The organism is Streptomyces sp. NPDC059649 (assembly GCF_042734445.1).
GTDB lineage: Bacteria > Actinomycetota > Actinomycetes > Streptomycetales > Streptomycetaceae > Streptomyces.
Map to the genome: position 1 here is coordinate 57,800 of NZ_JBHWDV010000026.1, position 54,415 is coordinate 112,214.

The window sequence follows — 54,415 nt, forward strand, 5'->3', positions numbered from 1 at the left end:
TCACCTACCTATTCCTTCCCTTTCTTTTTTGTCGGTGTTTTTGGGGTTGTTTTTTTTTTAATACCCCCCCCCCCCCGCGGCCCCCCCCCGCCCCCCCCCGGCGGCGCCGGCGCCCCCACGTCCGTCTCCGCGTCAGTCCCGGTCCACCGCCGTGACCAGCACCGCGACCGTCTCCGGCGGGTCCGGCAGGGCCGCCACCGCCTGCCGTACCGCGACGGCGACGTCCAACGCGCGGTAGCCGGCCGCCACGGCCAGCTGGATCAGCGCATGCCCCTCGGTGCGCCGCACCGCCCGGGTCCGGCCGCCGAGCACCGGCGCCAGCCGGGCCACCCCGGACACCGCCAGTGCCGCGGCGGCGAGCGCCTCCGGGCCCTCCGCGGCCGCACCGGCCGGCTCGGCCGTCACGGGTGGCTTCTCCGGGCGGACGGTGGTGAGCGCCGGCTCCGCCCGGCCCGCGCCGGCCTCGTCCTCCGTCAGCAGGCCCGTCACCCGCAGGTCCACCGCGGCCACCACCAGCCCCAGCCCCTGCACCGAGGTCTCCAGCAGTGCCGCCCGCACCTGGTCGGCGACGGCGGGCAGCGGCCGGTCGGCGACCGCGGCGAACTCCGCGCTGATCCGCAGCGGCCCCGGCGGCAGGGCGGTCGGTGGCGCCGGGACCACCGGGTCGTGGGCGTGCACCGGGTCGGCGACGGACAGCCGCAATGCGCCGAGCCGCACCCCGGAGGGCGTGCCGAGCGCCGCCCGCAGCGCCCCGGCGGCGGCCTGCTCGGTGATCCAGGACCCGTTCGCGGGCCCGCCCAGCGGCAGCACCCGCCCGATCCCGAGCTGCTGCCGTACCGTCTGCGCCAACTGCTCACCGGCCACCGCGTCACCCCTTTCGGTCCCCCGCCCCCAGCCTGCCGCTTACCGGCCCGTACGGCAGGGCGGTGCGCCGCACGGCGGCAGGGGGAGCACTCCGCTGCCGTATCCCCGAAAGCGGCCGGGGGCGACCCCACCTACTGTGGGAACGAAAACAGCGCGAAACGGAATGAAGCAGGTCGAAACGGATCGAAGCGCAACAAGAACGGGCAATCTCCCCTTCTTCCCGGAAAGGGACGTACGGTGATGACCGAGAGCCAGCAAGAGGACGGACCCAGGACGCCGGTCAAGCGCGGCGGCGGTGACCCCGCGACCCGTGGGCGGACCACCATCGCCGACGGCGTCGTGGAGAAGATCGCCGGCCTCGCGGCCCGGGACGTCGTCGGCGTACACGCCATGGGCAGCGGCCTGGCCCGCACGCTCGGCGCGGTCCGCGAGCGGGTGCCCGGCGGCGGCCGGGCGGCGACCGCGAGCCGCGGGGTGAAGGCCGAGGTCGGCGAGGTGCAGACCGCGCTCGACCTGGAGATCGTGGTCGACTACGGCGTCGCCATCGCCGATGTCGCACGCAGTGTCCGGGAGAACGTCATCGCCGCGGTGGAACGGATGACGGGCCTGGAGGTCGTCGAGGTCAACATCGCGGTCAGCGACGTCAAGCTCCCCGACGAAGCGGACGAAGAAGAGGAAGCGGAGCCGCGGCTCCAGTGAGCGGGCCCGTCCGGAGTGGCAGCGAAGGAGCGCACGATGAGCATGGCCGTGGCCGGTCTTCTGGCCGGAATGGCGCTGGGCTTCGCCGGATACTTCGGCGGCTTCGGCGCGTTCGTACTGGTGGCGGCGCTGGGCGCGGTCGGGTTCGTGGCGGGCCGGATCCTCGACGGGGATGTGGCGGCCCGCGAGTTCTTCCGCGCGCGCGGCGGCGAGCACGACGAACGGCGGCGGTGATCCGGGGTGGCGACGGCGTCCCCGCCCACCGCTGCCGCTGACGTACCCGCGGGTGAGCGGGGCGCGACCCGGATCGCGGACCGGGTGGTGGCCAAGATCGCCGCCCGGGCCGCCCGCGAGGCACTGCGCGAGGAGTCCCCGCGGGCCCACACGGACGCGCACGCCACGGTGGTGGTCCACCGCCGCGAGGACCTCGCCCACTTCGGCGAGGCCCGGGTACGGATCGCGGTGGAACTGGGCTACCCCTCGGACATCGGCGCGCAGTGCGGGGCGGTGCGCCGACGGGTGACCGAGCGGGTGGGGGAGTTGGCGAACATGACGGTTCCCGAGGTCGGCGTGGAGGTCGAGCGGCTGCACTCCCCGCTGCTGGAGGACCGGGGCCGGGAGAGGGTGCGATGAGCGACGACGACGCGGAGCCGGCGGAGACCCGGCGGCTGCCCACGCTCGACAAGCCGCCGGGCGGACCGGCCCGTTCCGCCACGGGCGCCACCGCCACCGGCGCCGCACACGACGGCCGCACCGGCCGCTTCTGGTCGTCCCGCCGGGTCCCGGCCGCTTTGGTGGCGGCCGTGCTGCTGGCCGCCGCCGGCCTGCTGCTCTACGACGTGGCCGCGGTGCGCGCGCACCGCTCCGCGATGGCCTGGCGCAAGTGGCTGGCCCGTGAACTGGCCACCCGTCATCTCGACGACACCTGGCTGCTGGCCGCCGCGGCCCTGGCGGCGGCGGTGGGCCTCTGGCTGATCGTGCTCGCCGTCACCCCCGGACTGCGCCGGATGCTGCCGATGCGGCCGGTGGCCCCGGACGTCCGGGCCGGCCTCGACCGCCCGGCCGCCGCACTGATCCTGCGCGACCGCGCCATGGAGGTCGCCGGTGTGCAGTCCGTACGGATGAGCGTCGGCCGGCACAAGGCCAGGGCCCGGGCGGTCTCGCACTTCCGCGAACTGGACGAGGTCCGCGCCGACCTCGACGCCGCGCTCGGTGTGGGCCTCGACCAGCTGGGCCTGGCCCACCGGTTGAGGCTGACCGTGGACGTCCGGCGTCCGAAGAAGGGATGAGCGCGATGCGCCGGACCCGCAGAAAGGCCAACCGGGTGCTGCTCGGCCTGATCGGCGTGGTGCTGTTCGGCGCCGGCGGGCTGGTGCTGCTGGGCGGGCTGGGCCTGCCCGCGGCCTGGCACCTCGGGCTGCCGGCCGGCTGGCCCTGGGCCCGCCCCGGCGACGTCCTGCTCACCGCGCACCAGCGCACCCGGTGGACCGGCCAGGGCTGGTGGTGGCCGGTGGTGATCGCCGCCCTGGCCGTCCTCGTACTGCTCCTGCTGTGGTGGCTGCTGGTCCAGTTCCGCCGCCACCGGCTCGGCGAGATCCTCGTCGACAGCGGCGACGGCGAGGGCGCGGAGCTGCGCGGGAGGGCGCTGGAGGCGGTGCTCACCGCCGAGACCGAGGCGCTGGACGGCGTCGACCGGGCCGGCGTACGGCTCACCGGCCGGCGCACCGAACCCCGCATCCGGGCGGTCCTCGCGCTCGCCCCGCACGCCGATCCCGGCCACGTCCTCGGCCGGCTGTCCGGCGAGGCGATGACCCACGCCCGGCGTTCGGCGGGGCTCGACCGGCTGCCGGCCGAGGTGCGGCTCCGCGAGGTCAAGCACCGCCCCGAACGCGTCACTTGAGGCAGGGGCGGGCCGCCGCCCGCCCCGCGGCCCCGTCAGAAGCCGTGCCGGGCCCCGCCGTCGACCGGCACCATCACCCCCGACACGTACGACGCGGCCGGCGACAGCAGGAACGCCGCGACCCGGCCGAACTCCGCGGGCGTGCCGTACCGGCCCAGCGGGATCGTCGCGGAGTTGGCGGCCCGGGTGCCCTCCGGGTCGCCGGAGAGCGCGTCGAGCTGGGTCATCCGGTCGGTGGCGATCCGGCCGGGCAGCACACCGAGGACCCGGATGCCGCGCGGCCCCACCTCATTGGCGAGCGACTTGGCGAAACCGGCCAGCCCGGGACGCAGCCCGTTGGAGACGGTCAGGCCGGCGATCGGCTCGTACACCGAGCCGGACAGCACGAAGCCGATCACGCCGCCCTCGGCCAGCTCGGCGGCGGCCGTCCGGGCCAGCCGCACCGCGCCGAGGAAGACCGACTCGAACGCCGCCTGCCACTGCTCGTCGGTGTTGTCCGCGGCCGTCCCCGGCGGCGGGCCGCCCACGCTGATCAGCACGCCGTCCAGCCGGCCGAAGCGCTCGCGGGCGGCCGCCACCAGACGGGCCGGGGTGTCCGGGTCGGCGTTGTCGGCCGCCACGCCCACGGCGCGTTCGCCCAGTGCGGCGGCGGCCTCGGCGGCGCTCTCCTCGGTGCGTCCGCTGAGCACGACGTTCGCGCCGTCGGCGACGAGTTCACGGGCGGTGGCGAAACCCAGGCCACGGGTCGCCCCGGTGACGAGGTACGTCCGGTCGGTGAGTCCAAGATCCATGGCCCTAGTCTGCCTCCGACCCGTCGAGCAGCCCGAAGGCGGTCCCCACCAGCCCGATGTGGCTGAACGCCTGCGGGCAGTTCCCCAGCTGGCGGCCGGCCGCCGGGTCGTACTCCTCCGCGAGCAGCCCCACGTCGTTGCGCAGCGACAGCAGCCGCTCGAAGAGCTGCGCCGCCTCGTCCCGCCGGCCGCTCATCCGCAGCGCGTCGGCGAGCCAGAACGAGCAGACCAGGAACGTGCCCTCACCGCCCGGCAGCCCGTCGATCGAGCCCCCGTCGGTGGTGTAGCGGCGCACCAGGCCCTCGTGCGTCAGCTCCCGGCGCACCGCCTCGATCGTGCCGCGCACCCGCGGGTCGTCACCGGGCAGGAAGCCCACCCGCGGGATGAGCAGGGTCGCCGCGTCCAGGTCCCGGGACTCGTAGGACTGGGTGAAGGTGCCGCGGTCGGCGTCGTAGCCCCGCTCGCACACCTCCCGGTGCACCTCCTCGCGCATCGCCCGCCAGCGGCCGGCCGCGCCGCCCAGCTTCGGGTTGGCCTCCAGGGCCCGGACCGCCCGGTCGGCCGCGACCCACGCCATGACCTTGGAGTGCACGAAGTGCCGGCGCGGTCCGCGGATCTCCCACAGCCCCTCGTCGGGGTCGCGCCAGTTGGACTCCAGGTACTCCATCAGCGAGCGCTGGATGCTCCAGGCGTGCGGTTCGGCCGGCAGCCCGGCGGTACGGGCGAGGTGGAAGGAGTCCAGCACCTCCCCGTAGACGTCCAGCTGGCGCTGGTCGACGGCGCCGTTGCCGATCCGTACCGGCGCCGAGTCGCAGTAGCCGGACAGCCACGGCACCTCGTACTCCGGCAGCCGCCGCTCCCCGGCCAGCCCGTACATGATCTGCAGGTCGTCCGGGGCGCCGGCCACCGCCCGCAGCAGCCAGTCCCGCCAGGCCCCGGCCTCGTCCAGATACCCGGCGGAGAGCAGGGAGTTCAGGGTGAGGCTGGCGTCGCGCAGCCAGCAGTAGCGGTAGTCCCAGTTGCGCACCCCGCCGAGCTCCTCGGGCAGCGAGGTGGTGGGCGCGGCGACGATGCCGCCGGTGGGCGCGTAGGTGAGGGCCTTGAGGACGATCAGTGAGCGGACCACCGCCTCGCGGTACGGCCCGTCGTAGCGGCACCGCGCGGCCCAGGCCTGCCAGTCCTCCAGCGTGTCGTCCAGCGCCCCGAACGGTTCGATCTGGTCCGGCCGCGGCTCGTGCGAGGGGTGCCAGGTCAGTACGAACGCGGTGCGCTCGCCCTCGGAGACGGTGAAGTCCGAGCGGGTGCTGAGGCCCTTGCCGTAGGTGTGGCCCCGCTCCGGGGTGCGCAGCCATACGGAGTCCGGGCCGGCGATCGCCACCCGGCAGCCCTCGGCGGCCCGCACCCAGGGCACCACCCGCCCGTAGTCGAACCGCAGCCGCAGCACCCCGCGCATCTCGACGTCGCCCTGGAGGCCCTCCACGATCCTGACGACGTCGGGCTGGACGTCGCGCTGCGGCATGAAGTCGGTGACCTTCACACGGCCGGTCGGGGTCTCCCAGACGGTGTCGAGGATCAGCGACTCGCCGCGGTACGAGCGGTGGGCGCGGGCCTCGGGCGCTTGCGGGGCCAGCTGCCAGTGCCCGTTGTCCTGGCTGCCGAGGAGGGCCGCGAAGCAGGCGGGCGAGTCGAAGCGGGGCAGGCACAGCCAGTCGATCGAGCCGTCGCGGCCGACGAGCGCGGCGGTCTGCAGGTCCCCGATGAGCGCGTAGTCCTCGATATGTGGGTGCACGCAGCTCGCCTTCCCGCGGTGCGGGTGGGCTACTCGGTGCTGACGGCCGACCGGGCTACTTCGCCGGAACCGCCGTTCTCCCGCGCCGTTCCTGCGACTTCGGGCGCGGTGTCCGCCCCGTCCGCCGCCGCACCGGCCTCCTCGGCCGCCTTCGCCCGGTCGCGGCGCTCCCGGCGCACCAGCACCACCCAGCCGATCGGTACCGCCGCGGCGAACAGCCACCACTGGATCGCGTACGCCATGTGCGGCCCGATGGAGTCGTGGTCCGGCTCGGGCACCAGCTCCGGCGTGCCGCCCGGCGGCTCGGGCGCGGTCTGCTCCAGGTAGCCGCCGAGCATCGGCCGGCCGGTCCGCTTCGCCTGCTCCGTGCTGTTGATCAGCATGACCTGGCGGGGCGGCAGGCCCTTGGTGTCCTTGATGCCGCTGACCGCGGTGGTCTCGTCGGCCATCATCCGGCCGGTGACGGTGACCGTGCCCTTGGGGGCCGGCGGGACGTGGGGGAACTTGGTGAGATCGTCGCCCGCCGAGATCCAGCCGCGGTTGACCAGCACGGCCTCGCCGTTGCCGAGGACCAGCGGGGTGAGGACGTAGTAGCCGATGGACTGTTCGTCGGCGGCGGTGCGCTGCCGGACCACGACCTCGTGGGCGGTGTCGTAACGGCCGGTGGCGGTCACCGGGCGCCACATGTCGCGGCGCGGCAGGTCCCGTCCGGGGGCGGCCAGGTCGGTCACCGGGACCGGCTTCGAGGCCAGGCTGGACGCGATGAGCCGGTTCTGCGCCACCTTGTGCTCATGGCGGTGCAGCTGCCAGAAACCCAGCTTGATCATGACGGGGATCAGCACGAGACCCACGAGGGTGAGGATCACCCACTGCCGGGACAACAGGAAGCGGTACACGGCTTCGACGGTACCTGGGGCGGTCCGGCCGCCGGGCGCCGGGTCCGGGAGCGCCGGCGGCCGCCGCGCGCTCACACCCGGTCGACGATGCCCACCCGCCCGTCCGACCGCGCGCAGTGCGCCCCGCAGTACCACTTGCCGTCGGCCTCGACGCCCTGGCCGATGATCTGGACCCGGCAGTGCTCACAGATCGGCGCCATGCGGTGGATGGCGCAGGAGAAACAGTCGAAGACGTGCACCGCGCCCTGCGCGTGCACCTCGAACGTCATCCCGTAGTCGTTTCCGCAGACCTCACAACGTGCCATGCGCCACAGCGTGCGGGCGGGGCCGGTGCGGGGCGAGGCGCCGGCGGGCGTGTTGGACCGGCTTCACCCGGACGCAGGCGCGGACCCGGCCGGTGCGACGTCCTGCAGCAGCTGCATGAACGCCGCCTCGTCGATCATGACCGTGCCGTACCCGGCGGCCTTGACGGTCTTGGAGGTGCGGGCGTCCGGATCGTTGGTGACCAGCAGGCTGGTCAGCCGGGACACGCTCGTGGCGACGTGCAGTCCGGCCTCGACCGCCCGGTCCTCCAGCAGCTCGCGGTCCACCGAGGTGTCACCCGAGAAGGCGACCCGCATCCCCTGGACCAGCCGCCCGCCCTCGACATAGCGCCCCGGATTGGGGTACGGGCAGGCCGGCCGCTTGCGGGACGGCCGCCAGGTGGACGGGCGGTAGGACGACGCGGCGGCGGTCCGGCGGGGCGCGGGGCTGTCCGACCACTCCGTGAGCGGCTGGCAGCTCAGCAGCGGCAGCCGCAGATTCTCCCGGGCGGCCCGCCGCAAACTGGGGCGAAACGCCTCGGCCAGCACCCGGGCGTCGTCCAGCGCGTGGTGGGCGCGTTCCTGGACGACGCCGTAATGGGCGGCCAGCGACTCCAGTTTGTGGTTGGGCAGCGGCAGCCCCAGCTCCTTCGACAGCGCGATCGTGCACAGCCGCTGGCGGACCGGGGCGACCGCCGTGGCGCGGGCGTACTCACGGGCGATCATCGACCAGTCGAACATGGCGTTGTGCGCCACCAGCACCCGGCCGTCGAGCCGCCGGGACAGCTCCGGGACGACGTCCGTGAAGAGCGGGGCGTCGGCGAGCACCGCGCTGGTGAGCCCGTGGATCCACACCGGCCCCGGGTCCCGCTGCGGGTTGACGAGGGTGTACCAGTGGTCCTGGACCTCGCCCGTCGCGTCGAGTTGGTACACGGCCGCGGAGATGATCCGGTCGTCCCGCGCCAGGCCCGTCGTCTCCACGTCGACCACCGCATACCCCTCGGGGTACCCGGACGGCCAGGGAGCCGGCGGCGACGGGGGCGTGGACGGTCCCGGCTGCTGCCCGATCTTCGGTGCGATCGGGTCGGCTGCTGCCATGCGGTCTTCGAGCATGGTCCCTGAGGATACGGGCCCGCACCGACACCGGCCGAACCCGTACCGCCGCCACAACCCGCCCGTACGGTCCGCATCCCGGCAAATAGGGCCCCTCGCCGCGGGTTTGACGCCCCGCGATCCGATCCCCCCTCAGGCCGGCAGCAGGGACGCCACCAGCGCCTCCAGCGCGACCGTGAACAGCCGCTCGGCGTCGGCCGGTGCGGCCAGCGCGCGGGCCAGCGCCGGATCGTGTTCCGCGGTGCGGGAGTCCCACAGCTCGCCCTCGCTCGGGTGCTGCGCGGGCGACCGCTCGCGGGCCCGCTCGACCAGCACGAAGCCGACGACCTGGAACTGCACCGCGCGGACCGCCTCGGCGGCCGGCCCGCCGCGCAACCCGGCGGCGTGCAGCTCATGCACCAGCGCCTGCTGCGCGGGCAGGAACATCCGCTCCGTCAGGCCCCGTTCGTGCACCATCGCGATCAGCTGCGGCCGTTCGCGCAGCGCCGCGTACAACGCCCGGGCGACCGAGACGACCCGGGCGCGCGGGGTGCGTCCGACGGGCCGGATCTCGCCCATCTCCCGGACGGTGCGCTCGACCAGCGCGTCCAGCAGGGACTCGCGGTTGCCGACGTGCCAGTAGATGGAGGTGACGGCGGTGCCCAGCTCCGTGGCCAGCCGGCGCATGGTCAGCGCGGCCGGGCCGTGCTCCCGCACCAGCCGCGCGGCGGCCGCCAGCACCTCCTCGCCGGTCAGCGCGGTACGTGTCATGACCCCCACCTATCCCGTCAACTCCCTTTCCCGCAAGGGTCTTTACCCTTCGTCCCGCTCGGTGTAACAGTGTTACAGGCGCCACTGGAACCCCCGGAAGGTCACGACCTGCGAAGGGCGGTACGACATGGCACGCATACGCTACGGAGCCCGCACCGAGGCGGAGATCGCCGCGGCGCGCACCACCGGCTCCCGGCTCCCCGACATCTGGTCCACCGGTGTGGTGGCCCTCTGGGAGAGCGATCCCGACGCGGTCGCGGCCGTACTGCCGCCGCCGCTGAAACCCTCCGGACGCCCGCTGGTCCGCGCCACCATCAGCACCGTCTCACTGCCCGGCTACCCGCTCGGCGCCGGCTCGGTCGCGGTCGCCGCCGAGCACGACGGCGTACCGGGCTGGTATCCGCTGGTGATGCCGATGACCCACGAACGGGCCCTGACCGGCGGCCGGGAGGTCTTCGGCGAGCCCAAGAAGCTCGGCGAGGTGACTCTGGAGCGCGACGGCCTGACCGTACGCGCCGCGCTCGCCCGGCACGGCATCGCCTTCGTGGAGGTGCGCGGCGCGGTGAGCGGCGCCCTGCCGGTCCCCGAGCCGTCCGGGAGGACGGACTTCTACTTCAAGTTCCTTCCCGCGGTGGACGGTTCGGGCTTCGACGTCGACCCGGTGCTGGTGCACTGCGTGCGACAGGAGAAACACCGCACCCTGGAGCGGGTCACCGGCGATGTCGTCCTCCGGGAGTCGATGTACGACCCGGTCGCCGACCTGCCCGTCCGCACCCTCGTCGGGATCACCCTCGGCGAGAAGACCAGCGACCAGCGGGGCACGGTCGTCGCGCGGGTCGACCCCGAGGCCCTGCTGCCCTACGTCCACCAGCGGTACGACGACCCGCAGCAGATCCTCGACGGGCCGCCCGAGGGGAGCGTCTGATGGACCTGCGGGCGGGACAGGTCGCGGTCGTCACCGGCGCCGCGAGCGGCATCGGCCTCGCCCTGGCGCGGCGCTTCGCCGCCGAGGGACTCCAGGTCGTCCTCGCGGACGTCGAGGAGGCGCCGCTGCGGGCCGCCGCGGACGCGCTGACGGCCGACGGCGCACAGGTCCTCGCGCACACCGTCGACGTCGGCGTGCGCGACGCGGTGCGGGGCCTCGCCGACGCGGCGTACGACGCCTTCGGCGCGGTCCATGTGTTGTGCAACAACGCGGGCGTCGGCTCCGGCGCCGAGGGCCGCATGTGGGAACACGAGGTCAACGACTGGAAGTGGGCCTTCGAGGTCAACGTCTGGGGCGTCTTCCACGGCATCCAGGCCTTCGTGCCCCGCATGCTCGCGGACGGCGCACCGGGGTACGTCGTCAACACCTCGTCCACCGACGGCGGCATCGCCCCGCTGCCGACCGCGTCCGTCTACGCCGTCACCAAGGCCGCCGTGGTGACCCTGACGGAATCGCTCTACGCCCATCTGAAGGCGGAGGGCGCACCCGTCGGGGCGTCGGTGCTCTTCCCCGGCCCGCACATGCTGCGCACCGGCCTGTGGGAGTCGCACCGCAACCGGCCCGCCCGCTACGCCAAGGAGAAGCCGCGCCGGACGCCCTACCGCAGCCTCGGCCAGTGGGAGGCCGCGATGAAGGAGGCCGGGCAGGAGATCGCGTTCACCCCGGTCGAGGAGGTCGCCGACGCCGTGGTGGACGGGATCCGGGCGGACCGGTTCTGGATGCTGCCGCCCGGCGAGCACAGCGACGGGCAGATCAGGGCCCGGGCGCGGTCGATGCTCGACCGGTCCGCCCCGTCGTACCTCGAACGCTTCATCCTGGACTGAGGGGTGTGTGATGACCGACCAGGACCCGTACCTGATCATCTCCTCCGACTGCCACGCCGGGTTGCCCACCGAGGAGTACCGGCCCTATCTGGAGCGCCGGTTCCACCGGGCCTTCGAGGACTTCCTCGGGGAGCGCGACGCCCGCCGGGAGGAGGCCACCCGCCTCGGCATCCGCAACGACGCGTTCGCCGCCCGGTGGTTCGCCGACCACGAGGAGGGCCTGCGCGGCGGCTGGGACCCCGCCCAGCGCCTCAAGGAGCTCGACGGCGACGGCGTCGCGGCGGAGGTCGTCTTCCCCGACGCGGACGCCGTGGACAGCCGGACCGCCGCGCCCTTCGGCGTGGGGCTCGGCCTCTCCGGCGACCAGGACCCCGAACTGGGCATGGCGGGCGCCCGGGCCCACAACCGCTGGCTCGCCGAGTTCGTCTCCGCACACCCCGAACGGCACTGCGGCGTCGCCCTGTTGCCCATCACGGCGGAGCCCGACGAGGTCGTCGCGGAGATCCACCGCGCCAAGGAGTCCGGCCTCGGCGCCCTGATGATCCCCTCCATGTGGGCGGACAAGGCGCCCTACCACGACCGCCGTTACGACCCCGTCTGGGCGGCCGCCGCCGGGTGCGCGATGCCGGTGGTCACCCACTCCGGGGCCGCGCCCCGCCATGAATACGGCGACCACCTGGGCATCTTCGTCTCCGAGGTGACGTGGTGGCCGGCCCGGCCGCTGTGGTTCCTGCTCTGGTCCGGCGTCTTCGAACGCCACCCGGGTCTGAGGTTCGGTGTCGCGGAGTCGGGCTGCTGGTGGCTGCCGAACCTGCTGTGGTTCATGGACCGCCTCTACCTGGGCGCCCACGGCGGCAAGAAACTCAGTCCCTTCGCGGAGTTGAAGCGCCCGCCCCACGAGTACCTCGACCGCCAGGTCTTCGTCTGCGCCACCAACACCAAGCGCCGCGAACTCGCCCAGCGCTACGAGATCGGCGTCGACAACATCCTCTGGGGCAGCGACTTCCCGCACCCCGAGGGCACCTGGCCGGACACCCGGCGGTGGCTGCGCGACACCTTCCACGACATCCCGGTCGCCGAGACCCGCCGGATGCTCGGCCTGGCCGCGGCCGAGGTCTTCGGCTTCGACCCGGACGCGCTCGCCCCGCTGGCCCGCCGCATCGGCCCGACACCCGCCGAACTCGGCCAGCCCGACGACCAGTTGGCCGTCGAGGTGGCCTGGGCCCGCTCCCGCGCCGCGGGCCGCCACTGGCTCACCGGCCACGACTTCCCGGTCCTGGGAACGGAGTGACGACGATGACTGCACCCATGAGCAAGACCACGACGACCACGGCGCCCACGGCGACCGAGGAGCGCTACACCGTCATCTCCGCCGACTGCCATGCCGGCGCCGACCTGCTCGACTACAAGCCGTACCTGGAGTCCCGGTACCACGACGACTTCGACGCCTGGGCGGCGACCTACGTCAATCCGCACGAGGACCTGCTCGCCGACACCGCCGACCGTAACTGGAACTCCGCCCGCCGGCTCGCCGAACTGGAGGCCGACGGCATCGTCGCCGAGGTCGTCTTCCCCAACACCATCCCGCCGTTCTTCCCCAGCGCCTCCCTCATGGCGCCGCCGCCCACCGGTACCGAGTTCGAACTGCGCTGGGCCGGCCTGCGGGCGCACAACCGGTGGCTCGCCGACTTCTGCGCCGAGGCCCCCGGCCGCCGGGCCGGCGTCGCCCAGATCCTCCTCCACGACGTGGAACGGGCCGCCCGGGAGGTCCGCCGCACCAAGGAGGCCGGCCTCACCGGCGGCGTCCTGCTCCCCGGCACCCCGCCCGGCTCCGGCCTCCCCGAACTCCACTCCACGGTCTACGACCCGCTCTGGGCGGTCTGTGACGAGCTGCAGGTCCCGGTCAACCACCACGGCGGCTCGGCCTCCCCGCCGCTCGGCGACGAACCGGCCGCCCGCGCGGTCTTCATGGTCGAGACGACCTGGTTCTCGCACCGCGCCCTGTGGCACCTGATCTTCGGCGGCGCCTTCCGCCGCCACCCCGGCCTCCGGCTCGTCCTGACGGAACAGGGCTCGGGCTGGATCCCCGGCGTCCTGGACATGCTGGACTACTACCACGGCCGGCTGGTCGCCGCGGCGTCCCGGACCGCCACCACGGCGGAGTCCCGGTTCGGCGCCGGTCTGGCCGCCACCATGGACGACACCCCGGCCGCCGTCTGGCGCGACCACTGCTACGTCGGCGCCAGCTTCATGCGCCCGCACGAGGTCCCGCTGCGCCACCGCATCGGCCTCGACAAGATCATGTGGGGCAGCGACTACCCGCACGACGAGGGCACCCACCCCTACTCCCGCGAGGCCCTCCGCCTCGCCTACGCGGATCTGCCCCCCGAAGAGACCGCCGCCTTCCTCGCCACCAACGCCGCCCGCGTCTACGGCTTCGACCTCGCCCACCTGGCCCCCATAGCCGCCCGCGTAGGCCCCACCGTCACCGAACTCACCCACCCCCTGGACCAGATCCCCCCGGCCGCCACCAGCCCGGCCTTCGCCCGGGGAGGGTCGGTGCGGGTGTGGTGAGGGAAAGCCCGCGAGCCCGTCGTCCGGCCGGCGTCGTCCCCTAGTCTCGCGCGTATGACTCCCGAGGAGGCACCCGCGGCCGAGATGCCCATCGCCCACGACGAGGACGACGGGGCCGCCGCCCGGCAGGCGTCCGGCCCCCGCCCCGAAGAGGCCGATCGCCTGCGGCGCGCCCAGGCGCTTGCCGCGTCGCGCCGGCTGGCGCAGGACGGCGCGATCGACCTCGATCTGCTGAGGGACAAACGCCGCTACCGCCCCGGCCCGCGGCTGTGAGGGTGGCCGGCCACCTCGCCCCCAGCCGGGCCGGGCACCGACCGCCCCGCCGTCACCCGTCCAGCACCCGCGCCTCCTGCGCCACCTCCCGCACCGTGCCGTCCGGGCCGGGAGTCACCCGGTGCAGGGTGGCTCCCGGGGTGCGGGTCACCACATCCACCAGGCGGCCGGCGGAGAACAGGCCGGCCGCGCCGTCGTCGACCGCCCAACCGGCGGGCAGGGCACGGCTCTTGACGGCCGCCAGGTAGCCGGGGCGGCGTTCCGGCTCGGTGTCGTAGTGCGGGCACAGGCTGCCCGGCAGCAGGCCCAGGCCGTCGGTGAGCGGGGCCGGCGGGCCGAAGGAGTCGGAGAAGGCGCTCTCGAACCAGCAGCAGGCGCCCGCGCTGATGCCGCACAGCAGGACGCCCGCCGCGTACGCCTCGCGCAGCACCGCGTCCAGGCCGTGCAGCCGCCAGACGGCGAGCATGTTGGCGGTGTTGCCGCCGCCGACGTAGACCACGTCCTGCGCCAGGACGAACGCCCGCAGATCGCTCACCGTGCGGCGGAACAGCTCCAGATGGCCGGTCTCGCAGTCCCGCGCGGCGAACGCGGTGTGGAACTTCTCGATATAGCCGGGGGCGTCGCCGCTGGCCGTGGGCAGGAAGCAGACCTTCGGCCGCGGCCGCCCGGCGGCGGCGAGCACGAAGTCGTCGAGCAGGGTGTCGGGGTCGTCGGAGAATCCGCCGCCGAGGACGGCGAGGGTGGGTGCGGTCGGCATCGGACCTCTCGGTCATCATCGTCAGCTGACATCACGTCTCACATACTTCTGAGTAACAACCCCTAGCGGCACCCCCGTCCACGCCTTTATGGTGCGGGCATGCCGCACCTGCCCGATGTCGTGTTGTGGTCCGTACCGGCCTTCGTCCTGCTCACCGTGGTGGAGATGGTGAGCTATCGCCTGCATCCCGACGAGGACGCGGCGGGCTATGAGGTCAAGGACGCGGCCACCAGCGTCGGCATGGGACTGGGCAGCCTGGTCTTCGACGCGCTGTGGAAGATACCCATCGTCGCGATCTACGCCGCGATCTACGAACTCACCCCGCTGCGTATCCCCGTGCTGTGGTGGACGCTGCTGCTGATGCTGCTCGCCCAGGACTTCTTCTACTACTGGTCGCACCGCGGCCACCACGTCATCCGCATCCTGTGGGCCTGCCACGTGGTGCACCACTCCAGCGAGAAGTTCAACCTCACCACCGCCCTGCGCCAGCCCTGGACGACCTGGACCGTCTGGCCGTTCTACGTGCCGATGGTGGCGCTCGGCGTACATCCGGCCGTGGTCGCCTTCACCTCCGGCGCCAATCTCGTCTACCAGTTCTGGGTGCACACCGAACGCGTCGGCAAACTGCCCCGCCCCTTCGAGTTCGTCCTCAACACCCCCTCCCACCACCGCGTCCACCACGCCTCCCAAGGCGGCTACCTGGACCGCAACTTCGGCGGGATCCTGATCATCTGGGACCGGATGTTCGGCTCGTTCGTCCCCGAGACCGAGCGGCCCGTCTACGGCCTGACCAAGAACATCGGGACCTTCAACCCGCTGCGGGTGGCCACCCATGAGTACGCCGCCATCGCACGGGACGTACGGGCCGCGGACAGCTGGGCCGAGCGGGCCGGGCGGATCTTCCGCGGCCCGGGCTGGTCCCCGGCCGCCCGGCGGCCCGGGACGGACCCGGCCCCCGGCGCCCCCGCCGCCGCGCCCGCCTCGGTCGAGGAGACCGTCGCGTGACGCCCCGCCGGCCCGGGGCCGTCCGGCCCCTGCTGGCCGCCTTCGCCGTGCTCGCCGTCGTCCACCTCGGTGCCCTGCTCACGGGCGCGAGCCTCGTCGGCCACCTCACCAAACCCGCCCTGATGCCGGTCCTCGCCGCGTACGTCCTCGCCCGCGGCGGCCCCGTACTGCTCGCCGGGGCGCTGCTGTTCGGCTGCGGCGGCGACACCTTCCTCCAGATCGGCGGGCACGGCGGAGGCGTGGTCTTCCTGGTGGGGATGGGCTCGTTCGCCGCCGGGCACGTCTGCTACCTGCTGCTGTGCGGGCGCCACGGCAGCCCGCCGGGCGGCCGGGCCCGTACCGCGACGTTCGCCGGCGGCTACGCCCTCGCGCTGGTCGGCACCGTCGCGCTGCTGTGGCCGGGCCTCCCGGCCGACCTGCGGATCCCGGTCGCCGGATACAGCCTGCTGCTCACCGCGATGGCCTTCGGCGCGCTGCGCGCGGGCCCGTGGGCGGCGGCCGGCGGACTGCTCTTCCTGCTCTCCGACACCCTGATCGCCTCCGGTATCGCCCACTGGCCGCAGCTGCCGGTCCCGCAGTTCTGGATCATGCTCACCTATACGGCGGCGCAACTCGCCCTGGCCGAGGGCGTGCTGCGGGCGGCCGCCGAACGGCAAGGGGCCGGGCGCCCGAGCGCCCGGCCCCCGCAGACGGTCACCGCCTGAGCCGCTTCCCGGCGAGGTCCTCCCGGTGACGGTTCGGCGGCGCCGTCCCGGTTACTTCTTCACCGCGTCGAGCGCGTCGACGATCCCGTAACCGAAGTGGCTGTTGATGTGCTGCGTGCCGGTGCAGGTGGTCTCACCCGTGGGGCAGCCGGGGTTGTCCGCCTGCTCCTTGAGGAGCCACTGGATCTCCTGCGGGCTGGACCTGGGGTGGGCGCTCTTCAGCAGCGCCGCGACGCCCGCCACGTGCGGGGTGGCCATGGACGTGCCCGCCAGGTAGGCCCAGTCGCCGCCCGGCATGGTGGAGAGGATGTTGCCGTTCTTGGCCGGCAGGTCGGGCACCTGCTTCGAGTCGCCGCCCGGCGCGGCCACGTCGATCTGGCCCAGGCCGTAGTTCGAGTAGCCGGACTTGAGCTTGTGCACACCGGTCGCCGCGACCGTCACCGTGCCCGGCAGCTGGGTGGGCACGTCCCAGCACGTCTTCGGGTTGATGGTGCGCTCGACGGGCGTGGAGTCGTTCGGGCTGGAGGCGTCCGGCAGCTTCGCGGCCGCCAGATCGAGGTCGGAGTTGCCCGCGGCGGCGACGTTGAGCACGCCCTTGCGCTGCGCGTAGCTCGCCGCCCGGCCGACCGCGTCAACGATGGCGGCCTGGTCGGCGTCATCCTTGCAGTTGAACATCCACGGGTCGACGTAGTAGCTGTTGTTGGTGACCGCCACGCCGTGGTCGGCCGCGAAGACGAAGGCGCACACCACGCTCTCGGCGTAGAACAGGCTCGTCTCCGGCTCGCTGACCTTGATGGCGGAGACCTTCACGCCCGGGGCCACACCGGCCACCCCGACGCCGTTGCGGGCCGCGGCGATCGTGCCGGCGACATGCGTGCCGTGGTAGTCGCTGGCCGGGTCCCAGGGCCGCCAGGCCCCCTTGGACGTATCGGCCACGCCGCCCACGCAGTTGGCGGACTGCTTCGCGGAGAAGTTGGGCTTGAGGTCCGGGTGGGTGTCGTCCACACCGGTGTCGATGACGGCGACGGTGACCTTCCGGCTGCCGGGGTTCACCTTCGCGGCCCGGTCGGCCTTGATGGCGGGGAGGTCCCACTGCAGCGGTTCGAGCGGCTCCTCACCCTTCGCCTTCGCGGTCCGGCCGGCCGCCGCGAGCTGGGACCTGGACAGGTCCACCTTCTGCGGTTTGCCGACGTCGGTGGTGCCCGACGCCTTCAGCGGCGCGGTACGGCTCGCGCCCGCCGACGCCACGCCCGGCACGGTGCGCACGGAGGCGGCGAACTGCGGATTGGCCGAGTGGACGACGATCACGCCTATCTTCTCGTGGGCGACGATCACCTTCCCGCCGGCCCGGGCTATCGCCTTCTCGACCTTGCCGACCGTGGCATGGTCGGGCGTGGTGTTCACGACGTACGACAGCAGCGGGCCGTCGGCCGCGGCCGGGGCGTCCTGCGGCGCGGCGGTGGCCGCGGGGGAGAGGAAGCCGAGGGACGCCGTCAGAGCCAGCCCGAGCGGTACGGCCAGCGCCCGCATGCGTCTGGATCGGGGATGAGCCATGGGTACTCCACATCATCCGTGAGCCGCCCGTGCGCGGGTTTGCGCACGGGCGGGTGCAATGAGACGTGAAGTTATCGGCGATCACTCGGGTGCAGCAATGGAAATCGGAGAAAAAACCGGGCGAAAACCGTACCGGGGCGAGAGCGGTACGAGCTTGTGGCGACCGGAGGTTGACGTACCGTCACCCGCGCCGGCGGTCAGTCGGTACGGCGCAGGGTGGCGATGCTCAGCGGCGGCAGCGGGATCCGCCGGCCGTACCAGCGGCGCACGGCGGGGGCCGCACCCGGCCGGGGCTCCGACGGGGCGGTGACGAGCGGCGCGGGCAGCCGGACGCTGCCGTAAGGGCGCCGACGGGGAGTGGCGGGCTGCGGGGCCTGTGAGGGCGGCGGGTTCACACCGGGCTCAACGAAGAGCCCCGCGCGCGGTGGCGGGCGGTGCGGCCATCCACCGGACTTTTCCTCAGGGTTTCCACCGGCGGCCCCCTGTCGGATCGGTTGGCACGGCTCTACGATGCGTGATCCACGTCACTTACGTGAGCTTTATTGTCGGCCCGGGCCGACCGTGCAGCCGCCGGGCCGGCCCGGAACCCCCGCCCCCTCGCGTCAGGAGATTCCGTGAGCGCCGCACCGATCCTCGAACCGGGGACGCACGAGCCGCCCGACTACCAGCAGGTGCAGTCGAGCGCGGAATTCGACGAACTCCGCCGCGCACACCGCTCGTTCGCCTTCCCGCTCACCGTCGCCTTCGTCCTCTGGTACCTGGTGTACGTCGTGCTGTCGAGCTACGCCGGCGGCTTCATGGCCACCAAGGTCGTCGGCCACCTCAACGTCGCCTTCGTCCTCGGCCTGGCCCAGTTCGTCACCACCTTCCTCATCGCCTGGTGGTACTCCCGGCACGCCGCCCGCAAGCTCGACCCCCGCGCCGAGGCCATCAAGTCCCGCCTGGAGGACGGCGCATGAGCCCCCATCAGCAGTTGTCCGCCGTCCCGCTCGCGGCCGGCGGCGCGGGCGAGCACCGCCCCCTGATCATCACCCTCTTCGCCGTCTTCGTCGCCGCCACCCTCGCCCTCACCGTCTGGGCCGGCCGGCAGACCAGGGGCGCGGAGGACTTCTACGCCGGCGGCCGTCAGTTCAGCGGCTTCCAGAACGGCCTGGCCATCTCCGGCGACTACATGTCCGCCGCGTCCTTCCTCGGCATCGCCGGCGCCATCGCCCTCTTCGGCTACGACGGCTTCCTCTACTCCATCGGCTTCCTCGTCGCCTGGCTCGTCGCGCTGCTCCTGGTGGCCGAACCGCTGCGCAACTCCGGCCGGTTCACCATGGGCGACGTGCTCGCCTACCGGATGCGCCAGCGCCCGGTCCGCACCGCCGCGGGCACCTCGACCATCGTCGTCTCGATCTTCTACCTGCTCGCCCAGATGGCCGGCGCCGGTGCGCTGGTCACCCTGCTGCTGGGCATCACCAGCGAGACCGGCAAGATCCTGGTCGTCGTCCTCGTCGGCATCGTGATGATCCTCTACGTCACCATCGGCGGCATGAAGGGCACCACCTGGGTCCAGATGATCAAGGCGGTGCTGCTGATCGCCGGCACCCTGCTGATCACGTTCCTGGTGGCGCTGAAATTCCACTTCAACATCTCGTCGCTGCTCGGCGCCGCGGCGGAGAACAGCGACAAGGGTGCCGCCTTCCTGCAGCCCGGCCTCAAATACGGAGCCACCGCCACCTCGAAGATCGACTTCATCTCGCTGGGCCTGGCACTCGTCCTGGGCACCGCCGGCCTGCCGCACATCCTCATCCGCTTCTACACGGTCCCCACCGCCAAGGCCGCCCGGAAATCCGTGAACTGGGCGATCGGCATCATCGGCGTCTTCTACCTGATGACCATCGCGCTCGGCTTCGGCGCCGCGGCCCTGATCAAGCCCGGGGACATCGAGAAGCCGGGCAACACCGCCGCCCCGCAGCTCGCCGAGGTCATCGGCGGCGGCGCCGGATCCACCGGCGGCGCCGTCCTGCTCGCCCTCATCTCCGCGGTCGCCTTCGCCACCATCCTCGCCGTGGTCGCCGGCCTCACCCTCGCCTCGTCCTCGTCCTTCGCCCACGACATCTACCTCAACGTCCTCCGCAAGGGCGAGGCCACCGAGAAGGAGGAGGTCGGCGCGGCCCGCTGGGCGACCGTCGGGATCGGGGCGGTCGCCATCGTGCTGGGCGTCTTCGCCCGCGGACTGAACGTCGCCGGCCTGGTGGCGCTGGCCTTCGCGGTCGCCGCGTCCGCCAACCTCCCGACGCTCCTCTACAGCCTGTTCTGGAAACGCTTCACCACCCGGGGCGCGCTGTGGTCCATCTACGGCGGCCTCGCGTCCTCCGTCCTGCTGGTGCTCTTCTCGCCCGTCGTCTCCGGCAAGGACACCTCGATGTTCCCCGGCGCGCACTTCGCCGTCTTCCCGCTGGAGAACCCCGGCCTGATCTCCATCCCGCTGGGCTTCCTGCTCGGCTGGCTGGGCTCACTGCTCTCCAAGGAGGAACCGGACGCCAAGAAGTACGCCGAACTGGAGGTCCGCTCCCTGACCGGCACCGGAGCGCACTGAGCGCCGATGAGTCATCCGTACAGGGCCCGGGCGGGGCGGTGTCGTAGAGATCTACGACGCCGCCCCGCCCACCTCGTGCTTCTCATCTCTGCTCACTGTCGGACCCATCGCGTAGTCTCGAAGACGTACTGATCGACCAGCGGACGACGTACCGGTCCGTCGCTCTCGGGGAGGGGGCCCTGTGCTCATCGACACTTACGGCCGCGTGGCCACCGACCTGCGGGTTTCGCTCACCGACCGGTGCAATCTGCGCTGCACGTACTGCATGCCGGAAGAGGGCCTGCAGTGGCTCGCCAAGCCGGACCTGCTCACCGACGACGAGATCGTCCGGCTGATCACCATCGCGGTGCGCGACCTGGGCATCGAAGAGGTCCGCTTCACCGGCGGCGAACCGCTGCTCCGCCCGGGCCTCGTCGGCATCGTCGAGCGGGTCGCCGCCCTCACCCCGCGCCCCCAGATGTCGCTGACCACCAACGGCATCGGCCTGCAGCGCACCGCCGGGGCCCTGCGCGACGCCGGCCTGGACCGCGTCAACGTCTCCCTGGACACCCTCCGCCCGGACGTCTTCACGGCCCTCACCCGCCGCAAGCGGCACGACGACGTCCTCCGCGGCCTCGAAGCGGCCCGCGAAGCCGGTCTGACCCCGGTGAAGGTCAACACCGTCCTGATGCCCGGGCTCAACGACGACGAGGCCCCCGACCTGCTCGCCTGGGCCCTCGCCCACGACTACGAGCTCCGCTTCATCGAGCAGATGCCGCTCGACGCCCAGCACGGCTGGAAGCGAGACGGCATGATCACCGCCGGTGACATCCTCGCCTCGCTGCGCACCCGCTTCGAGCTCACCCCCGAGGGCCAGGAAGCCCGCGGCGCCGCACCCGCCGAGCGCTGGCTGGTCGACGGCGGACCGCACCGCGTCGGCGTCATCGCCTCCGTCACCCGCCCGTTCTGCCGCGCCTGCGACCGCACCCGGCTCACCGCCGACGGCCAGATCCGTACCTGCCTGTTCGCCACCGAGGAGACCGACCTGCGCGGCGCGCTGCGCTCCGGGGCGCCGGACGACGAGATCGCCCGGATATGGAAGCTCGCGATGTGGGGCAAGAAGGCGGGCTCCGGCCTGGACGACCCGTCCTTCCTCCAGCCCGACCGCCCGATGTCCGCGATCGGCGGCTGAGCGGCGACAACCCGCGCCCGGCCGTCAGCGGCCGCCCGCCGACGCCTCCCACTCCTGAAGCGCCACCACGTCCTTGAGGAACCCGCGCACGCCGAGGAACTGCGACAGATGCTCCCGGTGCTCCTCGCACGCCAGCCAGGTCTTGCGGCGGTCCGGAGTGTGCAGCTTCGGGTTGTTCCACGCCAGCACCCACACGGCGTCGGACCGGCAGCCCTTGGCCGAACAGATGGTGACGTTCTCGGCGGAGTTCGGGGAGTTCACGCCTCAACCCTACGTCCGCCCGCGGCGGCGCCCGACCCGGCTGCGGACATGACGACGCCGGGCAGCCACGGGGGGAGCCGCCCGGCGTCGGTCTGTCGCTCCGACGGGGGATGCGGAGCGCGTACGCAGTATGTCACGGGGAATGGTGCGCAGTGCACCGGAACTCCATGATTGATCTGAGCTTTTCTTGAGCTTTGCAGACCGGTAGGCGATCAGCCGAGGTCGGAGTCGGATGCCGACGGGCTCGCCGCGGGCCGTTCCGGAACGGAATCCGACGTACCGTCGGTCGGCCCCGGCGTCAGCATCGGCCGGCTCGGCCCCGCCACGAACGTCTTCGGCAGCGAAGGGACGTTCTCCCGGCCCGCGTTGGCGATCACCACCGCGATGTACGGCAGCGTCAGACCCAGCACCAGCGTGGCGATGGCCACCGGCCGCTCGACGTTCCACAGCACGACGGTCAGCAGTACCGCCACGGTCCGCACGCCCATCGAGATCACATACCGGCGCTGCCGGCCGCGCACGTCCTCGGTCAGCCCCTGCCGGGCCCCCGTGATCCGGAAGGCCTGGCCGCTGCTCTGCTTCCGCACCACGTTTCCCTCACCCGCTTCGGTTCCGCCGGAATTCACCCCGGTTTCCGGTCGGATTCCACGGTACGCCCAGGCTGCGCCGCATTCGAGACCGGGGCCCGCCCGCCGCGGCCCGGCTCCGGCGTGCGCTGCGGCCGGGGCGGAGCGACACTGGCGGGGCGACCCGCACGTGCGACCTCATGTGCACCGCGCCGTCAGAGGAGGCGACATGACGTGGTTGTGGGCCATCATCGTGGGCCTGGTGCTGGGCCTCATCGCCAAGGCCATCATCCCGGGCAAGCAGCAGATCCCGCTGTGGCTGACCATCATCTTCGGCATGCTGGGCAGCGTCCTCGGCAACTGGGCGGCCACCGGTCTCGGAGTCAACGAGACCAAGGGCATCGACTGGGTCCGCCACCTGCTGCAACTGGTGGGCGCGGTCATCATCGTCGCCGTCGGTGACCGGCTCTGGGTCTCCCTGCGCGGCCATCGCAAACACGCGACCTGACAGAACACGCGACCTGACAGAACCTGAGAGAACCTGAGGGAACCGGAACGCAACGACAGGAACACCGGGGCGGCCGGCGCGCACCACGCGCACCGGCCGCCCCGTCGTCGTACGGCTTCCTCAGCGGCCCAGGAGGTGGGCCAGCTTCCGCCCCGCCTTGAGGTACACGTCCCCGGTCGCCTCCGCCAGCTTCTCGGCCAGCACCTCGCCCAGCGGACGGATCGCATCGGCCTCCGCCAGCACCACCGTCCGCTGACCGTCCGCGCCCTCGACGACCAGCCGCAGCGCGTTCTGCTTGGCCAGCCGCCGGGCCGCCGAGGCGCTCGGCGTGAACTCCAGCACCTTGCTCAGCACCGTCGCCACGGTCTCCGCGCCGTGCTCGGCGACCTCGACGACCGGCAGCGACTCCACGTCCGAGAACGACTTCTTGGAGAACTGCGCGATGAACCCGGCCCGCGCCGCCATCGCCGCGTCCAGCCCGTAGAGCGCCGCCACCACCTCACCCGCGAGGATCTTCTTCAGGTCCATCGGGTGCAGCGAGCGGTCCGTGACCCGGCCCAGGGCGAGCGCGATCTCCTCGTCCGTCCACTCCGTCCAGGCCTTGAGGTACGGCTCCATCAGCCGGTCCGGCACCGACATGATCTTGCCGAAGACATCGTCGGCGGGCGCGCCCAACCCGACGTAATTTCCCTTGGACTTGGACATCTTGGCGCCGGTGCCGTCCGTGCCCTCGATCAGCGGCATGGTCACCACCAGCTGCGGCCGCTGCCCGCGCAGCTCCATCAGCTTCCGGCCCATCTGCAGATTGAGCAGCTGGTCCGAACCGCCCAGCTCCACATCGCACTCCAGCGCCACCGAGTCCAGGCCCTGCGCGATCGGGTACAGCAGCTCGGTCATGGTCAGACCCGAGCCGGCCGCGAGCCGGTTGCGGAAGTCCTCGCGTTGCAGCAGCTGCGAGGCCGGCACCTGCGCGAGCAGCGACAGCAGCTCGGGGAAGGTGTACGGCGCCAGCCACTCGCTGTTCTGGCGGAAGCTGACCTTCTCGAAGTCGAAGAACGGGCGGACCTGTTCGCGGTACGTCGCGAGGTTGTGCGCGATGTCCTCGTCGGTCAGCGGCGGCCGCTCGGCCGTACGGCCCGACGGGTCACCGATCTTGGCGGTGAAGTCACCGATGATCAGCGTGACGTCATGGCCCAGCCGCTGGAACCGGCTCAGCACGATCAGCGGAACCGCATGCCCCAGATGCACATCGGTCGCCGTCGGGTCGATGCCCAGCTTGATGTGCAGCCCCCGGCCGGCCGCCCGCCGTTCCTCGATCCGCTCGGCCAGCTGCTCCACACCCGGCAGCACCTCGACCGTACGGGACGCGATCAGCTCGGCCTGCTCCTTGGCGGGCAGGTCCGTCAGGTCGAGAGAGCGCCGCGCACCCGTCTCCTGGAGCAGCTCCCGGACCGTGGCGTCCGAGGAGAGGTCGGCGGAGAGCAGCGTACTGGCGCGGGCGACGGATTCGCCGAGGCGTGTCATGGCGTTCCTGATCGATCGTGGTTCCCGAAACGGGAGGACAGACGCACAGTCTATTAGCCCCCTGTGACAGTCCCGCCGCCCTGCCCGCGCGCCCGCCCGGTCGTCCGCCGGCCCGCCGCACCCCGGCTCACGGCACCACCCCGGCCCGCCTCACACGCCCCGGCTCACCGAGCTCATGTTGAAGTCCGGGATGCGCAGCGCCGGCATCGCCGCCCGGGTGAAGTAGTCGCTCCACTCCCGCGGCAGGGTCCGCTCCGTACGCCCCGCCTCCACCGCCCGGGACAGCAGGTCCACCGGCGACTCGTTGAACCGGAAGTTGTTGACCTCGCCGGTCACCTCGCCGTTCTCGACCAGATAGACGCCGTCCCGGGTCAGCCCGGTCAGCAGCAGCGTCGCCGGGTCCACCTCGCGGATGTACCACAGACAGGTCAGCAGCAGCGCCGGCCCGTCGTGCCCGGCGGACGCCACCATCTCCTCCAGCGAGCGCGAACCGCCGCCCTCCAGAAGGAGGTTGTCGATACCGGGCGCCACCGGCAGGCCGGTCAGCCCGGCGCTGTGCCGGGTGGCGACCAGCCGGTTCAGCACGCCCTCGCGCAGCCACTCGGTGGCCGCCAGCGGCAGCCCGTTGTCGAAGACCGACGCGTCGTCGCCGGAGGAGTGCGCCAGCACGAACGGCGCGCACTCCAGGCCGGGCGCCCGCGGGTCGCTGCGCAGGGTCAGCGGCAGCTCGCTCAGCCGCTCACCGAGCCGGGTACGGTCCGCCGGCCGGTCCGCCGGCCCGCCCTCGCCCTCGGCCGGCCGGGAGAAGACCGTACGGCCCTCCGCGGCGTCCCGGGCCCCGGACGACCACATCTGGTAGATCAGCAGGTCGGCGACCGCGGTCGGCGGCAGCAGCGTCTCGTACCGCCCGGCGGGCAGCTCCACCCGCCGCTCCGCCCGGGCCAGCCGCCGGCCCAGCTCGGCGTCCAGCTCCCGCGGATCGACGTCGCCGAAGTCCCGGGTCGCCCGCCCGGCCCAGGCCGAACGGGGCGCGGCCGCCACACCGGGCGCCGCCGCCTTGGCGTTCAGCTCCAGCGTCCCGGTGGGCTGGTCGTGCCGCAGCCGCAGCCCGGCCGAGGTGCCCAGGTACGACGAGACCACGCCGTGCTGCGCGAAGCCGTACAGCTCGCGTCCGCCCGCCCGGGCCTGCCGGAAGGCCTCGCCCAGCGCCGGGGCGAACGCCGCGAACACCTCCGAGGAGGTCTCGGCCGGCGCGTCGGTGAAGTCCGCGGACGCCTTCTCACCGCCCACCAGCGGCTGCGCGTCCTCGGCCGGCCCGGCGTCCCGCGCCGCCGCCTCCGCCGCCCGTACCAGCGGCTCCAGCTCGTCCGCGGTCACCGCCGAGCGCGAGACGACCCCGGACGCGGTGCCCTCCGCGCCGTTCACGGTGGCCACCACCGTGAGGGTCCGGCCCCGGGTGACCCCGTTGGTGGTGAGCGCGTTCCGCGCCCAGCGCAGATTGACGTCGGAGTGCTCGTCGGCGATGACGACGCACCCGTCGGCCCGGGACAGCTCCAGGGCCCGCTCGACGATCTCGTGCGGCGCAGTGGTACGACGGCTCATCGACACGCCTCCTGAATGGTGGTCACGACGCCGACGCCCCCGAAGAGGGCCGACGGGCACCCGAGCCTATCCACCGGGCGGCGCGCTGCCAGGGGGCGTGACCGGGGGAGACGCGTCACGGACTGCGGCCTGGGGGAGGCAGCCGGCTCAGTATGATGCGCCACTCTCAAGATGGCTCAGCATGCGCGAAAGGGCGCTGCTCGCCTCGCTGCGGTTCTGCTCCTGCGTCCCCGTTCTGTCCACCTCGGCATTCATGACGTAATCGCCCTTACGGCCGGTGAGGTACGTGTAATAAATGTCGGCCTCTTTGCCATTCGTGTCCGAGGTTTGGTGGCCTTCCTCGGCCACCACGTCATCAAAGCCGCTCAGCCCGGGAACGTCGACCTCGTGGACATTCTCAAGTCGCATTTTCCCTGATGTCACCGTCGGGCAACGCTGCAGAGCATCACGCTCCTTGGCCAGGCTGTACTCGGCCGAACCCGCTGCCTTGTACACGGTGGTCTGCGAATAGGTGAGGACCGTCGAGTCCGAGGTCCGGGACCAGCGCGCCAGGGAGGCAAACGCATTGTTGATCGGCTGAGCAGCCGCATTGCAGTTCTGGTCGGTAGAATTTTGGGACAAAGTGCTGTCCTCATACGGGTCCTGTGCCACATACCCGCTGCCCCAGTCCGCAGGCTTCAGCGTCACACGTTTCACGACGGCATTTGCTGCCACAGTCGATTCGACGCTCGGAAGGCTGGACGGTTCTCCGGAATTCGCGCCGGGACCCTTTCCGGCGCGCAGGGTGAAGGCGAGCGCGACACCGATTCCCACGACGGCGATGCCGGCGCCGACGAGCACCGGCGGAGTGCGCCACCAGGGGCGGCGAGGCGGCGGGGTGGGCACCTGCGCGTGCCCGGGCAGCGGGCCGCTCGGAGGTCCGGCAGGCGGGCCGGTCGGTGGTGGGGAGCTCACGTGCGTCATCTACCACCGGCGGCAAAGGCGCCCCGGCGCCGCGCACGAATTCACCTGACTGACCGGCGAAGGGCACGCGAGCAGATCCGCGACGGGCAAGGTGGCCGCGCCCCCGCCGGGGGCCGGCACGGGCCACCCGTCACGCGCGGCCCGCCTCGCTCGAGGTGTGGAGGATGTTCACGTTCCGGAACAGCGCGGACGGACAGTCGTGGGACACCGCCGCGACCTGCCCCGGCTGCGCCTTTCCGCAGTTGAAGGCCCCGCCCAGTACGTAGGTGCCGGGCCCTCCCACGGCCTCCATGGAGCCCCAGAACTCCGGGGTGATGCCCTGATAGGCAACGTCCCGCAGCTGCCCGCACAGACGGCCGCAAGCTGCGTGGGCTCTTCTGTGCGCGATCCGGCTATCGCCGCGAAGGTGAGGTCCTGATCAGCTTCCGCAGCCGCAGCCCGTTGCGGTGGTCGCCTCGGCCCGCTGGCTCGTGCAGCAGGCGTCACCGGCCGCGTTGGGGTCGGCGCTCTTGCCCAGCGTGTCGGCGTCGGCCTTGACGACGTACACCTCCCACGGCTCCTGGCCGGGGCCGTGTACCCAGACCTTGTCCTGAAGGGCGTAGCAGCACGAGGTGTCGTTCTCCTCGAACGTGGCGAGCCCCGCGTCCTTGAGCCGGGAGGTCGCTGCGGCCACCTGCTCCGTGGACTCGACCTCCACCCCAAGGTGGTCGAGACGGGTTTCCTGGCCGGGCTCGCCCTCGATCAGTACGAGCTTGAGCGGTGGCTCGGCGATGGCGAAGTTGGCGTAGCCCTCGCGACGCTTGGCCGGTTCGGCGCCGAACAGCTTCGAGTAAAAGGTGATCGACGCTTCGAGGTCGCTGACGCGCAGGGCGAGCTGTGCACGGGACATGGCGGCGAGACTCCCATCGGCTTGCATTGATGCCTGTCGATGCAACATTGCGCCTTGGATTGAAGACTGTCAACATAGAGACATGTCGAATCAAGAGCTTGTGGTGCTCGACCAGACCGGAGAGATGGGTGCATGCTGCCCGGGCCTGCTGACAGCGCCCCTCGATGAGGGCCAGGCCGTAGAACTCGCGAAGGTGTTCAAGGCACTGGGCGACCCGGTGCGACTGCGTCTGCTGTCGATGATCGCCTCGCGCGCCGGGGGCGAGGTGTGCGTGTGCGACCTGACTCCGGCGTTCGACCTGTCGCAGCCAACGATCTCGCATCACCTCAAGCTGCTTCGGCAGGCCGGCCTCATCGACTGTGAGCGGCGCGGCACATGGGTCTACTACTGGCTGCTTCCCGAGATGACCGATCGCCTTGCGGGCATCCTGACGCGCCCCGCTGGTGAGCCCCTGCCCGCCCCTGCCGAGGCCGCCGGGGCTGCCTCGTGAGCACCGTGCCCGAGCAAGCTGTCGCCGGCCGCCTGTCGTTCCTCGACCGCTACCTCGCCGTCTGGATTCTCGCCGCGATGGCTGTCGGTCTCGGCCTCGGCCGTGTCGTACCCGGCGTCGGTGACGCTCTCGCCGAAGTCACCGTGACCGGGGTATCGCTGCCCATCGCCCTCGGCCTGCTGGTGATGATGTACCCGGTACTCGCCAAGGTGCGTTATGACCGGCTCGACACCGTCACCCGTGACCGACGCCTGCTGCTGCCCTCGCTGCTGCTGAACTGGATCGTCGGACCGGCGGTCATGTTCGCGTTGGCGTGGCTGTTCCTGCCCGACCTTCCCGAGTACCGCACGGGCCTGATCATCGTGGGGTTGGCCCGGTGTATCGCCATGGTCATCATCTGGAACGACCTGGCCTGCGGCGACCGGGAGGCCGCCGCCGTCCTGGTCGCGCTGAACTCGGTGTTCCAGGTGATCGCGTTCTCGGCCCTCGGATGGTTCTACCTGTCCGTGCTGCCCGGATGGCTTGGGCTTGAGCAGGCCGGCCTTGACGTGTCCGTGTGGGAGATCGCCCGAAGCGTGCTGATCTTCCTCGGAATCCCTCTCGCTGCCGGGTACCTCACGCGCCGGATCGGCGAGAAGGCCAAGGGGCGCGCATGGTACGAGACGACGCTGATTCCGCGGATCGGGCCGTTCGCCCTGTACGGGCTGTTGTTCACGATCGTTGTCCTGTTCGCGCTGCAAGGCGACGCGATCACCTCGCAGCCGCTCGACGTCGCACGCATCGCGCTGCCGCTGCTGGTGTACTTCGCGCTCATGTGGGCCGGTTCCATGGCACTCGGCCGCGCCACGGGACTCAACTACGCGCGGGCAACGACGCTCGCGTTCACGGCCGCGGGCAACAACTTCGAGCTAGCCATCGCGGTAGCCATTGCCACGTTCGGCGCCACCTCCGGGCAGGCCCTCGCCGGAGTGGTCGGCCCCCTCATCGAGGTACCGGTGCTGATCGGCCTCGTCTATGTGGCGCTCTACGCACGCCGCTTCTTCACCGCCTCCGCACTCGTGACTGAGGAAGGCCCCGCCCATGCCTGACACCGCCCTGCCGTCCGTCCTGTTCGTCTGCATCCACAACGCCGGCCGCTCCCAGATGGCCGCCGCGTTCCTCACCCACCTCGCGGGTGACCGCGTGCAGGTGCGCTCTGCCGGGTCCGCCCCCGCCGACAGCGTGAACCCCGCCGTCGTGGCGGCGATGGCCGAGGTGGGCATCGACGTGTCTGCCGAGACTCCCAAGGTGCTCACAGTTGAGGCCGTGCAGGCGTCTGACGTGGTGATCACGATGGGCTGTGGGGACAGCTGCCCCGTGTTCCCCGGTAAGCGGTACTTGGACTGGCAGTTGGCCGATCCGGCCGGACAGGGGATCGAAGCCGTCCGGCCGATCCGCAACGAGATCGAAGAGCGTGTTCGTGGGCTGATCAACGAGATCGCCTCCGCCGACGGACGGTGACTTCCGCTCGACGTTCATGAAGATGAGGGCCCCACCTTGAGGAGGTGGGGCCCTCACTCTGATTGCCTTCTGTCTGCTACCGGGAGCCGTAGCCTCACGATGAACTGCGGAGTGCTCCACAGACTTCCAGGGCGGTCGGCCGGTCGGCCGGGTCGCGGCTCATCATCTGTTCAATGAGTGGGCCCAGGGGGCTCCGCACCGTGATCGGTCGGTGCGGAGAATCCACGATGGCTCGCCGCTGTTCCTCCCGGCTGGCGTCATCCGGGTAGGGCACGTGGCGCCGGCCGGTAGCAGAAAGAAACAAATGGTCCTGGGCCCGGCATCGTTGATCCCCTCAGCGACGGAGGGTCGACCCCCGAAGGGAGGCCGGCCCCAAGGACGGGTGGAGACTATCGACTGTCAGCTGTAGTAGTCGCGTCCGTCGTCGGAGTCCCCGGACGGCGGTTGCCGCCCTGGCCGTCGTCCTCGTCCTCACCGCCACGAACGATGGCGGCACGCTTCAGCGCGTCCTTGAGCGTCAAGGCTGTTGCCTCCTCAAGTCACCGGCACGGGGCTTTCCCCGGTCCGCCGTGCACTTGCTCACCCGCCCGGCCGTGCATAACCGAACGGGAATCATTGGGCCCACTCGCCGACTTCCTCTCCCGAATACCGCGCAAGGCCCAGCGCGGGTGCGCGCACCGTCGGTACGTTCGTCCGAGTCGCTGATCTGCGCAGCATGAGCGTGGGGCGAGGTGGCAAGCGGCGGGCACTCCGCAGTACACGCCGAAGAGCTTCCGGCGCTTTTTCGTGTCTGAGGCCATCCACGCTGCTATCCCGCTGTTCGAGATTGCGGCTTGGGTGGGGCATCGCTCGACCAGGACGACGGAGCTGGTCTACGGGCACCTTGTGCGTCGCGCCATGGAGCGAGGCGCCCGCACCATGCAGGACCGCTTGGGCCTGAAGCCGGCTCCCTTCACGGGCCTCATCGTCCCGCCTCAGCTGACCCCCTCAGAGGGGGATGTCGAGGACTGGAACGACGTGGCTTAGGAGGTTGGCTGTGATGACGTCTCGACCGGGTGCAGACGTTGGAGCCGGAAGATCGCAGCCTCAGGCGTGGCCGGCCTCGCTCGACGTGTTGAGGATGTTCACGTTCCGAAACAGCGCTGACGGGCATCCATGAGACACGGCGGCGATCTGTCCCGGCTGGGCTTTTCCGCAGTTGAAAGCCCCTCCTAGGACGTACGTCTGAGGCCCTCCGATCGCCTCCATGGACCCCCAGAACTCCGGGGTGATTCCCTGGTAGGCGACGTCCCGCAGTTGCCCGCACAGACGGCCGTCCCGGATCGCGTACGCCCGCTGCTGGGTGAATTGGAAGTTGTACCGCTGCATGTCGATCGACCACGAGCGGTCGCCCACCACGTAGATGCCGCGCTCCACGCCGGCGATCAGCTCATCGGTGGACGGGCCGCCGGGCGCCGGCTGCAGGGACACGTTCGCCATCCGCTGCACCGGGACGTGCCCCGGCGAGTCCGCGTAGGCGCAGCCGTTGGACCGCGGGAAACCGGTCAACCTGGCGATCCTGCGGTCGAGTTGGTAGCCGACCAGGGTGCCGTCCCGGACCAGGTCCCAGGACTGCGCGGCCACCCCCTCGTCGTCGTAGCCGACCGTGGCGAGTCCGTGCTCGGCGGTGCGGTCACCGGTCACGTGCATCAGGGGCGAGCCGTACGTCAGCTTCCCGAGCTGGTCGAAGGTGGCGAACGAGGTGCCGGCGTACGCCGCCTCGTAGCCCAGCGCGCGGTCCAGCTCGGTCGCGTGCCCGATCGACTCGTGGATCGTCAGCCACAGGTTGGACGGATCCACCACCAGGTCGTACCTGCCGGGCTCGACGCTGGGCGCGCACATCTTCCGGGCGAGGTGTTCCGGGATCCCGGCCAGCTCCCCGTCCCAGTCCCAGTGGTCGCCGGTCAGGTACTCCCAGCCGCGGCCCACCGGCGGGGCGAGGGTGCGCATCGAGTCGAAGTCCCCGCTGTCGGGGTCCACCGCGACCGCGGTCAGCTGCGGGTGCAGCCGGACGCGCTGCTGGGTGGTGCTGGTGCCCGCGGTGTCCGCGTAGAACTTGTTCTCCTGGACGGTCATCAGCGAGGCGTCCGCGTGCGCCACGCCCTCGGCGGCCAGCAGCCGGGAGCTCCACTCCGCCAGCAGCTCCGTCTTGTCGGCGTCCGGCACGTCGAACGGGTTGATCTCGTACGAGGACACCCATGTACGGTCCGGATGCGCGGGCTCGTCCGCCAGCTCCACCCGCTCCTCGGAGCCGGCCGCCCGGATGACCTTCGCCGACAGCTTCGCCATCGCGACCGCCTGGGCGGCCACCCGCGCCGCGGCGTCCATCGTCAGGTCCACCCCGGACGCGAACCCCCACGCACCGTCGTGCACCACCCGGACCGCATAGCCCAGATCGGTGGTGTCGGAGGTCGCGGACGTCCGGGCGTCCCGCAGCCGCCAGGACGCCTCGCGGATCCGTTCCAGGCGGAAGTCCGCGTGGGTGGCGCCCAGGGCCCGGGCCCGGGCCAGCGCGGCGTCGGCCAGCGCGCGCAGCGGCAGCGCCAGGAACGATGCGTCGAGGGCAGGTGGTGCAGCGGCCAAGGCGTCCTCCCGTAGTCGGCGCCTGCATCATGCCCTGTGGCGGGCGCTCGGCCCAGTGGACCGGGGGTGTGGCCCGGCGCGTCGGCCACCGAGGGTGGTGGTTCTGTGGGGACCCGACAGAGCGCGGCGCGCGCGCCTGTCCGTGCTCGATTCCCCGGAAGTGCCCCGTGACCGATAGTTTCGTATCGAACGCAGGACGGACAGGAAACGGAAAGGGTGATCTCTTGAGCCGCTCGGTTCTGGTCACCGGAGGTAACCGCGGCATCGGTCTCGCCATTGCCCGGTCCTTCGCCGAGGCAGGCGACAAGGTCGCCATCACCTACCGCTCGGGCGAGCCCCCCGCGGGATTTTTGGCCGTGAAGTGCGACATCACGGACAGCGAGCAGGTCGAGCAGGCATACAAGGAGATCGAGGAGAAGCACGGCCCGGTCGAGGTGCTGGTGGCGAACGCCGGCGTCACCCGTGACCAGCTGCTGATGCGGATGTCCGAGGAGGACTTCACCTCGGTCCTGGAGACCAACCTCACCGGCACGTTCCGGGTGGTCAAGCGGGCCAACCGCGCGATGCTGCGGGCCCGTAAGGGCAGGATCGTGCTGATCTCGTCCGTGGTGGGTCTGATGGGCGGCGCGGGTCAGGCGAACTACGCCGCCTCCAAGGCCGGTCTGGTGGGCTTCGCCCGCTCGCTCGCGCGCGAGCTGGGCAGCCGCAACATCACCGTCAACGTCGTCGCGCCGGGCTTCGTCGACACCGACATGACCCGGGTGCTCACCGACGAGCAGCGGGAGAACATCGTGAAGCAGGTGCCGCTCGCGCGCTACGCGCAGCCCGAGGAGGTCGCCTCCTCGGTCCGCTTCCTGGCCTCCGACGAGGCCGCGTACATCACCGGAGCCGTCATTCCCGTCGACGGCGGATTGGGCATGGGTCACTGATCAGCATGAGTGGAATCCTCGCAGGCAAGCGCATCCTCGTGACGGGCGTTCTGACCGAGTCGTCGATCGCGTTCCAGGCGGCCAAGGTCGCCCAGAACGAGGGCGCCGAGGTCATCCTCACCGGCTTCGGCCGGCTCTCCCTGGTGGAGCGGATCGCCAAGCGCCTCCCCAAGGAGGCCCCGGTGATCGAGCTGGACGTCACCAACCAGGAGCACCTGGACGGCCTGGCCGACAAGATCCGCGAGCACCAGGGCGAGGGCGCCCGTCTCGACGGCATCGTGCACTCCATCGCCTTCGGCCCCCAGGGCGCCTTCAACTTCCTGGAGGCCGGCTGGGAGGACGTGAGCACCGCGGTCCAGGTCTCGGCGTACTCCTACAAGTCGCTGACCATGGCGTGCCTGCCGCTCATGGAGCACGGCGGCGCGGTCGTCGGCCTCACCTTCGACGCGCAGATCGCCTGGCCGAAGTACGACTGGATGGGCGTGGCCAAGGCGGCGCTGGAGAGCACCAACCGCTACCTGGCGCGCGACCTCGGCCCGAAGGGCATCCGCTGCAACCTGGTCTCGGCCGGCCCGATCAAGTCGATGGCCGCCAAGTCCATCCCCGGCTTCGAGGAGCTGGCGGACGTGTGGAACCACCGCGCCCCGATCGGCTGGGACCTGGCCGACCCGGAGCCGGCCGGCCGCGGCGTGGTCGGCCTGCTGTCCGACTTCTTCCCCCGCACGACCGGCGAGATCGTCCACGTCGACGGCGGCGTCCACATGATGGGCGCCTGACGGGCCCACATCTGCGCCGCAGGCCGCCGTATCGGATCTCCGTACTGCTATGCCGTACTGGTACCGCTGTATTGGTACCGCTGTATTGGTACCGCCGTGCTGGTACCGCCGTAGTGCTGATACGCCGTACTGCTCGTCCGTACTGCCCGTTCCGGTCGCCGGGGCGGGCAGTTGGCGTTGTCGGCGTTGTCGGGTTGTCGGCGCCGCCAGGGGTGCCTCGGGCCTTGAGGGGCGAGGCTGAGCTCGTACGGTGAGCTGCGGGCGTTGGGCTCGGAGGCTGTGCGGCGTGCGGCGTGCCGCGTGTCGAGTGCCGGATGCCGGATGCCGGGTGCCGCGTGCCGGCAGCTGGACGCTGAGCCGTGTGTCGCGGGCCTCGGGTCGTGAGGCCGGTTCGTGAACCGTCAGCTGTCTGCCGTCTGGCGTCAGCCGTCAGCCGTGAGCGCCGTGCCGTCCGCCGGCACCCGTGAGCCCCGTGCCGTGAGCTCCCGCGGGAATACCTCCCGAGCGTGGCCGGTTGTGGCCCCGCAGGGGGCGTTCGCGACCCCTACGGGATGCGTTCGACCGCCCCCTAGTAGGGCCCACCGCCGCCCCGCCCCCAACCCCCAAACCCCGGCCCGCGAACCCTGGCGCCCGCCCCGCCCCCTACCCCTCCACCGAGCTCTCCAGCGCCCCCGCCCGGCACCCGAACGGATGGGTGCTGGCCTCGGCCGCGGCGCGGTCGCCGTCGCCCGCGCGGATCGCCTCCACCAGGCGGGAGTGGTCCATGTGTGCCTCCGGGCGCAGCTCCTCGCCGACGTCCGCCCGGAGGAAGTCGCGCAGCACACCGCCGAGGTCGGCGTAGATCTCGGCCAGCACCTCGTTGTGCGAGGCGGACACGATGGCCATGTGCAGGGTCGCGTCCGCCTCCACGAACGCCTCCGCGGCCCCGGACTCCCAGGCCCGCTCGCGCCGCTCCAGCAGCGCGTCGATCTGCCGCAGGTCCTGGTCCGTGCGGCGGCGCGCGGCGAGCCGGGCGGCGGCCGCCTCCAGGGCGCTGCGCAGCTCGGCGACGTGGCCCGGCTCGGCGGCGGCGAACCGGCGGTTCATCACCCCGGCCAGTTCACTGGTCGCCACCACGTACGTGCCCGAGCCCTGCCGGATGTCCAGCAGCCCGTTGTGCGCCAGCGCGCGTACGGCCTCGCGGACGGTGTTGCGGGCCACCCCGAGCTGCTCGACGAGTTCCGGCTCGGTCGGGATGCGCGAGCCCACCGGCCACTCGCCGGAGGTGATCTGGGCGCGCAGCTGCGCGATCACCTGGTCGGCCAGCGCGGAGCGGCGGGGCGAGGTCAGAGGCGGCATGTCAGCGCTCCGGTGTGCAGGGCGGACGGACGACGGCGGCGCGGCGCCCGGCGGACCCTTCCGGCCCCCGGTGCCGGCCGGGACAGCAGAGGCTATCGACATCGGCTGGACAGGTATTCATCCCATGATTCTATGATGGACCGCATGGCAGACGAAGACCTCGCGACCCTCGGCACCGAAACCGAGGCCCGTACGACGGCCCGTACCACCACCCCCGCCCCGGCGCCCGACGGCCCCGGGGCGCGACCCGACGCCGTGCCGGGCGGCCCGGCGAACGCCCCGGCCGCCGGGCGCTGGCTGCCGCGGATCGTGATCGCCGGTCTCGTCCTGGCGGCGCTCAACCTCCGCCCGGCCATCACCAGCCTCGGCGCGCTCCTGGAGGAGGTCCGCGACAGCCTCGGCATGAGCGGCACCCTCGCCGGGCTGCTCACCTCCGTACCGCCGCTGTGCTTCGCGGTCTTCGGGTTCGCGGCGCCCCGGCTGGCCCGGCGCTGGGGGCCCGGCGCGATCGTCTGCGCGGGTATGGCCGCGATCGCGGTGGGCGTCGTGGTACGCCCGTACGCCGGCGGCACCGGCGGTTTCCTCGCCGCCAGTGCGCTCGCCCTGGCCGGCATCGCGGTCAGCAACGTGCTGATGCCGGTCGTGATCAAGAGCTGGTTCCCGGACCGGGTCGGCCCGCTGACCGGTCTGTACTCGATGGCGCTGGCCCTGGGCACTTCGCTCGCCGCGGCGGTCACCGTGCCCATGACCCAGGCGCTGGGCGGCAGTTGGCGCACCGGGCTGGCCGTATGGGCGGTGCTCGCCGCGGTCGCCGTACTGCCGTGGCTGGCGGTCGTACGGCAGCGCGCCGCGGCCTCCGGGCCGGCCGCGGACGGCGGCGCGCGCAGCGGGCAGGCCCCGCTGCGGATCACCTCGTCGCCGACCGCCTGGGCGCTCGCCGTCTTCTTCGGCCTCCAGGCCACCGCCGCGTACATCACCATGGGCTGGATGCCGCAGATCTTCCGCGACGCCGGGGTCTCGGCACAGACCGCGGGGGTGCTGCTCGCGGTCACCATGGCGATGGGCGTCCCGCTGTCCTTCGTACTGCCGCGGCTGGCATCCCGGATGCGGCACCAGGGTCCGCTCGCGGTGTTCCTGGGGCTGTGCGGCCTGGCCGGCTATACGGGGCTGTGGCTGGCGCCGGCCGCCGGGGCCTGGGCCTGGGCGCTGCTGATGGGCATCTCCAACTGCTCGTTCCCGCTCGCCCTGACCATGATCGGCATGCGTTCGACCAGCTCGGCGGGGGTCGTCAAGCTGTCCGCCTTCGCCCAGAGCGTCGGCTACCTGATCTCCATCCCCGGCCCGCTGCTGGTCGGCACGCTCTACCAGCACAGCGGCGGCTGGAGCCTGCCGATCGCCCTGATGGCGGGGCTGATGGTGCCGCAGATCGCGGTCGGCGTGCTGGCCGGCCGGGACCGCCGGATCGAGGACGAGGCCTGAGCGCCGGCCGTGCGCCCCGCCCCGGGCCCACGGCCGGATCCGCGGGTGCGACACTGGGCCCATGCCAGTGCTCGAACCGAATCCCCAGGGCAGCCAGAAGAAGCTGCTCCTCGTGCTGGGCCTCATGCTCGGTGTGACCGTCGTCGTCGCGATCATCGCGAGCCTTGCCGCGCCACGGTGAAGGCCGCCGCGGTGAAGGCGGCCGCGGTGAAGGCGGCCGCGGTGAAGGCCACCGCATCGGGCGGGGAGCCGCTGCGGTAGGGCCGGGCCGGCCGGAGGAGGCGGGCGGGGTGGGGACAACCCCCCGTCCCCTAGGGGGTCGGTATCAGGGGTAAGTCGGGGGCTTCCCGGATAGGAACGGCCGCCGGAGATCCGTAGCTTCGAAGTACACCGCACAGCGCGGTGGCCGAGCCGCAGCTCGCGGCCCGGAGGCACTTCGATGCGTTACGGAGGCGATCCCCATGTCCGCCGCGTTCAGCCGGTCACCCGCAGCCCGGGCTGCCCGCCCGCGGGCCAGCGGCCCCCGGACGCACGGGCTGCGGATACCTGGCCGGCGGACGGACCGGCTGCGGATACCCGGCCCGTGGCCGCACGGACCGCGGACAACCGGCCTTCGGACAACCGGCCTGCGGATGCCCCGGCTGCGGGCGCGGGGTCTGTGGACGCGGCTGCCGTGGTGGGCGCTGGCCCTGCCGGTGGTCTCCTTCGTAGCCCTGCTGGTGCTCGTGGCAAGCCCCGCCCGGGCGAGTGCGGCGAGCGCCCCGCAGGGCTTCGCGGTGCTGCTGGAGTACCTCGTGGCAATCCTCCGGATAGGTGCCTGAACGCCCCGGTGGCCTGCTGTCACCCTGCAGGGGGAGCGCTTCAACACCCCGCGCCCCGCGCCGCCTTTCGTGCGAAGCTGGGACGCATGAGCGTCGATACACCCCGCCGGATTGTCCTCCTCCGCCATGCCAAGGCCGAATGGTCGGAGACCAGCGATCATGAGCGTCCGCTCGCCGAACGCGGCCGCAAGGACGCCCCCGTCGCCGGCCGCTGGCTGGCCGGCTCGGGCGTCACCCCCGACCTGACGCTGTGCTCGACGTCGACGCGCACCCGCGAGACGTGGAAGCTCGCCGTCCATGAACTCCCCCAGCGCCCCAAGACCGTCTACGACGAGCGGATTTACGAAGCCTCCCTCGGCGAGCTCATCGCCCTGCTGAACGAGACCTCGGACGATGTCAACGACCTGATGCTGGTCGGGCACAACCCGGGCGTGCACGCCCTCGCGGACGCGCTCTCGGGGGAGGCCGACGGCGATCTGCTGCCGCGGATGAACCGCAGCGGCTTCCCGACGGCCGCGATCGCCGTGGTCGCCTTCAACGGCTCGTGGAAGTCGGTGGAGCACGGCGTGGGCCGGCTGATCGCGTACTGGACGCCGCAGGGCTGAGCCGCCCGTCCGGCCGCGGCGGGGCTGAAGCGGAGCGGCGGCCAGCGTTCCCGTCGAGGCGCGGCGGGGTTGAGCCCGCGTCCGGATGCCGCAGGGTGCTGAGTCTCCCGTCCGGACGTCGCAGGGTTGAGCGCTGTGCCTCCCGTTCGGGCCCCGTGCCCGTCGGCGCCGCCAGGCCGAGGTCCCCGGCCCGGCAGTCGCCGCACCACCGCGTAGGGCGCCCGAGCGAGACGGCAAGCGGGGCCCCGGCACACCGCCGGGGCCCCGCTCATGCATCGGCCCACGCTCACGCCGATGCCCATGCCCATGCCCATGCCCATGTGCCCATGCCCGCGGGGACCCTCAGGCTCACGCGGGCCGTCCCTCAGGCTCGCCCCCGCCCCGTCCTCCGGGCACCAGGCCTCGGCACCCGGGGGGCTCGGGCACCAGGACGTCTCCCGGCCGGCCAGCCAGCCCGGCCGCGCCCGCCCCGCCAAGGCACACACCTCGCCCGAGGCGCCTCCCACCACGATGCGCACTCACTCACCGGGGCCCGCCCCACTCACCGGAGACCGCCCCGCCAAGGCGCCCACCTGCTCACGAGGCGCCCCCCACCACGATGCGCACTCACTCACCGGGGCCCGCCCCACTCACCGGAGACCGCCCCGCTGAGGCGCGCCCACCTGCTCCCAAGGCGCCCCCACCACGACGCGCACCCGCCCACCGGGCCCCGCCACACTCACCGGGCCCTCGCCCACCGGGCCTGGTCCCACTCACCGGTGCCGGCCGGCCCCACTCACCGGTGCCGGCGGGCCCCACTCACCGGTGCCGGCCGGTCCCACTCACCGGGCCCCGCCCCGCTGACGAGCCCGTCTGCTCACTCCGCGTGGGTGTCCGCTGCCTCGACCTCTTCGCGGGTGATGCCCAGCAGGTACAGCACGGTGTCCAGGAACGGCACGTTCACGGCGGTGTGTGCGGCCTTCCGCACCACCGGCTTGGCGTTGAAGGCGACCCCGAGGCCGGCCGCGTTCAGCATGTCGAGGTCGTTGGCGCCGTCACCGATCGCCACGGTCTGGTCCAGCGGCACCCCGGCCTGCTGCGCGAAGTCCCGCAGCAGCCGCGCCTTGCCCGCCCGGTCCACGATGGGCCCGGTGACCCGGCCGGTGAGCTTGCCGTCGACGATCTCCAGGGTGTTGGCGTTGGCGAAGTCCAGCCCCAGCTCCTCCTGCAGCGCGTCGGTGACCTGGGTGAAACCGCCCGAGACGACGCCGACTTGGTAGCCGAGCCGCTTGAGCGTCCGCACCAGGGTGCGGGCGCCGGGGGTCAGCCGCACCTCCTTGCGCACCGCCTCCACCACCGACTCGTCGAGCCCCGCGAGCAGCTCGACCCGGGCGTGCAGCGACTGCTCGAAGTCCAGCTCACCGCGCATCGCGGCGGCGGTCACCTCGGCGACCTCGGCCTCGCAGCCCGCGTGCGCCGCGAACAGCTCGATGACCTCGTCCTGGATCAGCGTCGAGTCGACGTCCATCACGACCAGCCGCTGGGCCCGGCGCTGGAGTCCGGCCGCCACCACGGCGACGTCCACGCCCAGCTGTGCGGCCTCCAGGGCCAGTGCCGTACGCAGTGCCTCGGTGGCCGCACCGGAGACGGCGAATTCGACGGCGGTCACCGGATACTTGGCGAGCCGGAAGATACGGTCGATGTTGCCGCCGGTGCCCGTTATGGCGGCGGCGATGGCGGCGGTGGACTCCGCGGTGAGCGGGTGGCCGAGCACGGTGACGTGCGAACGCCCGGTGCCGCGCGGACGGTTGTCACCCCGGCCGGAGATGATCTCCGCCTGGAGGTTCAGGGATTCGGCCCAGCTGTGCACGGTGGCCCGCAGGTCTCCTTCGGAGGAGCCGCTGGTGCCCTGCCCGGGGGAGGGGGTGGTGACCAGGGCGCACAGCGTGATGCGCCCCCGGGTCACGACCTGCTCGATGTCCACGACATCGACGGAGTAGGCGGCGAGGGTGTCGAAGAGACCTGCGGTGATGCCGGGCCGGTCCTTCCCGAAGATCTTCACGAGAAGGGTCGGTACGTCATCGCCCGGTACGGCGGTGGCAGGCGGGATCTGCGATGCGCTCATGGTGCCCTTACGGTAACCGCCGGGCCGTCGCACCCGTACGACTGTCCGGGGTTCGGACCGCGGCGGCACGGTCCGCCACCGGCCCGCGGCCCCTCGCGGTGGGCCGGCCGGCCGCGGCCCCGGCGGCCCGTCGATCGTTATCGAGTCGTGTCCGGCCCGCCCGGATCCGCAGGTCGGGACAACCCCGACGGAAGCCCCAACCTCGTTGGCCCGCCGGGGCGTTCGGTACGGCCGCGGCCGACGCGTACCGAGGACGGACCACATCCGGACCACACCCGGACCGCGCCCGGGACCGCGCCCCGGACGGCCCGCGAACGGATCGCCGGCGAACCGCGCACGAACCGCGTACGAACCGCGTACGCATCGAGTACGGACCGCACACGGACCGCGGACGTGGCCCAGCTGATGTCCGCTTCCTCCCATGATGCGGCCTCCGGAGCCGCTCCGCACGGCCTCCGGAGCCGCTCCGCACGCCTCGGGGGGCCGCTTCCGCGCGACCTCCGGGGCCGCCTCCGCACCGCCTCCCGGGCCGTTCCGCACTCCCTCCCCGACGCGGGCCGCCGCCCCCGCCCGGACACCCGCCCGTCCGGTACACCCGTAATCCGGTGATCCCTGCGGATCCATGGGTTCTTCCCGTGCTCCGGGAGTGTTTGGCGGGTCCCGTGGAAGCCGTCTGCACCCCGGCCCCGTCCCGGTTTCCGGTCCACGGGCCGAGCCTGAAATAGTTCCTCACGATGTTCGCCATCCCTAGACTTCCCGCACAGGGCGTCACTCGGGGGACTATGTAATGGGGCATGGAGTGCCTGAACTCGTACTCGAATTGAACGGAAGGACCTGGACGCTCGATCCGTCCCGGTCCTACAACGTGGGTCGTGATCCGCAGGGCGACATGGTGCTCGACGACGCCAGGGTCTCCTGGCGCCACGCCACCGTGCGATGGGGCGGCCGCAGCTGGATCATCGAAGACCACGGCAGCACCAACGGCACCTACGTCCAGGGCCAGCGGATCCACCAGACGGAGATCGGCCCCGGTGCCGCCGTGCATCTGGGCAACGCCACCGACGGCCCCCGGCTGACCCTGTCCGCCGCCGCGCCGGCCGCCGCCGACGCCTTCAGCGCGCAGCCCGCGATGACGCCGCAGCAGCAGCCGGCCGCCCAGGGGTGGCAGGCGCCCCCCGCGCACCAGGTGCCGGGCCGGCAACCGCCCGTTCACCAGCAGCCGCCCGCCCAGCAGGGCTGGCAGGCGCCACCGCAGGCCCAACAGCCACCGCAGGCCCAGCAGCCGCCGTACGTCCCGCCGCAGCAGGCCGCACCCCGGCAGCCCCAGCAGGCCGTCCCCCCACAGCAGGCCCGACGGCCCCAGGAGCGCCCGGCGCCGAACGCCGGCGGCGCACCGGCCGGCGACCGCAGCCCGACCACCTTCCACCGCCTCGACATGGGCCGGGTGATGCGGATCGGCCGTGCGCTGGAGAACGAACTGGTCGTCTCCGACCTCCAGGTCTCCCGCCACCACGCCGAATTCCACGCCACCCCCGACGGCCGCTTCGAGATCCGCGACCTCGGCAGCCACAACGGCACCTACGTCAACGGCCAGCCGGTCCCCAAGTCCGGCAAGGCGCCCGTCGGCCCGAACGACATCATCGGCGTCGGCCACTCCACGTTCCGGCTGGTCGGCGACCGGCTGGAGGAGTTCGTCGACACCGGCGAGGTCTCCTTCTCGGCCCGCCACCTCACGGTCACCGTCGAGGGCGGCAAGCAGATCCTCAAGGACGTCTCCTTCGGCGTCCCGGAGAAGTCGCTGATCGCGGTCATCGGCCCGTCCGGCTCCGGCAAGTCGACGCTGCTCAAGGCGCTCACCGGCTACCGCCCCGCCAACGAGGGCGATGTCCTCTACGACAACCGCAACCTCTACAAGGAGTTCGCGGCGCTCCGGCAGCGCATCGGCCTGGTTCCGCAGGACGACATCCTGCACAAGGAACTGACGGTCCAAAAGGCGCTGCGCTACGCCGCCAAGCTCCGCTTCCCCGGCGACACCGCGGAGTCCGAGCGCGAGGCCCGGATCGGCGAGGTGCTGCGCGAGCTCAAGCTCGACGTGCACAAGGACAAGAAGGTCACCTCGCTCTCCGGCGGCCAGCGCAAGCGCGTCTCGGTGGCCCTGGAGCTGCTGACCAAGCCGTCGCTGATCTTCCTGGACGAGCCCACCTCGGGCCTCGACCCGGGCATGGACCGCGATGTGATGCAGCTGCTGCGCGGCCTCGCCGACGACGGCCGCACCGTCCTGGTCGTCACCCACTCCGTGGCCGAACTCGGCCTGTGCGACAAGCTGTTGGTGATGGCGCCGGGCGGTGGCGTGGCCTACTTCGGCCCGCCCGAGGAGGCGCTGAACTTCTTCCAGTACGACACCTGGGCGGACGTCTTCTCGGCCTTCGAGAACTACCGCGACTACGACTGGATGGGCCGCTGGCGCGGCTCCCCGCACTTCCAGATGTACGCCGCGGACATCGACGCCACCGCCCCGCAGTCGGTGTCCATCCAGCCGCCGCCGGCCCGGATGCAGAAGTCCCAGAGCTGGGGCTCGCAGCTGTGGACGCTGATGCGGCGGTACGTCTCGGTGCTCGCCTCCGACCGCGGCTTCCTGGGCCTGATGCTGATCCTGCCGGCGGTGCTCGGCGTGGTCTCGATGCTGATCCCCAGCGACTACGGCCTCGGCTACGGACCGCTGAACCGGCACCGCACCAACCGCGACGCCAGCACCATCATGCTGATCCTCGCGGTCGGCATGTGCTTCTCCGGCGCGGCCAACTCGGTCCGTGAGCTGATCAAGGAACGGGTCATCTACGAGCGCGAACGGGCCACCGGCCTGTCGCGGTCGGCGTACCTGATGTCCAAGGTGATCGTGCTGGGCGTGGTGACCGCCGTGCAGGGCGTGATCATCGCGGCGATCGGCTTCTCGACCCGGAACATGCCCACCGAGGGCCTGATCATCCCCAAGGCCCCGGCGGTCGAGATGGCGCTCGCGATCATCGCGCTGGGCTTCACCTCGATGATGTTCGGCCTGATCATCTCCTCGCTGGTCAAGACCGCCGAGAAGACCATGCCGCTGCTGGTCATGTTCGCCATCGTCCAGGTGGTCTTCACCGGCGTGCTCTTCCAGCTCTTCGACACCCTCGGCGTCGCCCAGGTCGCCTGGCTGATGCCGTCCCGCTGGGCGGTCGCCGCGATGGGCGCGACGGCCGACATGAACACCCTGCTGCCGTGGGAGCTGGGCAACCCCGACCCGCTGTGGAAGCACCAGACCGGTGTCTACGTGATGGACATGATCATCCTGATCAGCCTGGGCGTCGGGCTGGCCTTCGTCGTCGCGCGGCTGCTGCGCCGCCACGAGCCGGAGGTCATGCGCAAGTAACGCCCGGCCCGTACCGCATGCGCCGAGGGGCGGCACCCGACTGCGGGTGCCGCCCCTCGGCGGTGTGTGCGCGTCCCCCCGGACGTCGAACGGTGGCTCAGTAGGCCGAGTTGACGTTGTCCATCGAGCCGTACTTGTCGGCCGCGTAGTTGCAGGCGGCGGTGATGTTGGCGACCGGGTCGTAGATGTTCCAGGAGGTACCCGAGACGTGGTACGCCTTGAAGGTCGGGTCGATCACCTGCAGCAGGCCCTTGGACGGGATGCCGTTCTGGGCGTTGATGTCCCAGAGGTTGATCGCCATCGGGTTGCCGGAGGACTCCCGGATGATGTTCCGGTAGATGCCGTTGTACGAGCCGGGGATGCCCTTCTTGGCCATGACGTCCAGCGACTCGCGGATCCAGCCGTCGAGGTTGTTCGGGTAGGTCTTCACGGCCGGCTTCGGCGCGGCGGCCGGGATCGCGGTGCGGACCGCGGAGCGGCTGGCGGCCTGCTTCACCCGGTGCTCCTTGGCGGCCTTCGCCTTCGCCGCGGCGGCGGCCTTGGCCTTGGCGGCCTTCTCGGCGGCGGCCTTCTTCGCGGCGGCGGCCTTGGCGGCCTTCTCGGCAGCGGCCTTCTTCGCGGCGGCCTCGGCCTTGCCCTTGGCGGCGGAGGCGTCGGCCTGCTTGGCGATGGTGGCCTGCTGGGCCCTGGCGGCCGTACCGACGGCGCTGAAGGCGACCGGCTTGACGTTCTCGACGGCGACGGCCTGGGTCTTGCCCTGGTCGGCGTCCGCACCCGGAACGGCGGCGAAGATCAGAGCAGCGGCACCGGCTGCGGCAACACCGGCGACACCGAGCTTGTGCGTCCGGTTGAGGCGGGAAATAGCGTGCTTGGGCATGGTGGGACAGACCTTCCGAAGGGGGACGTCGCACGGGCCTTGAGCGGCGGCCAACGCCGAGTTCTGACCACGGCGCCGAGCGACGGGGCCATTCTTAGCGGCAGGAAATTGCCCCGGCAAAGGTGTGACGTACGATGCGACTTAGTGGAACCAGTAGCGGGAATATCGCATCCGGAATGGACAAATCCCTGGTCAGGTGGGATTCCACAAGCCACTAACCCGGGTCGTAAGTGATTTACGCCCTATTGGCGGCGTCACAGCCCGAAGGGGAAGGTCTCGCCGGGAGTAATTGCAAACGCACAGCCTGTATGCGCTACTTCTCGGCCGGCGCTCGCTCCGGCGCTTTCCGTACCAAATCGGGCACTTCGCACTCCGGTGTCGGGTGACCCGCTGGGGTCATCGCGAACGCTGGGCGCCGCGCCGTCCAGGAGCTGGAGCAGCGCCGGTACGACCAGTCCCCGGCGGGCGGCCGGTCGGAGGCGTCGTCCGGGGCTGTGGCCGCATACGGAGCGGTCACAGGTCGCTGGATCGACCCGCCCCACCCGCGGCCCCGGCCCCTCCGTCACGAGCGCCGCCGACTGCCGCTCCAGACGCCCGCCTTGGCTGCCCCGCTCGACGGCCTTCCCGACCCCACATCCGACCCGCCGTAATAGGGCGAATCGGACATTTCGCTACCCCTGGATTCCCTTATATAGGGACACCTCCCCTATAAGGGGAATCAGGCGCATACGATTCCCAATAGGAGCAGCAGCGCTAAAGCGACAAAGCCCCCGCCCGAACAATGCCCACCGGAGCCAGCACATCCACATCCAGCCGACCGGCCACCCCGGCCCGCGCCCTCGCCGTAGGAACGCCCCCCCGCCAGCCGCCACCCGCCGGCCGCCACCCGCCGGACCGGCCCCCGCCAGGGCATTCGGCCTAGGACCGTGGTCCCGGCCACCGGACGGCGCAGGACCGATACGGCCCCGTCCACCCCGCCGGTACCGTGAGGCCATGACCAACGGACCGGGAGCCGGGATCCCCGCGGTGAGTACCGCGATCCTGGCCATGAGCAGGCATCTTGAGGTGCGCGACGTCCTCAAGACGATCGTGGCCTCGGCCCGCGAACTGCTGGACGCCGAATACGCGGCGCTCGGAGTGCCCGACGACCACGGCGGCTTCGCCCAGTTCGTCGTCGACGGCGTCAGCGCCGAGCAGTGGAAGGCCATCGGCCCGCTGCCCCGCCAGCACGGCATCCTCGCCGCGATGCTGCACAACGCCACCCCCGAACGGCTCGCCGACGTCCGCCAGGACCCGCGCTTCGGCGGCTGGCCCGCGGCCCACCCGGACATGCGGGACTTCCTCGGCCTGCCGGTCGCCGACGGGGACGAGATCCTCGGCGCCCTCTTCCTGGCCAACAAGCGCTGCCCCGAGCCCCCTCTCTCCCGCCGGGACGGCTGCCGCTTCACCGAGGACGACGAGCGCCTGCTCGGCATCCTCGCCCAGCACGCCGCCATCGCCCTGACCAACGCCCGCCTCTACGAACGCAGCCGCGAGCTGACCATCGTGGGGGAGCGGGCCCGGCTCGCCCACGAACTGCACGACGCGGTGTCCCAGAAGCTGTTCTCGCTCCGGCTCACCGCCCAGGCCGCCACCGCCCTCGTCGACCGCGACCCGGTCCGCGCCAAGGACGAGCTCCACCAGGTCGCCGCGCTCGCCGCCGAGGCCGCCGACGAACTCCGCGCCGCCGTCGTCGAGTTGCGGCCCGCCGCCCTGGACGAGGACGGCCTGGTCGCCACCCTGCGCTCCCAGATCCAGGTCCTCGACCGCGCCCACTCCGCCCATGTCACCTTCACCGCCCACAGCGTCCGCGCACTGCCCGCCGCCCAGGAGGAGGCCATGCTCCGGGTCGCCCAGGAGGCCCTGCACAACGCCCTGCGGCACTCCGGCGCCGAGCACGTCGAGGTCACCCTCTCCCGCGCCGGTCAGGGAGCCCTGCTGCGGATAGCCGACGACGGCTGCGGTTTCGACCCCGGCACGGTCCGCCGGGCCGGCCGCCACCTCGGCCTGGTCTCGATGCACGACCGCGCCGGCGGCGTCGGCGGAACGCTCACCGTGCAATCGGAGCCCGGCAAGGGCACCGCTGTCGAGATGGAGGTGCCCGGTGGCTGACACCCGACCGATCCACGTCCTGCTCGTCGACGACCACCAGGTCGTCCGCCGCGGGCTGCGCACGTTCCTGGAGGTCCAGGACGACATCGAGGTGGTGGGGGAGGCGTCCGACGGTGCCGAGGGCATCGCCGCCGCCGAACGACTCCGCCCGGACGTCGTCCTGATGGACGTCAAGATGCCCGGCATGGACGGCATCGAGGCGCTCCGCAAGCTCCGCGAACTGGACAACCCCGCCCGGGTCCTGGTCGTCACCAGCTTCACCGAACAGCGCACCGTCGTCCCGGCCCTGCGCGCCGGAGCGGCCGGCTACGTCTACAAGGACATCGACCCCGAGGCACTGGCCGCCGCCATCCGCTCCGTACACGCCGGCCACGTCCTGCTGCAGCCCGAGGTGGCCGTCGCGCTGCTCTCCCAGGAGGACGGCAACGGCGGCCAGGGACGCGGCACGTCGCTCACCGACCGCGAGAGCGAGGTCCTCGCCCTGATCGCGGACGGCCGCTCCAACCGCGAGATCGCCCGCGCCCTGGTGCTCTCCGAGAAGACCGTCAAGACCCATGTCTCCAACATCCTCATGAAGCTCGACCTCGCCGACCGGACCCAGGCGGCGCTCTGGGCGGTACGGCACGGAATCGGGGCCTGACCAGGCGCAGAAGCCGCCACGACCGGGCCGGCGACGGTGCCGGCCTGGCGTCGGACGGTCCTTCGGTACGACAATGCGTCAACCCGAACGTCGCCTGCCGGTCCGAGATTCATACTGTCGTGTAGCCGTAGCCCGTTCGGCGTATCCCTCCTCGTGCCGGGCCGTTGTCCAGAGCAGTCGTGACGGCTGGTCACGGCAACGGCAATGAGGAGCAAGAGAAGTGAAGAACATCAAGCGGGTCGCGGCCGTCACGATGATGGCGAGCGGTCTGGCCCTCGCGGGCGCCGGTATCGCCTCCGCCCACACCCCGCAGGCGCAGGGTGCCGCGGTGCAGTCCCCGGGCGTCGGCTCGGGCAACCTCGTCCAGGCTCCCGTGCACGTCCCCGTGAACGCCTGCGGCAACACCGTCTCGGTCGTCGGCCTGCTCAACCCCACCTTCGGCGACCCCTGCGTCAACCTCTGAGCGCAGCAAGGCCTTTGCGCGCGGCCCGTGTGACGATCCCGTCCGCGCGGGCCCGCACCGGACCGGCCCCCTCACCGCCGTGAGGGCAGCGGCCGGCCCCCCTCTCCACACCCCCGTCATCCCCATCAGTGCTGTCCACCGGCCCTGTGCCCCCTCACCGGAGGAATCCCCCGCAATGAACACCGCCAAGAAGGCCGCCCTCGTTCTCGCCGCCACCGCCCTCGGCCTGGGTGCCGCCGCCGGTTCCGCGTTCGCCCACGACGGTGCGCACGCCGCCGGCGGGGCCGAGAACTCCCCGGGCATCGTCTCCGGCAACCTCGTCCAGGCTCCGGTGCACGTCCCCGTGAACGCCTGCGGCGACACCGTCTCCGTCGTCGGCATCCTCGACCCGACCTTCGGGAACGTCTGCGAGAACGTCTGACCGCCGCCGCGCCGGCCCCCGTCGGCCGCGCGGAAGCCGTCAGCACCCCTCTGTTTCTTTTGTTCTTCCCTCTACGCAAGGACCACATTTCATGAACACCGCCAAGAAGGCCGCCCTCGTCGTCGCCGGTACCGCCCTCAGCCTCGGTGCGGCCGCCGGTTCCGCCTTCGCCACCGATGGCGCGCAGGCCGCCGGCGGCACCGTCAACTCTCCCGGCGTCCTCTCCGGCAACCTCGTCCAGGCGCCCGTGACCGTGCCGGTGAACGTCAACGGCAACAGCGTCAACGTCGTCGGCGTGCTCAACCCCGCCTTCGGCAACCGCAGCACCAACTTCTGAGCCGCCCGCATCCGCAACCGTCAGTGCGGTCCCGCGCCACCACGCAAGGAACTCACCTCACCATGAACACCGCCAAGAAGGCCGCGCTGGTCCTCGCCGCCACCGGCCTCGCCCTGACCGCCGCGGCCGGTTCCGCCTTCGCCTCCCAGGCAGACGGCAAGGCCACGAACTCCCCGGGCATCGGCTCCGGCAACCAGGCCCAGGTGCCCGTGCACGTCCCGGTGAACGCCACCGGCAACAGCGCCAACGTCATCGGCGCGCTCAACCCCACGTTCGACAACGCAAGCTCGAACTACTGAGGTTGTCCGATCTGGGGTGAACAGTCCACCCTGCCCGGGCTGTTCGGCCCATCTCGGCAACGGCCCCGTCGTCGACCACACAATGGTCCGGCGGGGCCCGCCGCGTCTCATCCCCTCATCGGCCGCCGCGCCGCTCCCGCTCCTCCACGGCGGAGTTGTACGCCGCGACCTGCGCCCGCCGGGCCGTACGCTCCACCGGACGCAGCGCCTCCGCCCGCGCGGCCATCTCCGAGGCGCTCACCGCCGCGCCGTGCTCCGCACCGTCCCCGCCGGCCTCCCGCGCGATGTCGATCAGCGCACCGACCCGCTGCGCCAGCTCCAACACGCGCACCGCCCGCGGCGGATATCCCGGGGCCAGCACCTGACGGCCCGCCTCCGCCCGCGCCCGGTACGCCGCCAGCGCCGCCTGCGCCACCGGACCCGCCCCGGCCACGTCCAGCTTCGAGAGCACCTCGGTCGCCTCCCGCAGCGCCTCCGCCAGCTCCCGCTCCGCCTCGCCCAGCGACGGCACGTCCGCCGGCGGCGCCTCCCGCACCGGCAGGCACCGCCAGACCACCTCCACATGCACATCGGGCGCCGCCCCGCCCTCCGGCCCGGCCTCGTACGCCTCCGGAACCAGTCCCAGCCCGGCGCCGGTGGCGATCACCGCCTCCTCGGCCTCCAGCGCGCGGGCGTTGAATTCCGGGGGCCCGCACAGTCCCAGCGGATGGCCGGGCACCGGCAGCGCCACCCGCAGCCCGATCGCGCCGAGCGCCCGCAGCCGCCCCAGCGCGAGCGTCAGCCCGACCGGCGCGTCCTCCCCGGGCAGACCGGCCACGCGGTGCACCGCGTCGTCCTCCGCGATCCGGTGCACCGCTTCATCCGGTGAGACAAGTCCGGCCAAAAGGGCGTTTCCCCATGCCGCCAGCCGTCCTGAGCGAGGTTCCTTGAGCATGGCCCCCAGCCTAGGGAACGGCACTGACAACGAGTGGCGTAGGTTTGCAGGGGGGCTGCGCCTACAGGTGCACGCGACGACCGAGATGCAATGGGAGACAACGCGCTCATGAGCGATGTGCTGGAGCTGGTGGACGTATCCGTGGTCCGCGAAGGACGGGCTCTGGTGGACCAGGTCTCCTGGTCGGTCAAGGAGGGCGAGCGCTGGGTGATCCTCGGCCCCAACGGCGCCGGCAAGACCACCCTGCTGAACGTCGCCTCCAGCTACCTCTTCCCGACCCAGGGCACCGCCTCCATCCTCGGCGAGGAGCTCGGCAAGGTCGACGTCTTCGACCTCCGCCCGCGCATCGGCATCGCCGGCATCGCGCTCGCCGACAAGCTGCCGCGCAGCCAGACCGTGCTGCAGACCGTGCTGACCGCCGCGTACGGCATGACCGCCCACTGGCAGGAGGACTACGAGGACGTCGACGAGCAGCGCGCCCGCGCCTTCCTCGACCGCCTCGGCATGAACGACTACCTCGACCGGAAGTTCGGCACCCTCTCCGAGGGCGAGCGCAAGCGCACCCTGATCGCCCGCGCGATGATGACCGACCCCGAGCTGCTGCTGCTCGACGAGCCGGCCGCCGGCCTCGACCTCGGCGGCCGCGAGGACCTGGTCCGCCGCCTCGGCCGCCTCGCCCGCGACCCGTACGCGCCGTCGATGCTGATGGTCACCCACCACGTCGAGGAGATCGCCCCCGGCTTCACCCACGTCCTGATGATCCGTCAGGGCAAGGTGCTGGCCGCCGGCCCGCTCGAGCTGGAACTGACCTCCCGGAACCTCTCCCACTGCTTCGGTGTCCCCCTGGTCGTCGAGCGGCTCGGCGACCGCTGGACCGCCCAGGGCCTCCCGCTGGCCTGAACACCCGTCCGCCCGGCCGCCGCTGACCGATCGCGCCCTGTCCCGGGCCGCCGTACGGATCTACCATGAACCCGTGGATCCATGGGTGTGGTGGCTGATCGCCGCCGTAGGACTGGGTATTCCGCTCGTCGTGACCGCGATGCCCGAATTCGGGATGCTCGCGGTCGGTGCCGTCGCCGGTGCCGTCACCGCAGCGGTCGGTGGCGGCACCGTCCCGCAGTTCCTCGTGTTCGCCGCCGTCTCCGTCGCGCTGATCGCCGTCGTACGCCCCCTCGCCAACCGCAACCGCCGCCAGGCGCCGCAGCTCGCGTCCGGGATCGACGCCCTCAAGGGGAAGAGCGCCACGGTCCTGGAACGGGTCGACGGCGGCGACGGCGGCCGCATCAAGCTCGCCGGCGAGATCTGGTCCGCGCGCGCCCTCGACGGCGACCGGAGCTACGAACCGGGCCAGCAGGTCGACGTCGTCGAGATCGACGGCGCCACCGCAGTCGTCATCTGACCCGAACACGCTGCGCGACGAGCCACGTCTCTGAAAGACTGATCAACGGCAAGCCGGTCACCGGCCGGCACGGACCAGCAACGAAGGGCACGGGAGCCGCTGTGGAACCGATCATCATCGTCCTGATCATCCTGGTGGTGCTCGTGTTCATCGCACTCATCAAAACGATCCAGGTCATCCCCCAGGCCAGCGCCGCCATCGTCGAACGCTTCGGCCGCTACACCCGCACCCTCAACGCCGGCCTGAACATCGTCGTCCCGTTCATCGACTCGATCCGCAACCGCATCGACCTCCGCGAGCAGGTCGTGCCGTTCCCGCCGCAGCCGGTGATCACCCAGGACAACCTCGTCGTGAACATCGACACCGTCATCTACTACCAGGTGACGGACGCCCGCGCGGCCACCTACGAGGTCGCCAGCTACATCCAGGCCATCGAGCAGCTCACCGTCACCACCCTCCGCAACATCATCGGCGGCATGGACCTGGAGCGGACCCTGACCTCCCGCGAGGAGATCAACGCGGCCCTGCGCGGCGTCCTCGACGAGGCCACCGGCAAGTGGGGCATCCGCGTCAACCGCGTCGAGCTGAAGGCCATCGAGCCGCCGACCTCCATCCAGGACTCGATGGAGAAGCAGATGCGCGCCGACCGTGACAAGCGCGCCGCGATCCTCCAGGCCGAGGGTGTCCGGCAGTCCCAGATCCTCACCGCCGAAGGTGAGAAGCAGTCCTCGATCCTGCGCGCCGAAGGTGAGGCCAAGGCCGCCGCGCTCCGCGCCGAGGGCGAGGCCCAGGCCATCCGGGTGGTCTTCGAGTCCATCCACGCCGGCGACCCGGACCAGAAGCTGCTCTCCTACCAGTACCTCCAGATGCTCCCGAAGATCGCCGAGGGCGACGCCAACAAGCTCTGGATCGTGCCCAGCGAGATCGGCGACGCCCTCAAGGGCCTCGGCGGCGCGATCGGCAACTTCACCCCGCCGACCGGCGGCGGCTCCATCCCCAAGCCCAGCTCCCCGAAGCACGAGACGCCCCCGATCGACGACTGATCCCCGCCGACGACTGATCCCCATCGACGACCGGCCCCGCCCTGCTGCATGATCGGACCGGACCGCACCGATCATGCACGGGGGAGCCAGCATGACCCTTTGGGAAGCCGTCGCCGTTTTCGCCGCCGGGGTCGGCGCCGGCACCATCAACGTCATCGTCGGCTCCGGGACCCTGATCACCTTCCCGGTGCTGCTCGCCCTCGGACTACCGCCCGTCACGGCCAATGTCTCCAACACCCTGGGCCTGGTGCCCGGCTCGCTCAGCGGTGCCTTCGGCTACCGCCGCGAACTCGCCGGCCAGCGCCGCCGGCTGCTCCGCTTCGGCGCCACCGCCCTCATCGGCGGCCTCGGTGGCGCGATCCTGCTGCTGGCGCTGCCCTCCAAGGCGTTCGACGCGATCGTCCCCGTACTGATCGCCGTGGCCCTGGTCCTCGTCGTCGTCCAGCCCCGGCTCGCCGCCCGGCTCCGCGCCCGCCGCGAACGCAACGGGACCACCGTCCACCCCGACGGCGGGCCGGTCCTGCTCGCCGGCCTCCTGCTCGCCAGCGCCTACGGCGGCTACTTCGGCGCCGCCCAGGGCGTGCTGTACCTCTCGCTGATGGGCCTGCTCCTCCACGACGACCTGCAGCGCCTCAACGCCCTCAAGAACGTCCTCGCGGCCGTCGTCAACGGCGTCGCGGCGGTCTTCTTCCTCTTCGTCGCCACCTTCGACTGGACCGCCGTCGCCCTGATCGCGGTCGGCTCCACGCTCGGCGGCCTGCTCGGCGCGAAGATCGGCCGCCGGCTTCCGCCGACCGCCCTGCGCGCCGTCATCGTCGTGGTCGGCAGCCTGGCCATCGTCCAACTCCTCCTCAAGTGAGGGGAGTTGGACGACGGCCGGAGACCACGAAGGTCAGGCCGGCAGCGCCAGCCACTCCGGCAGACCGTCCCGCACCGACACCCCCAGCGTCGACAGCAGCGCATCCGCCGGCGTCGGCTCGAACGGCCGCCGCAGCAACTGCATCCCGGCCTGCTCGGGCGTACGGTCCGCTTTGCGGTGATTGTCCTCCGCGCACGAGGCGACGGTATTCAGCCAGGTGTCCCCACCACCGTGCGACCGCGGCACGACGTGGTCCACGGTCGTCGCCCGCCGCCCGCAGTACGCGCACCGGTGCTGGTCACGCACCAGCACCCCGCGCCGCGACCAGGGCGCCCGTCTTCGGAACGGCACCCGTACGTACCTGCTCAGCCTGATCACCTGCGGCACCGGTACGTCCACCGAAGCGGCCCGCACCCGCAGCCCGGGGTGGGCGTGCTCGATGACCGCCTTGTCCTGCATGACCAGCACCACCGCGCGCCGCAGCGACACCGTCGCCAGCGGCTCGAAGCTCGCATTCAGCACCAGCGTCTCGCGCATCCCGTCCACCTCCCGCACCCGCTCCGCCCCCGCGGCGAAGTTGCTCCACTCTGCAGCGGCAGGTATTCCCCGAACAACGCAATTTCCGCATGCCACAAGGGAAATGGCGGACGAGCACGAGATGAAGACCGGGTGATCCGGCGACGGCACCCAGACGAGGAACCGCCCGGGCCGGCACCGGCCGGAAAAGAGTGCGCTCCGGGTCCCGCCCCCGTGAAACACGCGGGACCCGGAGCGAACGGCAGCCGACGAGGACGCCCGGCCCGAGGCCCGGCTCCGACAAGCAGCTGGCGACACACCTGCGCCCCGCCGCTCCCGCCACTGCGGTACCGACTGCCCGACGCCCTGATGAGGGGCGGCGGCACAGGTACCACTCTGCGTGCCGGAAGCGCCGGGGCGCAACGGAATTACGGTGCCCGGCCCTACGCCGGCACCTCGTACTCGCCGATCAGCTGGGCCCGCCCGATCGCGTGGAACCGCAGGTTGAACCCCACCACCGCGGGCGAGGCGTCCGCATCCGGCCCGAGCTTCGCCTGG

General features: G+C 72.0%; 59 protein-coding genes and 1 pseudogene (1 of these 60 only partly in view). 36 read left to right on the plus strand and 24 right to left on the minus strand.

Features of this window, described 5'->3' with window-relative positions:
- Positions 1–132: 132 nt before the first annotated feature.
- A complete protein-coding gene (locus tag ACFV1J_RS24710; RefSeq protein WP_385861368.1) occupies positions 133–864 on the minus strand; it encodes a hypothetical protein in 732 nt (243 codons plus the stop codon).
- A 240-nt stretch (positions 865–1,104) separates the two neighbouring features.
- Here ACFV1J_RS24710 and ACFV1J_RS24715 point away from each other — a divergent pair, with 240 nt between their 5' ends.
- From ACFV1J_RS24715 to amaP, 5 genes are read left to right on the plus strand one after another with little or no spacing between them, the layout of a single operon-like run.
- A complete protein-coding gene (locus ACFV1J_RS24715) occupies positions 1,105–1,563 on the plus strand; it encodes an Asp23/Gls24 family envelope stress response protein (RefSeq protein ID WP_265363248.1) in 459 nt (152 codons plus the stop codon).
- Positions 1,564–1,599: 36 nt separating this feature from the next.
- Positions 1,600–1,797 (plus strand): hypothetical protein, encoded by a 198-nt coding sequence (locus ACFV1J_RS24720; protein WP_385861371.1) that lies wholly within the window; start codon positions 1,600–1,602, stop codon positions 1,795–1,797.
- 6 nt (positions 1,798–1,803) lie between these two features.
- Positions 1,804–2,196, plus strand: coding sequence for a hypothetical protein (locus tag ACFV1J_RS24725; RefSeq protein WP_385861373.1), 393 nt, complete (start codon positions 1,804–1,806; stop codon positions 2,194–2,196).
- Positions 2,193–2,852: a DUF6286 domain-containing protein gene (locus ACFV1J_RS24730; RefSeq protein ID WP_385861374.1), complete on the plus strand. Its 660-nt coding sequence runs from the start codon at positions 2,193–2,195 to the stop codon at positions 2,850–2,852. The genes ACFV1J_RS24725 and ACFV1J_RS24730 overlap by 4 nt, the downstream gene beginning before the upstream one ends.
- A 5-nt stretch (positions 2,853–2,857) precedes the next feature.
- Positions 2,858–3,463: an alkaline shock response membrane anchor protein AmaP gene (gene amaP / locus ACFV1J_RS24735; RefSeq protein WP_385861479.1), complete on the plus strand. Its 606-nt coding sequence runs from the start codon at positions 2,858–2,860 to the stop codon at positions 3,461–3,463.
- 35 nt (positions 3,464–3,498) lie between these two features.
- Here the strand turns inward: amaP and ACFV1J_RS24740 are convergent, their stop codons facing one another.
- The 6 genes from ACFV1J_RS24740 to ACFV1J_RS24765 form a co-directional block, all read right to left on the minus strand.
- On the minus strand, positions 3,499–4,254 hold the full coding sequence (locus ACFV1J_RS24740; protein WP_385861376.1) for an SDR family oxidoreductase: 756 nt from the start codon (positions 4,252–4,254) through the stop codon (positions 3,499–3,501).
- Between the two features lie 4 nt (positions 4,255–4,258).
- Positions 4,259–6,043, minus strand: a complete 1,785-nt coding sequence (locus ACFV1J_RS24745) for a glycoside hydrolase family 15 protein (RefSeq protein ID WP_385861377.1) — start codon at positions 6,041–6,043, stop codon at positions 4,259–4,261.
- 29 nt (positions 6,044–6,072) lie between these two features.
- Positions 6,073–6,939 (minus strand): SURF1 family protein, encoded by an 867-nt coding sequence (locus ACFV1J_RS24750; RefSeq protein WP_385861379.1) that lies wholly within the window; start codon positions 6,937–6,939, stop codon positions 6,073–6,075.
- Positions 6,940–7,010: 71 nt separating this feature from the next.
- Complete coding sequence (locus ACFV1J_RS24755) at positions 7,011–7,244, minus strand: hypothetical protein (protein ID WP_077192103.1); 234 nt, start codon at positions 7,242–7,244, stop codon at positions 7,011–7,013.
- Positions 7,245–7,307: 63 nt separating this feature from the next.
- Positions 7,308–8,354, minus strand: coding sequence for a DEDDh family exonuclease (locus ACFV1J_RS24760; protein ID WP_385861381.1), 1,047 nt, complete (start codon positions 8,352–8,354; stop codon positions 7,308–7,310).
- Between the two features lie 132 nt (positions 8,355–8,486).
- Positions 8,487–9,104, minus strand: a complete 618-nt coding sequence (locus ACFV1J_RS24765) for a TetR/AcrR family transcriptional regulator (protein WP_385861383.1) — start codon at positions 9,102–9,104, stop codon at positions 8,487–8,489.
- 127 nt (positions 9,105–9,231) lie between these two features.
- Between ACFV1J_RS24765 and ACFV1J_RS24770 the strand changes: the two genes are divergently transcribed.
- The 5 genes from ACFV1J_RS24770 to ACFV1J_RS24790 are packed head-to-tail and all read left to right on the plus strand — an operon-like array spanning position 9,232 to position 13,760.
- Positions 9,232–10,029, plus strand: a complete 798-nt coding sequence (locus ACFV1J_RS24770; RefSeq protein WP_385861385.1) for an acetoacetate decarboxylase family protein — start codon at positions 9,232–9,234, stop codon at positions 10,027–10,029.
- Entirely contained in the window at positions 10,029–10,913 is an 885-nt protein-coding gene (locus ACFV1J_RS24775) for an SDR family NAD(P)-dependent oxidoreductase (RefSeq protein WP_385861387.1), read from the plus strand. The genes ACFV1J_RS24770 and ACFV1J_RS24775 overlap by 1 nt, the downstream gene beginning before the upstream one ends.
- 10 nt (positions 10,914–10,923) lie before the next feature.
- Positions 10,924–12,204: an amidohydrolase family protein gene (locus tag ACFV1J_RS24780; protein WP_385861389.1), complete on the plus strand. Its 1,281-nt coding sequence runs from the start codon at positions 10,924–10,926 to the stop codon at positions 12,202–12,204.
- Positions 12,205–12,209: 5 nt separating this feature from the next.
- Complete coding sequence (locus ACFV1J_RS24785) at positions 12,210–13,487, plus strand: amidohydrolase family protein (RefSeq protein ID WP_385861391.1); 1,278 nt, start codon at positions 12,210–12,212, stop codon at positions 13,485–13,487.
- A 54-nt stretch (positions 13,488–13,541) separates the two neighbouring features.
- Complete coding sequence (locus ACFV1J_RS24790; RefSeq protein ID WP_385861393.1) at positions 13,542–13,760, plus strand: type II toxin-antitoxin system VapB family antitoxin; 219 nt, start codon at positions 13,542–13,544, stop codon at positions 13,758–13,760.
- 52 nt (positions 13,761–13,812) lie between these two features.
- On the opposite strand, the gene ACFV1J_RS24795 is transcribed toward ACFV1J_RS24790, so the two are convergent.
- A complete protein-coding gene (locus ACFV1J_RS24795) occupies positions 13,813–14,517 on the minus strand; it encodes a Type 1 glutamine amidotransferase-like domain-containing protein (RefSeq protein WP_385861395.1) in 705 nt (234 codons plus the stop codon).
- A 99-nt stretch (positions 14,518–14,616) separates the two neighbouring features.
- Here ACFV1J_RS24795 and ACFV1J_RS24800 point away from each other — a divergent pair, with 99 nt between their 5' ends.
- Together ACFV1J_RS24800 and ACFV1J_RS24805 are read left to right on the plus strand one after the other, a co-directional pair.
- Complete coding sequence (locus ACFV1J_RS24800; protein WP_385861397.1) at positions 14,617–15,522, plus strand: sterol desaturase family protein; 906 nt, start codon at positions 14,617–14,619, stop codon at positions 15,520–15,522.
- Positions 15,519–16,226 carry a lysoplasmalogenase gene (locus ACFV1J_RS24805; RefSeq protein ID WP_385861399.1) on the plus strand — a complete coding sequence of 236 codons (708 nt, stop codon included), beginning with the start codon at positions 15,519–15,521 and terminating at the stop codon, positions 16,224–16,226. Before ACFV1J_RS24800 ends, ACFV1J_RS24805 begins: the two co-directional genes overlap by 4 nt.
- A 51-nt stretch (positions 16,227–16,277) precedes the next feature.
- Here the strand turns inward: ACFV1J_RS24805 and ACFV1J_RS24810 are convergent, their stop codons facing one another.
- Together ACFV1J_RS24810 and ACFV1J_RS24815 are read right to left on the minus strand one after the other, a co-directional pair.
- Positions 16,278–17,780: a S8 family serine peptidase gene (locus tag ACFV1J_RS24810; protein ID WP_385861401.1), complete on the minus strand. Its 1,503-nt coding sequence runs from the start codon at positions 17,778–17,780 to the stop codon at positions 16,278–16,280.
- A gap of 197 nt (positions 17,781–17,977) precedes the next feature.
- Positions 17,978–18,175 carry a hypothetical protein gene (locus ACFV1J_RS24815; RefSeq protein ID WP_385861403.1) on the minus strand — a complete coding sequence of 66 codons (198 nt, stop codon included), beginning with the start codon at positions 18,173–18,175 and terminating at the stop codon, positions 17,978–17,980.
- 219 nt (positions 18,176–18,394) lie between these two features.
- Here ACFV1J_RS24815 and ACFV1J_RS24820 point away from each other — a divergent pair, with 219 nt between their 5' ends.
- The 3 genes from ACFV1J_RS24820 (at position 18,395) to moaA (ending at position 21,535) form a co-directional block, all read left to right on the plus strand.
- Positions 18,395–18,739: a DUF485 domain-containing protein gene (locus ACFV1J_RS24820; RefSeq protein WP_385861405.1), complete on the plus strand. Its 345-nt coding sequence runs from the start codon at positions 18,395–18,397 to the stop codon at positions 18,737–18,739.
- Entirely contained in the window at positions 18,736–20,364 is a 1,629-nt protein-coding gene (locus tag ACFV1J_RS24825; RefSeq protein WP_385861407.1) for a cation acetate symporter, read from the plus strand. Before ACFV1J_RS24820 ends, ACFV1J_RS24825 begins: the two co-directional genes overlap by 4 nt.
- A 181-nt stretch (positions 20,365–20,545) precedes the next feature.
- Positions 20,546–21,535: a GTP 3',8-cyclase MoaA gene (gene moaA / locus ACFV1J_RS24830; RefSeq protein ID WP_385861409.1), complete on the plus strand. Its 990-nt coding sequence runs from the start codon at positions 20,546–20,548 to the stop codon at positions 21,533–21,535.
- A gap of 24 nt (positions 21,536–21,559) precedes the next feature.
- Here the strand turns inward: moaA and ACFV1J_RS24835 are convergent, their stop codons facing one another.
- Together ACFV1J_RS24835 and ACFV1J_RS24840 are read right to left on the minus strand one after the other, a co-directional pair.
- Positions 21,560–21,796 (minus strand): hypothetical protein, encoded by a 237-nt coding sequence (locus ACFV1J_RS24835; RefSeq protein ID WP_385861411.1) that lies wholly within the window; start codon positions 21,794–21,796, stop codon positions 21,560–21,562.
- A 212-nt stretch (positions 21,797–22,008) separates the two neighbouring features.
- The gene (locus ACFV1J_RS24840; RefSeq protein WP_385861413.1) at positions 22,009–22,383 is read right to left on the minus strand and encodes a DUF3099 domain-containing protein; all 375 of its coding nucleotides are present in this window, start codon (positions 22,381–22,383) and stop codon (positions 22,009–22,011) included.
- A 208-nt stretch (positions 22,384–22,591) separates the two neighbouring features.
- On the opposite strand from ACFV1J_RS24840, the gene ACFV1J_RS24845 reads away from it, so the two are divergent.
- Positions 22,592–22,870 (plus strand): GlsB/YeaQ/YmgE family stress response membrane protein, encoded by a 279-nt coding sequence (locus ACFV1J_RS24845; protein WP_385861415.1) that lies wholly within the window; start codon positions 22,592–22,594, stop codon positions 22,868–22,870.
- A 120-nt stretch (positions 22,871–22,990) separates the two neighbouring features.
- Here ACFV1J_RS24845 and tyrS read toward each other — a convergent pair whose 3' ends face one another.
- From tyrS to ACFV1J_RS24870, 5 genes and pseudogenes are all read right to left on the minus strand, one after another.
- A complete protein-coding gene (gene tyrS, locus ACFV1J_RS24850) occupies positions 22,991–24,394 on the minus strand; it encodes a tyrosine--tRNA ligase (protein ID WP_385861417.1) in 1,404 nt (467 codons plus the stop codon).
- Positions 24,395–24,544: 150 nt separating this feature from the next.
- The gene (locus tag ACFV1J_RS24855) at positions 24,545–25,996 is read right to left on the minus strand and encodes a metallopeptidase TldD-related protein (RefSeq protein ID WP_385861419.1); all 1,452 of its coding nucleotides are present in this window, start codon (positions 25,994–25,996) and stop codon (positions 24,545–24,547) included.
- A gap of 147 nt (positions 25,997–26,143) precedes the next feature.
- On the minus strand, positions 26,144–26,836 hold the full coding sequence (locus ACFV1J_RS24860) for a hypothetical protein (protein ID WP_385861420.1): 693 nt from the start codon (positions 26,834–26,836) through the stop codon (positions 26,144–26,146).
- Positions 26,837–27,089: 253 nt separating this feature from the next.
- Positions 27,090–27,317 (minus strand): annotated as a pseudogene (locus tag ACFV1J_RS24865) (TldD/PmbA family protein); the annotation flags it as partial.
- 60 nt (positions 27,318–27,377) lie between these two features.
- On the minus strand, positions 27,378–27,848 hold the full coding sequence (locus ACFV1J_RS24870) for an ArsI/CadI family heavy metal resistance metalloenzyme (RefSeq protein WP_385861422.1): 471 nt from the start codon (positions 27,846–27,848) through the stop codon (positions 27,378–27,380).
- An 82-nt stretch (positions 27,849–27,930) separates the two neighbouring features.
- Here ACFV1J_RS24870 and ACFV1J_RS24875 point away from each other — a divergent pair, with 82 nt between their 5' ends.
- The 3 genes from ACFV1J_RS24875 to ACFV1J_RS24885 are packed head-to-tail and all read left to right on the plus strand — an operon-like array spanning position 27,931 to position 29,838.
- The gene (locus ACFV1J_RS24875) at positions 27,931–28,338 is read left to right on the plus strand and encodes an ArsR/SmtB family transcription factor (RefSeq protein ID WP_385861425.1); all 408 of its coding nucleotides are present in this window, start codon (positions 27,931–27,933) and stop codon (positions 28,336–28,338) included.
- Positions 28,335–29,426 carry an ACR3 family arsenite efflux transporter gene (arsB, locus tag ACFV1J_RS24880; protein WP_385861426.1) on the plus strand — a complete coding sequence of 364 codons (1,092 nt, stop codon included), beginning with the start codon at positions 28,335–28,337 and terminating at the stop codon, positions 29,424–29,426. Before ACFV1J_RS24875 ends, arsB begins: the two co-directional genes overlap by 4 nt.
- A complete protein-coding gene (locus tag ACFV1J_RS24885; RefSeq protein ID WP_385861429.1) occupies positions 29,419–29,838 on the plus strand; it encodes an arsenate reductase ArsC in 420 nt (139 codons plus the stop codon). The genes arsB and ACFV1J_RS24885 overlap by 8 nt, the downstream gene beginning before the upstream one ends.
- Positions 29,839–30,924: 1,086 nt before the next feature.
- Here the strand turns inward: ACFV1J_RS24885 and ACFV1J_RS24890 are convergent.
- Positions 30,925–32,460 (minus strand): TldD/PmbA family protein, encoded by a 1,536-nt coding sequence (locus tag ACFV1J_RS24890; RefSeq protein WP_385861431.1) that lies wholly within the window; start codon positions 32,458–32,460, stop codon positions 30,925–30,927.
- Between the two features lie 224 nt (positions 32,461–32,684).
- Between ACFV1J_RS24890 and fabG the strand changes: the two genes are divergently transcribed.
- Together fabG and fabI are read left to right on the plus strand one after the other, a co-directional pair.
- Positions 32,685–33,389, plus strand: coding sequence for a 3-oxoacyl-[acyl-carrier-protein] reductase (gene fabG / locus ACFV1J_RS24895; protein ID WP_030411678.1), 705 nt, complete (start codon positions 32,685–32,687; stop codon positions 33,387–33,389).
- 5 nt (positions 33,390–33,394) lie between these two features.
- Positions 33,395–34,165: an enoyl-ACP reductase FabI gene (gene fabI, locus ACFV1J_RS24900; RefSeq protein ID WP_030411677.1), complete on the plus strand. Its 771-nt coding sequence runs from the start codon at positions 33,395–33,397 to the stop codon at positions 34,163–34,165.
- Between the two features lie 642 nt (positions 34,166–34,807).
- On the opposite strand, the gene ACFV1J_RS24905 is transcribed toward fabI, so the two are convergent.
- Positions 34,808–35,503, minus strand: a complete 696-nt coding sequence (locus ACFV1J_RS24905) for a FadR/GntR family transcriptional regulator (RefSeq protein WP_385861433.1) — start codon at positions 35,501–35,503, stop codon at positions 34,808–34,810.
- Between the two features lie 144 nt (positions 35,504–35,647).
- Between ACFV1J_RS24905 and ACFV1J_RS24910 the strand changes: the two genes are divergently transcribed.
- The 4 genes from ACFV1J_RS24910 (at position 35,648) to ACFV1J_RS24925 (ending at position 38,408) form a co-directional block, all read left to right on the plus strand.
- Entirely contained in the window at positions 35,648–36,982 is a 1,335-nt protein-coding gene (locus ACFV1J_RS24910) for a CynX/NimT family MFS transporter (protein WP_385861435.1), read from the plus strand.
- A 61-nt stretch (positions 36,983–37,043) separates the two neighbouring features.
- Positions 37,044–37,163, plus strand: a complete 120-nt coding sequence (locus ACFV1J_RS24915) for an SGM_5486 family transporter-associated protein (protein ID WP_385861437.1) — start codon at positions 37,044–37,046, stop codon at positions 37,161–37,163.
- A gap of 451 nt (positions 37,164–37,614) precedes the next feature.
- Positions 37,615–37,803: a hypothetical protein gene (locus tag ACFV1J_RS24920; RefSeq protein WP_385861439.1), complete on the plus strand. Its 189-nt coding sequence runs from the start codon at positions 37,615–37,617 to the stop codon at positions 37,801–37,803.
- An 86-nt stretch (positions 37,804–37,889) separates the two neighbouring features.
- Positions 37,890–38,408 carry a histidine phosphatase family protein gene (locus tag ACFV1J_RS24925; protein ID WP_360959110.1) on the plus strand — a complete coding sequence of 173 codons (519 nt, stop codon included), beginning with the start codon at positions 37,890–37,892 and terminating at the stop codon, positions 38,406–38,408.
- A gap of 856 nt (positions 38,409–39,264) precedes the next feature.
- Here the strand turns inward: ACFV1J_RS24925 and serB are convergent.
- On the minus strand, positions 39,265–40,512 hold the full coding sequence (serB, locus tag ACFV1J_RS24930; RefSeq protein WP_385861441.1) for a phosphoserine phosphatase SerB: 1,248 nt from the start codon (positions 40,510–40,512) through the stop codon (positions 39,265–39,267).
- A 787-nt stretch (positions 40,513–41,299) separates the two neighbouring features.
- Between serB and ACFV1J_RS24935 the strand changes: the two genes are divergently transcribed.
- Complete coding sequence (locus ACFV1J_RS24935) at positions 41,300–43,918, plus strand: FHA domain-containing protein (protein WP_385861443.1); 2,619 nt, start codon at positions 41,300–41,302, stop codon at positions 43,916–43,918.
- 97 nt (positions 43,919–44,015) lie between these two features.
- Here the strand turns inward: ACFV1J_RS24935 and ACFV1J_RS24940 are convergent, their stop codons facing one another.
- Entirely contained in the window at positions 44,016–44,795 is a 780-nt protein-coding gene (locus ACFV1J_RS24940; RefSeq protein ID WP_385861445.1) for a transglycosylase SLT domain-containing protein, read from the minus strand.
- Positions 44,796–45,788: 993 nt separating this feature from the next.
- Between ACFV1J_RS24940 and ACFV1J_RS24945 the strand changes: the two genes are divergently transcribed.
- The 6 genes from ACFV1J_RS24945 to ACFV1J_RS24970 all read left to right on the plus strand — a co-directional run bounded on the left by ACFV1J_RS24945 (position 45,789) and on the right by ACFV1J_RS24970 (position 49,106).
- Positions 45,789–46,946: a GAF domain-containing sensor histidine kinase gene (locus ACFV1J_RS24945; protein ID WP_385861447.1), complete on the plus strand. Its 1,158-nt coding sequence runs from the start codon at positions 45,789–45,791 to the stop codon at positions 46,944–46,946.
- Entirely contained in the window at positions 46,939–47,586 is a 648-nt protein-coding gene (locus ACFV1J_RS24950; RefSeq protein WP_385861448.1) for a response regulator, read from the plus strand. Before ACFV1J_RS24945 ends, ACFV1J_RS24950 begins: the two co-directional genes overlap by 8 nt.
- A gap of 220 nt (positions 47,587–47,806) precedes the next feature.
- Positions 47,807–48,049, plus strand: coding sequence for a chaplin (locus ACFV1J_RS24955; RefSeq protein ID WP_385861450.1), 243 nt, complete (start codon positions 47,807–47,809; stop codon positions 48,047–48,049).
- A gap of 175 nt (positions 48,050–48,224) precedes the next feature.
- Positions 48,225–48,470, plus strand: coding sequence for a chaplin (locus ACFV1J_RS24960; protein ID WP_385861452.1), 246 nt, complete (start codon positions 48,225–48,227; stop codon positions 48,468–48,470).
- A gap of 91 nt (positions 48,471–48,561) precedes the next feature.
- Positions 48,562–48,807: a chaplin gene (locus ACFV1J_RS24965; RefSeq protein WP_385861454.1), complete on the plus strand. Its 246-nt coding sequence runs from the start codon at positions 48,562–48,564 to the stop codon at positions 48,805–48,807.
- Positions 48,808–48,869: 62 nt separating this feature from the next.
- Complete coding sequence (locus tag ACFV1J_RS24970; RefSeq protein ID WP_385861456.1) at positions 48,870–49,106, plus strand: chaplin; 237 nt, start codon at positions 48,870–48,872, stop codon at positions 49,104–49,106.
- A gap of 115 nt (positions 49,107–49,221) precedes the next feature.
- Here the strand turns inward: ACFV1J_RS24970 and ACFV1J_RS24975 are convergent, their stop codons facing one another.
- Entirely contained in the window at positions 49,222–50,040 is an 819-nt protein-coding gene (locus ACFV1J_RS24975; RefSeq protein WP_385861458.1) for a hypothetical protein, read from the minus strand.
- Between the two features lie 108 nt (positions 50,041–50,148).
- Between ACFV1J_RS24975 and ACFV1J_RS24980 the strand changes: the two genes are divergently transcribed.
- The 4 genes from ACFV1J_RS24980 (at position 50,149) to ACFV1J_RS24995 (ending at position 53,341) form a co-directional block, all read left to right on the plus strand.
- Entirely contained in the window at positions 50,149–50,940 is a 792-nt protein-coding gene (locus tag ACFV1J_RS24980) for an ABC transporter ATP-binding protein (protein ID WP_385861460.1), read from the plus strand.
- An 85-nt stretch (positions 50,941–51,025) separates the two neighbouring features.
- Positions 51,026–51,439, plus strand: coding sequence for an NfeD family protein (locus ACFV1J_RS24985; RefSeq protein ID WP_385861481.1), 414 nt, complete (start codon positions 51,026–51,028; stop codon positions 51,437–51,439).
- Positions 51,440–51,540: 101 nt separating this feature from the next.
- Positions 51,541–52,482 (plus strand): SPFH domain-containing protein, encoded by a 942-nt coding sequence (locus ACFV1J_RS24990; RefSeq protein WP_385861462.1) that lies wholly within the window; start codon positions 51,541–51,543, stop codon positions 52,480–52,482.
- 91 nt (positions 52,483–52,573) lie between these two features.
- Entirely contained in the window at positions 52,574–53,341 is a 768-nt protein-coding gene (locus tag ACFV1J_RS24995) for a sulfite exporter TauE/SafE family protein (protein WP_385861464.1), read from the plus strand.
- A 33-nt stretch (positions 53,342–53,374) separates the two neighbouring features.
- Here ACFV1J_RS24995 and ACFV1J_RS25000 read toward each other — a convergent pair whose 3' ends face one another.
- Together ACFV1J_RS25000 and ACFV1J_RS25005 are read right to left on the minus strand one after the other, a co-directional pair.
- On the minus strand, positions 53,375–53,878 hold the full coding sequence (locus tag ACFV1J_RS25000) for an HNH endonuclease (RefSeq protein WP_360959045.1): 504 nt from the start codon (positions 53,876–53,878) through the stop codon (positions 53,375–53,377).
- A 422-nt stretch (positions 53,879–54,300) separates the two neighbouring features.
- Positions 54,301–54,415: the 3' portion of a YbhB/YbcL family Raf kinase inhibitor-like protein gene (locus ACFV1J_RS25005; protein ID WP_385861466.1), read on the minus strand. The gene runs 419 nt beyond the window's last position; 115 of the gene's 534 nt are visible here — the last part of the coding sequence; its start codon lies off the right edge, out of view — the gene reads right to left on this strand; it ends in the stop codon at positions 54,301–54,303.

Bases quoted from the DNA above. Each gene is read 5' to 3' on its own strand.
- ACFV1J_RS24940 (WP_385861445.1), bottom strand. From the start codon at position 44,795: ATGCCCAAGCACGCTATTTCCCGCCTCAACCGGACGCACAAGCTCGGT.
- ACFV1J_RS24765 (WP_385861383.1), bottom strand. From the start codon at position 9,104: ATGACACGTACCGCGCTGACCGGCGAGGAGGTGCTGGCGGCCGCCGCG.
- ACFV1J_RS24965 (WP_385861454.1), top strand. From the start codon at position 48,562: ATGAACACCGCCAAGAAGGCCGCCCTCGTCGTCGCCGGTACCGCCCTC.
- ACFV1J_RS24980 (WP_385861460.1), top strand. From the start codon at position 50,149: ATGAGCGATGTGCTGGAGCTGGTGGACGTATCCGTGGTCCGCGAAGGA.
- ACFV1J_RS24875 (WP_385861425.1), top strand. From the start codon at position 27,931: ATGTCGAATCAAGAGCTTGTGGTGCTCGACCAGACCGGAGAGATGGGT.
- ACFV1J_RS24910 (WP_385861435.1), top strand. From the start codon at position 35,648: ATGGCAGACGAAGACCTCGCGACCCTCGGCACCGAAACCGAGGCCCGT.
- ACFV1J_RS24720 (WP_385861371.1), top strand. From the start codon at position 1,600: ATGAGCATGGCCGTGGCCGGTCTTCTGGCCGGAATGGCGCTGGGCTTC.
- ACFV1J_RS24730 (WP_385861374.1), top strand. From the start codon at position 2,193: ATGAGCGACGACGACGCGGAGCCGGCGGAGACCCGGCGGCTGCCCACG.
- ACFV1J_RS24915 (WP_385861437.1), top strand. From the start codon at position 37,044: ATGCCAGTGCTCGAACCGAATCCCCAGGGCAGCCAGAAGAAGCTGCTC.
- ACFV1J_RS24795 (WP_385861395.1), bottom strand. From the start codon at position 14,517: ATGCCGACCGCACCCACCCTCGCCGTCCTCGGCGGCGGATTCTCCGAC.
- ACFV1J_RS24870 (WP_385861422.1), bottom strand. From the start codon at position 27,848: ATGTCCCGTGCACAGCTCGCCCTGCGCGTCAGCGACCTCGAAGCGTCG.
- ACFV1J_RS24920 (WP_385861439.1), top strand. From the start codon at position 37,615: ATGCCCCGGCTGCGGGCGCGGGGTCTGTGGACGCGGCTGCCGTGGTGG.
- ACFV1J_RS24935 (WP_385861443.1), top strand. From the start codon at position 41,300: ATGGGGCATGGAGTGCCTGAACTCGTACTCGAATTGAACGGAAGGACC.
- ACFV1J_RS24960 (WP_385861452.1), top strand. From the start codon at position 48,225: ATGAACACCGCCAAGAAGGCCGCCCTCGTTCTCGCCGCCACCGCCCTC.
- fabI (WP_030411677.1), top strand. From the start codon at position 33,395: ATGAGTGGAATCCTCGCAGGCAAGCGCATCCTCGTGACGGGCGTTCTG.
- amaP (WP_385861479.1), top strand. From the start codon at position 2,858: ATGCGCCGGACCCGCAGAAAGGCCAACCGGGTGCTGCTCGGCCTGATC.
- ACFV1J_RS24995 (WP_385861464.1), top strand. From the start codon at position 52,574: ATGACCCTTTGGGAAGCCGTCGCCGTTTTCGCCGCCGGGGTCGGCGCC.
- serB (WP_385861441.1), bottom strand. From the start codon at position 40,512: ATGAGCGCATCGCAGATCCCGCCTGCCACCGCCGTACCGGGCGATGAC.
- ACFV1J_RS24780 (WP_385861389.1), top strand. From the start codon at position 10,924: ATGACCGACCAGGACCCGTACCTGATCATCTCCTCCGACTGCCACGCC.
- ACFV1J_RS24740 (WP_385861376.1), bottom strand. From the start codon at position 4,254: ATGGATCTTGGACTCACCGACCGGACGTACCTCGTCACCGGGGCGACC.
- ACFV1J_RS24825 (WP_385861407.1), top strand. From the start codon at position 18,736: ATGAGCCCCCATCAGCAGTTGTCCGCCGTCCCGCTCGCGGCCGGCGGC.
- ACFV1J_RS24855 (WP_385861419.1), bottom strand. From the start codon at position 25,996: ATGAGCCGTCGTACCACTGCGCCGCACGAGATCGTCGAGCGGGCCCTG.
- ACFV1J_RS24905 (WP_385861433.1), bottom strand. From the start codon at position 35,503: ATGCCGCCTCTGACCTCGCCCCGCCGCTCCGCGCTGGCCGACCAGGTG.
- ACFV1J_RS24770 (WP_385861385.1), top strand. From the start codon at position 9,232: ATGGCACGCATACGCTACGGAGCCCGCACCGAGGCGGAGATCGCCGCG.
- ACFV1J_RS24945 (WP_385861447.1), top strand. From the start codon at position 45,789: ATGACCAACGGACCGGGAGCCGGGATCCCCGCGGTGAGTACCGCGATC.
- ACFV1J_RS24885 (WP_385861429.1), top strand. From the start codon at position 29,419: ATGCCTGACACCGCCCTGCCGTCCGTCCTGTTCGTCTGCATCCACAAC.
- ACFV1J_RS24755 (WP_077192103.1), bottom strand. From the start codon at position 7,244: ATGGCACGTTGTGAGGTCTGCGGAAACGACTACGGGATGACGTTCGAG.
- ACFV1J_RS24800 (WP_385861397.1), top strand. From the start codon at position 14,617: ATGCCGCACCTGCCCGATGTCGTGTTGTGGTCCGTACCGGCCTTCGTC.
- ACFV1J_RS24775 (WP_385861387.1), top strand. From the start codon at position 10,029: ATGGACCTGCGGGCGGGACAGGTCGCGGTCGTCACCGGCGCCGCGAGC.
- ACFV1J_RS24970 (WP_385861456.1), top strand. From the start codon at position 48,870: ATGAACACCGCCAAGAAGGCCGCGCTGGTCCTCGCCGCCACCGGCCTC.
- ACFV1J_RS24785 (WP_385861391.1), top strand. From the start codon at position 12,210: ATGACTGCACCCATGAGCAAGACCACGACGACCACGGCGCCCACGGCG.
- ACFV1J_RS24760 (WP_385861381.1), bottom strand. From the start codon at position 8,354: ATGCTCGAAGACCGCATGGCAGCAGCCGACCCGATCGCACCGAAGATC.
- tyrS (WP_385861417.1), bottom strand. From the start codon at position 24,394: ATGACACGCCTCGGCGAATCCGTCGCCCGCGCCAGTACGCTGCTCTCC.
- ACFV1J_RS24715 (WP_265363248.1), top strand. From the start codon at position 1,105: ATGACCGAGAGCCAGCAAGAGGACGGACCCAGGACGCCGGTCAAGCGC.
- ACFV1J_RS25000 (WP_360959045.1), bottom strand. From the start codon at position 53,878: ATGCGCGAGACGCTGGTGCTGAATGCGAGCTTCGAGCCGCTGGCGACG.
- ACFV1J_RS24845 (WP_385861415.1), top strand. From the start codon at position 22,592: ATGACGTGGTTGTGGGCCATCATCGTGGGCCTGGTGCTGGGCCTCATC.
- ACFV1J_RS24925 (WP_360959110.1), top strand. From the start codon at position 37,890: ATGAGCGTCGATACACCCCGCCGGATTGTCCTCCTCCGCCATGCCAAG.
- ACFV1J_RS24810 (WP_385861401.1), bottom strand. From the start codon at position 17,780: ATGGCTCATCCCCGATCCAGACGCATGCGGGCGCTGGCCGTACCGCTC.
- ACFV1J_RS24790 (WP_385861393.1), top strand. From the start codon at position 13,542: ATGACTCCCGAGGAGGCACCCGCGGCCGAGATGCCCATCGCCCACGAC.
- ACFV1J_RS24975 (WP_385861458.1), bottom strand. From the start codon at position 50,040: ATGCTCAAGGAACCTCGCTCAGGACGGCTGGCGGCATGGGGAAACGCC.